Here is a 46,038-nt window from a genome sequence, read left to right as displayed (position 1 = left end):
CCTATTACTTATGACAAGAATTGTTGCACCTTCTCATAGCGGAGACTAATTACGTAGACTCCTGCGGGAATTGCGCGAGCCGAAAATCCACTTTGCAACGTGTTCTTCTTTGCAAAGTTAGTTGAGGTCGTGCCCACGGAAAGCGAAGTAATTAGTCGGAGCATTGCCAATATACATCAAACATTTCAAAATAACTACTTCGCTTAACGCAGTCATTGCGCTGATTTTATACTTTCTTAACTTATAAAAAAAGCCATCTACCAAAGAATATACTTTGGCTAGATGGCTTGCTTTTTCAATCAAGAAATACGTTTCCCTACTAGATATAGGATCCAGCTATTTTAACAAGCTATTACAAAATATAGAATACGCTCCAAATCCTTTATGAAGTATTATTCCATTTGCTTAGCTAAGAAGCTTGCAGCTGTTTCTACAGCTTTTTGCTCAACCTTACTAAATGCATCCCCTTCTTTGGAAAACACCATTACACAGCCAATTGCGTCACCGTTGGCAATAATTGGACTAACACAATAAGAATTCAACTCTTGCTCATTACCATCTGTTACTTCTAGCTGCTTCGCTTCTTTTTCAAATACTTGCGTACGATTTTCAATGATCTTCGCTAACTGAGCACCAATGCTTTTGTTTAAATAATCTTTCTTTGACTCCCCCGCAACTGCAATGACTTCATCACGATCTGAAATAATTACGGGTGACTGAAGCGAATCAAACAAAGCTTCTGCATATTCTTTCGCAAAATGCCCTAACTCATTAATTGGAGAATATTTTTTAAGAATTACTTCTCCTTCTCTATCCACAAAAATTTCTAGTGGATCTCCTTCTCTAATTCGTAGCGTCCTTCTGATTTCTTTTGGAATTACTACTCTTCCTAAATCATCAATACGACGGACAATTCCTGTTGCTTTCATACTAAGTAGCCTCACTTTCTAATGATGATTACTGCTCGTTTTTACACTAGTAAATCTTATCTCTTCGTGTAAAAATCACCAGGTGTGTTTTTAGTATGATGCAAAGCAGGATATCTATACATGAAGTACCAAAATTTTACGCATCTCGATTCGCTTTAGTTAATTTACCTATAAAATCTTCAACAATCTCATATCGTTGGTGCTTGTTATCCCTTGTATATTTAAACACGATCTTCAATTTATTGTTTTCTGTTCCCAATTGAACACCACGGCCAAATGTATTAGCAATTTCAAATAATTTAGCACCATCAATTTGTTGACTTCGATTTTCATCAACGAGCATTTCAATTTTATTCCCTTTCTCACTAAGTGAAGCCACACGTTCTTTCTTTGCAACTATCTTCAGTACAGTTACTGTGAATAAATGCTCTACTTCTTCTGGATAATCGCCAAATCGATCTATCAATTCATCTCGTAAATCTTCTACGTCATTTGTAGAAGCAATAGACTGAAATTGTTTATATATTTCGATTTTTTGCTTCTCGTCCTTAATATACGTATCAGGAATATATGCATCAATGCTCAATGCCAACTCCGTGTCAAATGGTGTGATTTCTTCAATTTCTTTTCCTTCTTTACGCGCATCAATGGCGTCTTTTAACATTTGCGAATACATATCAAAGCCTACAGAATCAATAAATCCATGCTGTTGTGCACCAAGGAGATTACCCGCTCCACGGATAGATAAGTCCCGCATAGCAATTTTAAAACCTGACCCAAGTTCAGTAAACTCCTTAATCGCCTGTAATCGTTTCTCAGCAACCTCTGTTAATACCTTATCCTTCTTATACGTAAAGTACGCATAAGCAACTCGATTTGATCGTCCTACACGACCTCTTAGTTGATACAGTTGACTTAATCCCATACGATCGGCATCATTTACGATTAATGTATTTACATTCGGAATATCTACTCCCGTTTCGATAATGGTTGTACTTACAAGCACATCGTATTCACCTTCTAAGAAAGCGAAAATAATATTTTCCAGTTCCGATTCGTTCATCTGACCATGAGCTACAGCAATTCTTGCGTCAACAAGCATACCAAGGTCTCTTGCTACTTTGTCTATGTTCTCTACCCGGTTATACAAGAAGAAGACCTGACCACCACGGGCCATCTCTCGTTCAATTGCCTCACGCATAAAAATTGGATTATACTCCATTACATATGTCTGAATTGGGAAACGATTTTCTGGCGGGGTTTCGATTACCGATAAATCCCGTACCCCTAGCATCGACATATGCAATGTCCTAGGAATAGGTGTAGCCGTTAGTGTAAGCACATCCACATTTGTTTTTAATTGTTTAATTTTTTCCTTATGTTTAACACCAAATCGTTGTTCTTCATCAACAATCAACAGGCCTAAATCACTATATTGTACATCCTTAGATAAAACACGGTGTGTACCAATAACGATGTCCACGGTTCCTTTCCTTAATCCATCAATCGTTTCTTTTTGTTGCTTTCGTGTTCGAAACCTACTTAATAACCCTATCGTTATAGCATGATCCTGAAAACGCTCGCGAATTGTTTCAAAGTGCTGCTGGGCCAAAATCGTTGTTGGAACTAGAATAGCAACTTGTTTACCATCCGCGATCGCTTTAAAAGCTGCACGAATTGCTACTTCTGTTTTTCCATACCCTACATCACCACAAAGCAGTCGGTCCATTGGACGTTCTCTTTCCATATCTTGTTTAATCTCTTCAATACAACGAAGTTGATCTTCTGTTTCTTGATACGGAAAAGACGCTTCAAATTCACGCTGCATTTCAGTATCCTCAGAAAATGCGTAACCCTTCTTCGCTTCTCTTTCTGCATAAAGCTTAATAAGATCATCCGCAATGTCTTCAACAGAGGACTGTACTTTTCGCTTTACCTTTGTCCATTCACTGCCGCCTAGTTTATACAGCTTCGGCTCTTTTCCTTCTGAACCAACAAACTTTTGAACTTGATCAATTTGATCTATTGGCACAAAAAGCTTATCATCACCAGAATACTTGATAAGCATATAATCCTTATGAAGATCATTTACTTGCAACGTTTCAATGCCTAAATATTTCCCAATTCCATGGTTCGCATGAACAACATAATCGCCAACCTTTAACTCCTGATAATTCTTGATTCGTTCGGCATTCGAAATTTTTTGCTGTTTTCGAGCTCGCTTGGTACGCTTTTTAAATAATTCCTGTTCTGTAATAAGCACCAATTTATGCATCGGTAACTCAATACCACTCGTAATATTCCCTGTAGCTATTGTAGGTTTGTCTACAGGAAGCTGTAAATCACTGGCTAACCCCACATCGATATCATAATCCATGAAAATGGAATGAATTTTTTCTGCACGCTTAGAATCGGGAGCTAATACGACAACCGAATACTCACCTTTTTCCCAGCGCTTTAACTCATTTTTAAATAAATGCATTTGCCCATGAAATTCTTGCATAGGTCTTGAAGACAAATTAATAATATTTTGCGGTTGTGTGTTTGGAATATGGCGTAAAAATACGGACATATATAAACGTGGCTGCTTCATATTTGACCAAATCGTATGCCAATCGAATGAAAATATACTGTCCTTCACCATCTGATTGGACTCCAACAAACTACTGTACCAATCAGCCTCCTCCGAATCCAGGTGCACCGCTGTCTCCTGTATACGGCTCATCTCATCAAGTATGATTTGTCCATCACTCGGCATATAATCTAGTAAACTAGCAGGGTTTTTGTAAAGATAGCCGATGTATTTATACATTTCCGGAAAGTGCTCTAAGTTCTTTAAGCGCTCAATATCCCTCTCCATGACCTCTAATAGTTTTTCTTTTGACTCTTTAGATTTCAACGATTTCAACGTTTTGGAAAGCGCTTCCTCAAGACGCTCCCCTCCAGCATGGATATCAGATTGTGATAAAAGTAGCTCTGTTGCCGGTCCAATTATTATTTCCTGTAATTTATCCAGTGAACGTTGGGTATCTGCATCAAAATATCGAATAGAATCGATTTCTTCATCAAACAACTCAATTCGAATTGGATGTTGTTCGGTTATTGGGTAAATATCAATAATTCCACCACGCCTGCTAAATTCTCCAGGAGTTGTTACCATCGATACTCGTTCATAACCCATATCTACCATCGAATTAAGATATTGTTCTACATCAATATCCTCCCCAACTGTAAATGGCAGCTGATAATTACTCCAATATTCTGGCGGAGGTAGTATACGCTTCAAAGCAGCAACAGGAGCAATTAATATACCAGATTTCTTCTTCGTCCAAGCGGTTAAGGATTCAATTCTCTGACTACGTAATTCAGGACTTGCTATTGCAATCTCTGAAGCAATTAATTCATTCACCGGATAGAGATGCACATCATCATCTCCCATAAAAGCTGTGAGGTCATCATATAACTGTTGCGCTTGAACTAATTGATGTGTAACTAATAATACCGGTTTATGAATTGAAGTATGAATGATAGAAACCAATAGACTTCTCGCCGAGCCAGACAGACCGGCAACAAGTTGCTCTTCCATTCCACTAGAAATTCCATGTATAATCGATTTTATATCATCTTTTGATTGTAAATAATTTTGAATACCTTTCATTACTAAACCTCCACGTACATAGGGTGTGCTAAAAGCGCATTGGCTTACTTACCTTTAACCTATCCTAATATTCATTCTTACATGACATTCTACATCTTTCATAGCTGATAAAGTCAAAGTGAGTTATCCACGATAATATGGACAAATACACCCTATGGACCAAATCCTTTTCTATCATTCTCTTTCAAACTAAAAGAAACGATCAAAGCCTCAATAACTATATCTGTGAAAGAAGCGCAAAAATGCCTTGGTTATTACACCAAAGCCTTTGCTGGTTATATTACTGAATAAAAAAATCTAGCTCATGGTAATGTGGATGATGTCCTAAGGCATCTTCACAATTTTCACAAATAGCTTCAATCTGCACATCACCATTTGACTTATATGTGATCATCTCTTCTTTTTCCTTTGCTGTCAATTGATCCAAACCCAGCATAGATGTATCAACTACCTGCTGTTTCAGTCTTCCTATTTCCTGACCGCAGTGTTTGCAAGTATACACAATAGACAAACTGGGAACCTCCTCGAATAACTTTCAACTCATATTAAAAGTTTATCCGAAAAACGCTTATCTTATACAATAAATAAAAGCTCCCGTTGCTATATGAATGTATGTATCCTATCCTATGAAAGCATCATTGATTATATTCATTCATTACCTGCGAAAACGAGGCGCTTAGCCATGCTTCACATGCATCCGCGGCTCTTCCAATACTGTCAGATACAGCTTCTGATTCTCCCTTTGAAAAATTACTAAGAACATAATCTACAACTGAAACAGAAGACGTTGGCCTTCCTACACCTATTCTGATCCGTTTAAAATCTTTTGTACCTAAATGATCGATAATGGAACGAATACCATTATGTCCGCCATGTCCGCCTTTTTGACGTAACCGGATTTTCCCAACAGGTAAATCTAAATCATCATAGATAATTAATATATCTTCTAGTTTTATATCATAATAATCCATTAATGGTCTAACAGCATCGCCGGATAGGTTCATAAAGGTCTGTGGTTCTAGGAGCAATACCTTTTCTCCGTCCAAGTGAACAATCGTATAATCACCCTTATACTTGGACTTATTCAACTTCCATGAATGACGATGAAGTAATTCATCAATGACCATGAACCCAACATTATGCCTAGTACCATTATATTTCTTACCAGGGTTACCTAATCCAATTATACATTTCATTTGCTTACTTCCTTTATCAGAAAATCTTTCCTAGAAAGTATCATACAATACAACAAACCCTCCTGTACAGGAGGGAGTCACTCATTGTTATATAATTTACATGTTTATCCCATATGAACGGGAAGTAAAACCATCAATGATGGAATGGTTGCTTTATTCCTTTTTTGCATCTGCATCATCTTCAGCACCTACTAATTTAGGCTCAGCATTCTCATCTGGAGCCTCTTCCACATCTTCCAATGTGTCAGGAGCCAATACCGTTGCAATCGTAGTGTCACTATCTTCAAGTACTTCGTAATTTCCTTTAATCGTTATATCCGAGACAGATATGCTATCTCCAATCTTAAGGTCTGTAATATCCACGATAATTTCCTCTGGAATATTTCCAGGTTTTGCTCGAACTTGTAACTCATACATTGGCTGTTGAAGTACGCCACCATCTTTTGTCCCTTGAGCTTCACCTTCTAAACGAAGCGCAACCTCAACATCCATCTCTTCAGCCATATTAACAATATAAAAGTCTGCATGAATTAGCTCGTCCTTCAATGGATCAATTTGGTAATCGTGTAACATAACATCTACCGATTTATTGTTTTCCACATTTAGCGTAATAATAGCATTTTTCCCTTCATCTCGAACCGTCTTTATTAATTCAATGCTATCTACAGATATGGATTCCGAATCCTTTTCTTTTCCGTAGATAACAGCTGGTACTCTACCACTATTTCGTATTTCCTTTGTTGCCGATTTAGTAAGATCCTCTCGTAATGTTGCTTCTAATTTAACTGCCACGTACATCACCCTCCAAGTTATTAGAAAAATCCTAGGCTTTTAGTTATAAGCCCTTTCTTCTTTTCTACTTTGTCTGTGTAATTCATGCAGTTGTCTATAAAAAAACATTCATATAGAGAATACCCATTAAATGCAATATCTAAACATTTAATCGAATAAGATACTTACTGATTGCAATTCGTGGACACGAATAATTGCCTCGCCAATTAACGGCGCAACCGATAACTGAGTAATTTTATTAAGCTGCTTGTCCTCTGGTAAAGGAATCGAATTCGTAATAACAAGTTCCTTGATTTTAGAGTCATTAATACGTTCAATCGCTGGACCAGATAATACTGGATGTGTACAACACGCATATACCGCTTTAGCACCATTTTCTACCAATGCATTTGCAGCAAGTGTAATAGTTCCTGCTGTATCAATAATATCGTCTATTAGAATAGCTGTCTTGCCTTCAATATTACCAACGATATTCATAACCTCGGCAACGTTAGGGCGAGGTCTACGTTTATCAATAATACCTATTGGCGCTTTTAGTCGATCAGCCATTTTACGAGCACGTGTAACTCCACCGTGATCTGGAGACATAATAATAATATCTTCTAAGCTCTTCGCTTCAAAATAATCAGACAGAATAGGAACACCTTGTAGGTGATCTATAGGGATATCAAAAAATCCTTGGATTTGTGGAGCATGTAAATCCAATGTAATGACACGATCGGCACCAGACGTTTCTAATAGATTTGCAACAAGCTTAGCAGCAATCGGTTCACGAGAACGAGCCTTACGATCTTGTCTAGCATATCCATAATATGGCATTACAATATTTATGGATTTAGCAGACGCTCGCTTCAAAGCGTCAATCATAATTAATAACTCCATAATATGCTGATTTACCGGGGAACATGTAGATTGTACAACGTATACATCACAACCACGTACACTTTCTTCGATGTTGATCTGAATTTCACCATCACTAAAGCGAGATACAGTACATTTACCAAGCATTGTACCAATATGCTCCGCAATATCTTCAGCAAGTTTAGGATTAGAATTTAATGTGAACACTTTCAAAGATGTATCTTTGTAAGTAGATGCCATGAGTTAGAACCCTCCGTTAGTCTTTTTGTCTGTTTTTGATTTTTGACGCATATCCTTCTTTATTCGTTTGTCTAGCTCTAGCTACAGACAAAGAATCTTCCGGTACATCTTTAGTAATTGTTGAACCAGCCGCCACATAGGATCCTTTTCCGACAGTAACTGGAGCAATTAGATTAGAATTACATCCAATAAATGCATCATCTTCTATCGTCGTCAAATATTTATGCTTTCCATCATAGTTTACTGTTATTGTACCACAACCAATATTGACATTGCTGCCAACTTTTGCGTCACCAATATAGCTTAAATGTGATACTTTACTCTTCTCAGCTAAATCGGTCTTCTTAATCTCTACAAAATTTCCAACTTTTGCTTGATCACCTATGGAGCTTTCTGGACGAATATGTGCAAATGGCCCAATTTTGACATGATTACCAATCTTACTATCACTAGCAACACTTTGTTTAATAACAGTCCCATTCCCCACGTAACAATTCGTAACTTCTGAATGTGGTCCAATTTCTGCATTGCCTTTTATAACCGTATCACCCTTTAATATCGTTCCAGGATGGATGATGGTATCCGGCTCTATCTCTACATCTGGTTCAATATACGTATTATCCGGATCGATTATCGCTACGCCATTTCGTAAGTGCTTTTCATTAATGCGTTGTTTCATGGTTTTTTCTGCTTCTGCTAAGGCTATACGGTCATTTACTCCTAGTGTTTCCTCAAAACTAGCTGTCATAAATGCACTGACCTTATCACCCTGTTTTTGAAGGATTTCGATAACATCCGGTAAATAGTATTCACCTTGTGCGTTATCATTGGACACATTTTGCAGCGCCTGAAATAGTGCTTGATTATCAAAACAATATGTACCTGTATTAATTTCATCAACGAGTAGTTCTTTTTCGGTGGCATCTTTTTGTTCTACGATTCTTTCTACTTCATCAACCGCATTGCGAATAACTCTACCATAGCCATATGGATTTGGAGCTTTTGCGGTTAATACAGTTGCTTTAGCACCTGTCTGCTCATGATGGTCAAATAGTGCTTGATACGTTTCGCTCGTTATTAAAGGGGTATCTCCGCAAACTACTAGTGTTGTTCCTTCATTTTCTTTTAATAAATCCTCTGCTTGGAGCACTGCATGCCCCGTTCCTAATTGCTCTTCTTGAATAACAAATTTACTTTCGTCGCCAATTTGCTCTTTAACCATATCTGCACCAAAGCCTACTACTGTAACAATTTCATCTAGCTTCACTGTGTTTATCTGATCAATGACATGCTTTACCATTGGACGACCTGCTACGGGATGGAGTACTTTGTATAGCTTAGATTTCATTCTCGTACCCTGACCCGCTGCTAAAACAACAGCATATCGCTTCGTCATAAGGAAACCTCCATCAATTCGATTTATCCATAATGAATATTATCTTAAAACCCTTTTCATTTCAATAGATAAAGCGTATAAAACAAGGTCCTCGGTAATGTAAAACTTTCCATACTTGCCGCCTTTATGCACGTCTCAAGAAAAATACAGAGCGATTCGATTCATTCTAATAAGCTTAAGTAGACAAAAGCACAAAAACATTACTAAATCGCTTGCAAAAGAACAAAGTCGCAAGCCTCCGATTAGAAACGCAGCGACTGGAGCGAGTCAACGGAGATAAAGGAATCACGGTGAGTTTTCTTATCGTAGGGCGATTCGTGAAGTTGCCTAGTTTCCGGGCGCTGGAGCTGGACGCGGCTCAACACGTCCATATTTATCCACATGGGCTACTTTTAAAATTTTCTAGACTACAAAAAAAGAAGGCTAACCTGATGTAGATTAGACCTCTAGTTGCATCCCAAATATTGTGTGCATATTAGGAAGCTCCAGCTTCTTCATACTCCACTTCAGCTTCTCCTGCACGATGGTATTCTTCTAATACAGCATCTTGAATCTTAGCACGTGTCCCAGAATTTATAGGATGTGCAATGTCTCTAAACTCCCCATCCGGTGTTCGTTTGGATGGCATAGCAACGAATAGTCCATTATTCCCATCAATAACACGGATATCATGAACTACAAATTCTTGATCCAAAGTAATCGATGCAATCGCTCGCATTCTTCCTTCCGTATTAACGCGGCGCAATCTAACGTCAGTTACTTCCATGATGTATCACCACCTTTTCCCATTTGAATCTATATTATCTAGTTCAACAAAACTATTTAAAATCCTGCTAAATTATTAAAAAAAATAAAATATTTTCAAATGGATGGAAAAAACAGGTGTTTTTGCCTTACTTACGATCGCCTATTTCTACAAAATTACCAGGATGAACCTCAATGCTTTTAGCTTTAAGATCGACATTTGATATTTTAATTAAGGAAGTATAATTTTCTACAACCCTTTCTTCTTCTTCATCGTCCGCCTCAGCCAATACACCTATTGCCTTCACTTGAGCATTGAATTCTTCTAATAAGTTAATCATTCCAGTAATTGTTCCACCAGCCTTCATGAAATCATCAATAATGCAGACATTTGCACCTTCTTCCAAGCTCCGTTTTGGAAGAACCATTGTTTGAATCTTTCTTGAGGAGCCAGATACATAATTTATACTAACGGATGACCCTTCGGTTACTTTGGGGTCTCTTCGCACAATTACTACAGGGACGTCAAGAAAAGAAGCCACCGAGTAGGCTAAAGGAATACCTTTTGTAGCAACCGTGACAACAACATCAATTTCCATCTGCGAAAATGCAGAAGCAAAAACCCGACCTATTTCTCTTACTGTTTTCGGATTACCTAAGAGGTCACTCATGTAAAGGTACCCACCAGGCAGAATTCGTACCGGATCCGCTAACTGGTGACACATTTCATGAATGAATGCTTCACTCTTTTCATGTAAATACTCTGGGATATACTTCACACCACCACCAGCTCCGGTGGTCCGTTGCAAATAACCCAATCCTTCATTACGAAATACAGCATCAATAATATCCATATCTTCGCTTACGGAAGCCTTCGTTGTTTCTAACCTATTTACGAAATAAGGTAACTGTTTATGCAATCTTGGATTCTCAAGAAAATAATTAGTCAACGCGACTAAACGATTACTTCTTTTCATAACTACACCTCAAAACCGAATATTTCCCTTTAATATACCATTATCATATGTGTTTTATCAATATTTAACCTAAAAGACGTACAAAATATACTTCATCACAAAATCCGCGCATACCGTTATAAATTCTTTTTGCCTTGCTTTCTTGCTCAACTAGACCATATACAGTAGGCCCACTTCCGCTCATTAATACACCTAAGGCTCCTGCTTGTCTCATTGCATCTTTGATCCGTTGCACTTCAGGGTATAATTGTACAGTAATTGCTTCTAAATTATTTCCTGTACTTCTGCAAAGCAGCTCAAAATCATTTGCTCTTAACGCTTGGATCACTCCTTGTGTTTGCTGATGAGCAAGTTCATCCACGATAATTCGCTGAAAAATGGTTCTAGATGACACACCTATGTCTGGCTTGGCTAAAATGACCCAGCATGGCGGAGGCGCTGGTAGGGCATTAATCACTTCTCCTCGCCCACTAGCTAGCGCGGTCTTACCATAGACACAGAATGGTACATCTGTTCCAAGTGTCGCGCCTAAATTTGCTAGTTCATCCATCGGTATATGTAGTGACCAAAGCCTGTTTAAACCTCTTAGAACAGCTGCAGCATCTGTGCTCCCTCCTCCTAATCCTGCTGAAACGGGTATGCTTTTCTCAATTTTGATATGAACCCCTCTACGAATTCCGTATTTCCGCTTAATTGCATCTGCAGCTTTATACGCTAAGTTCCGTTCATCGCTTGGCACAAATCTACTTTCCAACGAGATCTCTATTCTGTCCTGATTCAATTCAAATAATTCGATACGGTCAGACAAGTCTATTGACGTCATAATCATTTCAACGTTGTGATAACCATCATCTCTCTTACTTAACACATCAAGCGATAAGTTAATCTTCGCAGGGGCTTTCTCATAAAGCACCATCACCCGTCACCCTTCTTGTAGATAGATATTAAAATTGTAACATATTACATAATTGGAGGCGACTACAAGCAGGTACAAGTCCCGCCAAAACACAAAAAGGCAAACCCTTTAGGATCTGCCTTTTTGTTGCATGTTTGCTTCAGCAATTTCAATGGCTCGCTTAACCATATTACCAGCATCTCTAGCCTTGATACCGCCCCAACCTTCCTGCTGCACCGTGTCGTAAAATCCTAACTCTTTGGCGATTTCTTCTTTCAAATGGTCTGACATTATTCCACGTCGATTAGCCATGAAAGAACAACTCCCTTCGTATGATGAGTCTTACCTTACGACATTTATAGTTTGTAGCAGATTCGTTGTTTAATTCGCGTTATATGTATACAAAAAAGGAAAAATTTAAATGGAAAGTCAAACTACCTTCGTATTAAGTAGTTCATCAAAATTACAGATAATTCAGTTATAAATCTATAAAATAAAAGCAGTAAACCTAAGGGCTACTGCTCAAGCACGGAAGCAATGGTACGTTCGTCTGTAAAACTAAGTTCCACTGTTTCTGTTAAAACGTCTGCATAGCTGTATGAAACACGTTCGAATGCATTTTCTTCTTGGTCAAGCTCAACAATAAACACAGAAGGATACGTTTCTGCTAATATTCCCGACCGCTCAATTGTTTTCCTTCTGCCGCCGTTCGCTCTAAGCTTTAACCGTTTACCAACATGACCTTCAAGACCTTGCTTTATTTCGATTAATGTTTTCGCCACTATACTCCACCTCACTGGATTTAGCATACCATAAACTTGTACAATAGTCAAATAAAACTATTTATTATAACAAGATATCAATTTTAATGTCAACAATTTATTTTGTCTATTTCGCTTATTATTTGGCATATGTTAAGTTTTTATGTATATTTTTTTAAATTAATTGGAACTTTGCTATTTACATGTGTATATTCCATGAAAAAATTACTCGTTCATTTACCAACTTGTACCATTTTTATCCAGCAACCTTACCTGAAGGCAAGTTGCTCATTCGTTTGATTCATCTTCTAAATAGGGTAACCCTGTTCTTAATAATCCTCTCGTTTCTATCCCACCCATTCCTTTATCACCTGTAAGTGTATTTCTTAGTGCTTCCCATACACTAACCTTTTCCATGAATGGTGTATAAGCAATCTTTGCTGCAATATAAACAGGATCTAACGCATGTATATTAATTCGTAGCGGAGAACTTGCGAAATTAGCACCTGCTCGAATTAGTGATTCAAAATGTGATTGGCATGCACCTGCAAAGATAACTAGCTGATCCACATTAGGATTAATCTTTCGTGCTTCTCGTACTGTTTCCACAAAAAACTTAGAATGTCTATATGCACGTATGTCATTTTTTCTGCCCTTGTTCTTGGAAAACGCATCATGTCCTGTAATGACGATAATGTCAGGCTGTATCTTCTCCACCAATTCACCTATTTGTATCGGCATTTCCCTTTCATGTAAATGCACTCCATGTACTTGTAATCCGATTCGTTGATATAATTCAATGCATTTCTTTAAATACATTTGATCGCCGTCTAGATGCAGAACTTTGGCTGGTAATTGAAAAAAAATCGGTTCATGCTGATAGCCTTCGGTTGCGTGATATTCACGTTTCTCTTTCATCAATTGATAGTCCTGCCGAAATAAACGGAAGGAAAATTCCTCTTTTTCCTTTCCTTTTTGTCTACGCTTCTCTAATTCTCTTTCTTGTATCTTCTTTAAATCAGATATAGGCGCATCTGCTTTCAGGCGGATATCTTCACCATATAAATCAGCACTATTTTTTTTCACACTAGCAACCCGAAACAACAAATCATGATTGTAAGATTTTCTTGTAACCAGATCACCCTTCGAATAGTTCATAACTGACACCTCACAGCCTTCCAAAACATTCTGATATAGCGTATGAGTCCATCATAAAATCTGTGCGTTTATTACAGATCACCTATATAATTACTTTTAACTACCTTGGACAGCAAAATGAGAATAAAACATAAAGTAAGTTACTTATAGAAAAAAGCTGAACGATTATTCGAAGCGTTTCAGCTCGCATTCGAATCCGTTCAGCTTTTGTGGGTCAAAACGTTTGTTGCGTTTCAATTTAACCTCATATAGGCAGAATGACATGAATGCTGCCTAGAGATAATGCTTCGTAATAACCGTCGCAGAAAATGAAGTAGTCTCTCGCAGAGACACCTCTCATCCCAGCATTTTTTATATAGAACCATTCATTTACCATTTTTTCCGTCTCTTAAGGGTTAGCGTTTATGTTCTATACCTAATTCACTCTTCATAAGCACATCATGTATTATTATTAACAACTGAATAAAATGCATTTGCTAATACAGCAAATTCCTCAATAGACAATGATTCTCCACGTCTATTGCCATCAATTCCAGCTTCTTCTAATAGTTGTACAATCGTTTCTTTATCCCAATCAGGTTTAAAATGATTGACTAAATTATTGCGAAGTGTTTTTCTTCGTTGTGCAAAAGAAGCTTTAACAAGCATAAAAAAGAACGTTTCATTGTGCACTTGGACAGGCGGCTTTTCCCGTCTCACTAACTTTAATATGCTGGAATCCACATTAGGCTGTGGCATAAATGCTCGTTTAGGAACATGCATGACCACTTCTGCCTCCGTATAATACTGAACGGCAATGGTCAAGGACCCATAGCTTTTGCTATTGGGCTTAGCTGCCATTCTTTCAGCCACTTCTTTTTGAATCATTACAGTGAAGCTCTCTACAGAAAGATTGTCATGCAAAAGCTTCAGCAAAATAGGTGTAGTGATATAGTAAGGTAAATTTGCAACTAAATGTACCGGTTGTTCCTGCGAAAAGCAGGAGGAAATGACTTCTGATACATTTGCCTTCAAAATATCCTGATGGATAATTTGAATATTTGAGTAGGGTTGTAGGGTATCCTGCAAGACGGGTAATAAACGCTGATCTATTTCAAAAGCAACTACTTTATCTGCATGAATAGCTAATTGCTCTGTCAACGCACCGATACCAGGTCCTATTTCAATTGCACCTGCGTTTTTATCAATTCCTGCATGGGATATGATATTTTCCAATATGTTAGTATCAATTAAAAAATTTTGTCCCAGGCTCTTTTTAAACGAGAAGTTATACTTTGTTAGTATTTCCTTTGTACGTGATGGTGTTGCAATATATTTATTCACTGTCATGCTTTTCCTCCCGCTGTATTTGTGCTAACGCATTATCAAATTCCTCTTTGGTTATTTCGAACATCGACAACCTTTTTAAAAGCTGCTTTCCGTTTGTATGACCAATTTGTAGCAGCTCACCCAATCGTTCCCGTCGTTTCTTTGCTTGCGCCCCTCCGATTAGTCCGCTGTTGATTACATTTTCCTTTGCAATTTCACTCGCGTGCGCTTCCTTTAGCTCATATACATCAGCGAGAGCCTTGCGAATCGTTTCAGGTGAAGCGTGTTCTATCCCTAAACTTTTGTTATTAGGATGCTTAGCTCGTGCCTCATGTTGAGTTAAAAACGCATGCTTGCAGCCTGGTACAGCCTGGTCAATAATATGACGAATGCGATCACCAGGATAATCTGGGTCTGTAAAAATAATAATCCCCCGTTTATCCTTCGCATGCTTTATTTGCTTTATAATCGTATCATTAATCGCTGATCCATTTGTTTCAATTGTATCAGCATTAACCGCCTGAAGAATCTTTGTTGTATCATCTCTACCTTCAACAACAATCACTTCTTTTATTTTCACATTTGTTCCTCTTTCTATACCCATAATAAATAATGCTCTTACCACTATATCATGGTAAGAGCATAAATATTAATTAATAACCTTTACTGTTACTGTTTTCCTTCCCCAATTATACGCTGCCTGCTTCGAAGGAACATGAACATCGATGCGATTTCCAACAATATGACCGCCAGTATCAGCAGCTATTGCTTCTCCATAACCTTCTACCCAAACTTTTGAACCTAATGGGATAACACTTGGATCGACAGCTATTACTTTTTTATTCGGATTTGCATTTAAATTGATACCCGTAGATGTATAACCAGAACAGCCGTTACAACTAGCTGTATACGCACTTGCACTCATTGTAAACACTTTTCCGCCAGAAGGCTTAGAACTTGATTTTTTCTTTGAGCTCGAATGTGACTTCTTGCTCGATAAGGTCACAAGCTTATTTTCCTGTTTCGTACCTACAGCTATAACTCGATTCTCACTTTTTTCAACAACATCCTTGCTTAGAAGCTCGCGGCTAACTTCTTTTCCGTTTTCTTTGACAATCTCATAGACTTTTTTCAGCTTACCGTCTTTCCCTTCCGAAAGAACCCTTTCTTCTCCCTTTGGAAGACTGCTATCTTTTCTTTTCTCTGTCTCGAAGGCAACCGCTTCTGTAACTACATCCTTAACCTTTTTAACGCGAACAATCGTAATATTCGTATCTTTTTTCACCTTTTCATCCAATGCTGGCTTAATTCTATCCAAGCCTTCCGGATCAAATGAAATGTCTGATTGAGCTAAGATATCTTTTACTGTTCCACCTGTGGTCGGTTTTGATTTTGTTTGGTTGTTTCCATCGTTAATGGTAATCTGGTATGCCTGTTTTACTTGAATATGTAGTCCATCTTCAATGGTATCCCCTTGATTATGTGAGATATCATCATGCTGTTGAAATGAGAGATTCTTTTCTTGTAAAAATTCATCTATTGTGTCTGCAGTTGTATAGAATTCCTGCTTTTCTCCATCGATAGTTACAAAAACCTGCTTGGCTTTGTTGTACTCAATTTCCATACCGTTTTCAATAGAAGCATCTTTACTGTGTGACAAATGATCATGCTCCCCGACGGTAATTCCTACTTCTGCAAGCAGTTCTTCAACGGTATTTTTATGCGTTTTCACTGTTTGTTCTTTACCGTCTTCAGTTATGACTACTTCTGCCTTCGTAGCATCAAATAGTACTAATCCGGAAAATACAACAAGTGCCAAAACACCAATACCTGAAATAACCAGCTTCATTGTCGACGCCGGCATTAGCTTTGAAATCATTCGCATGCTTCTGCCTCCTCTTAATGCATTTTGATTATATTAACAGTTATATGCAAAGTCAAAGTATATCCGATTACGATTAAGTTACAATTAGATTACACATTAATTTGAGGAGCGGATTACTCTTTAATAAGTACAATGAAAGCATTGGTACAACTGGTTTTTCGCCATCTTTTAATTATCAATAAAAAAAAGGTTAGCTTAAATGCTAACCTTTTTTTTATACCGTTTTTTTCCTATTTTTTAACAAAATATTTTTCTTATTTTACAACCGTCATAATTTTATCCCGAAGAGAGAAATAGCGTTTTTTGTCGTGTTTTCACTAATTTCTTCCAAGGTTAAACCTCGCAGCTCAGCTATTTTTTCTGCTACTAATTTAACATAGGAAGGCTCATTTCTTTTACCTCTATTTGGATGTGGAGCTAAAAAAGGTGCATCCGTTTCAACCAACAGTCGGTCTAATGGCACCTGTACCGCTACTTCCTTTGGCTCTACTGCATTTTTGAATGTTACTGGACCTCCAAGAGAGATGTAAAAGTTCATATCCAGACAGGCTTGTACATATTTTGCTGAATCATTATAGCAATGCATAATACCGCCAATAGATGCTGCACCTTCTTCTTGAAGAATTTCAATAACATCTTCGGTCGCCTCACGATTATGAATAATGATTGGCATATTTAATTTCTTCGCCAACCGTATTTGTTTACGAAAAACGTCTTTTTGTACATCCTTCGGTGACTTGTCCCAATGATAGTCTAATCCCATCTCTCCGATAGCTACAACCTTTGGATGAGCAGAAAATTCCTCAATCCAGTTTAATTCTTCATCCGTCATATCTATAGCATCCACCGGGTGCCAGCCTACAGCCGCATAAATGGTTTCATATTGTTCTGCAATTTCGATAGCTAACGGGATCGTTTCCCGATCAAAACCGACTACCACCATATAGTTTACGCCGGTACCAAAAGCACGCTGAATTGTTTCATCGCGATCTTCAAAGAAATCCCTCGCATTTAAATGAACATGTGTATCAAATAACAAACCACTTCACTCCTTAAACACAAAGCTCAAACGCTATGTCATATATTTCACCTGTTTATCTTCAAATAAGCTTGGACAGACCGAAGCAAATAAAATTACTTTACTATATGACAAAATAAAACTTCCTTATGCTTAGAAAGGAGCTGTCCCAAAAGCCAGCTCCCTACTTATTCAAACCGAATATACTTCACTTTCCCTACAAGGTTCAACATGTCATGAACAAATTTACTCATAGCTAATGCCTTTCATACGAACCCCATTTCAACTAGAGTCATGTACTTTAAAAATTTAAAAATTGACGAACCTTACAAGCAGCCCGTTTTCCTATTTTTATTTCACGACAGATCCATTCGGCAGTGATTCTTCTACAGATGCTAAAACGAGCTTACCATGTTCATCTTCCCCACAAAGAATCATACCTTCTGATTTTTCGCCTCTTAGTTTTACAGGTTTTAAATTCGTTACACAGATTACTTTTTTACCTGTTAATTCATGTGGTTGATAGTACTGTGCAATACCTGAAACAACTTGCCGTTTCTCCGCTCCAAGATCTAATTGAAGCTTCAATAACTTATCAGCCTTCTTGACAGGCTCTGCTTTTATTACCTCTGCCACTCGCATGTCTATCTTCATAAAGTCATCAAAGGTAATTTCTTGTGTACTTTTGGTTTCTTCCTTCGTAGCTTTTTCCTTAACCTGTGCAGGATTTTGCATCATTGCTTTAATAGTTTGTACTTCTTTATCTACATCCAAGCGAGGAAAGATTGGCTTTCCTTTTTGAACTTTAGTACCTACACTAATTTGCCCTTCACGATAAATGCTATCCCATTCCTTTAATGCCGCTTCTGTGACATGGAGCTGTCGGAAGATTTCTGTAGGTGCTTCTGTTAAGAATGGCTGTAGCATAACTGCAATTTTTCTAAGATATTCAGCTAGATGGGCCATTACATTACCCAATCGTTCCTTCTGATCCTCATGTTTAGCTAATACCCACGGTTCTGTTTCATCAATATATTTATTTGTTCTACTAATTAACTGCCAAAGGGAGGATAGTGCTACAGAGAACTGCATATTCTCCATCGCTTCTTCTACTTTCTGAATCGTTTCTTTTCCAAATGCTTCAAGTGAAGCCTCAATCTCTGTTTCACTTGCTTGATATAACGGAATCTGACCATCAAAGTATTTATTAATCATAGCAACAGTACGGTTTAATAGATTGCCTAGATCATTAGCCAAATCGTAGTTAGTACGTTCTACAAATCCTTCAGGTGTAAATACACCATCTGATCCAAATGGAACTTCGCGAAGCAAATAATAGCGAAGTGCATCAAGGCCGTACTTATCTGTTAGTTGTACAGGATCAACAACGTTCCCTTTAGATTTTGACATTTTTCCATCTTTCATCAGTATCCAACCATGCGCAAAAACCTTCTTCGGCAAGGGAAGATCTAATGCCATTAACATAATTGGCCAATATATCGTGTGAAAACGAACAATTTCCTTACTCATTAAATGAACATCTGCTGGCCAGAACTTTTGATATTTACTATCATCGTCTGTACCATAACCTAAAGCTGTAATATAGTTAGTTAAAGCATCAATCCATACATATATCACATGCTTTGGATCACCGGGAACTTTAATACCCCAGTCAAAAGTGGTACGAGATACTGCTAAATCTTCAAGCCCTGGTTTTATAAAGTTATTCAGCATTTCATTTTTACGACTTTCTGGCTGAATAAACGTTGGATTATCCTCATAGAACTGCACAAGTCGATCGACATATTTGCTCATCTTGAAGAAATAGGATTCTTCTTTTACTTTTTCAACTGGACCGCCACAATCTGGACAATGCCCATTTTCCAACTGTCTCTCTGTAAAGAAGGACTCACAAGATGTACAATACCAGCCTTCGTATTGATCTAAATAAATATCCCCCTGTTTAACAAGCTGATCAAATATTTTGGACACTACTTTTTTATGACGCTCTTCCGTCGTCCGAATAAAATCATCATTTGATATTTTAAGTTTCTTCCATAAATCTTTAATACCACTTACAATGTCATCAACGTACGCTTGTGGAGTTACACCCTTTTCTGTAGCCTTTTTTTGGATTTTTTGACCGTGCTCATCCGTACCTGTTAAATACATTACATCATAGCCACGCATCCGCTTATACCTAGCAATTGCATCGCCAGCAACCGTAGAATACGCATGACCAATATGCAAATTCCCACTAGGGTAATAAATCGGTGTTGTTATATAAAACGTTTTTTTGTTATTTGGCATTCCCATTACCTCCTAAATCCACCAGCATCCTTTATTAAAACTATATACTATTGTAGCTTTTATCCGTTATTTTGCCAAATAGAGTGCAATGTCATCATGTCTTGTAAGAGAAACATAGAAAAACATCGAATTTTGTCGAAAAATATTAGATTGTTTATTTGCTTTTTTCAGATTTATACCTTATTTTAACCAATTAAGTAAAAGACAAAACCTGATATAATAGTATTTATACAGGTATTTCAAATTATTAAATTTTCAGGTAAATATTTATTGACAGAAAAAAGAAACACTGGTATTCTATTGCATAGAGTGATGTCGAAATATGACGATTTTTTTGCTTTACAAATTTTAAGGAAGAACGAAAGCCCTTGCTGACAATTGGCTCGTTTTTCTAACCTTAGGGGGAAAGAAATTGAAATCTACCGGAATTGTACGTAAAGTGGATGAGCTTGGCCGTGTTGTCATCCCAATGGAACTTCGTCGTACGCTTGAAATTCAGGAAAAAGATGCGATGGAAATCTACGTGGAAAATGACAAAATTATCCTTAAGAAGTACAAACCAAACATGACTTGTCATCTTACTGGAGAGGTTTCCGATGATAATCTCTCTTTAGCAAACGGCAAACTTGTCCTCAGCCCAGAAGGTGCACAAGAGCTGGTTAAAGAGATAGAAGCAAGATTTAATAAATAGTAAGATTATTGTCTCAAAAAGGTCTGACGCCTGTTCTACACGTTAGACCTTTTTTTATAGCAACAAATTAATCCTCGATATGATAGGCTTGATACACTTCACGTTTCGGAAGCTTTCGCTCTTTTGCAACTAGCTTTATTGCTTCTTTGCTAGGCATGTCTTTCTCATCTATATAGTAATCTACATGTTCAACAATAGTATAGCCATCCCACCATAATGAAGTTTCTTGAATTAACTGGTCTGTTCCATCAATAACCATACAAAATTCGCCTTTAAGCTCTATGTCTTTTGTATAGGTGATAACCTCATTCAGTGTACCTCGAATATATTCTTCAAACCGTTTAGATAGCTCCCGTGCTAGGACCACACGGCGATTACCAAGTACAGACTTGGCAGCCTTTAATGTCTCCTTTATACGATAAGGTGACTCATAAAATAATAAAGAGGCCTGTATCCGTTGTAATCTCTCTAGTTCTGCCTCCTTGTCTTTCTTTTTACGGGGTAAGAAACCATAAAAATAAAATTCATTTGCTGGTAAACCAGAACCGATCAGCGCACATAATGCTGCATTTGCTCCAGGCAGTACTACTACAGAAAATTCTTGCTCAATCGCCGCTTGAATTAACTCATGACCAGGATCGGATATCGCAGGCATTCCTGCATCACTTACAATAGCAATTGATTCATGGTTTTCCAATCGCCGTAACAGTTGTTCCTCTCTTGCCAGCTTATTGTGCTCATGATAACTAATTAACGGTGTTGAGATGTCAAAATGGTTCAATAGTTTTTTAGAATTTCGTGTATCCTCTGCTGCGATAATTGACACTGAGCGCAGTATATTTAATGCACGGAACGTAATATCCTCTAAGTTACCAATAGGGGTCGGAACAATGTATAATTTCCCTTTTTTTTCGTTATCAAAGCTTTGTTGAATGTTCATATTTTATCACTTCTTTCAAGGCTGCTCGAATAAGTTGTAATTTTTCCTTGCGAGTTAATTGTTTAATGGTATACTCTTTCTTCATTGCTTTTTCTTTACTGGAAAAGCGCTCGATATAAACAACTTGAAACGGACCTCTTCCACGGGTATATTTTGCACCCTTTCCTTCATTATGCATTTTCAGCCGGTTTTCCAAATTGTTTGTGTAACCTGTATATAATGAGTTATCTTTACATTTCAGAATATAGACCGTATGTTCATGTTCAGGCATATATAATCTCCTCTGCCTCTTCTGTATACGTACCATCCTCATTGTATACATATAAAGGTGGCAAGATTTTTAAATCTGGCTTCCCATCTCTAATTGCTTCAATTAATAGCATATTTGCTTCTTTCCCTTTTTTGGGGTAAACAAATTGAATACGCTTTGGCTCGAGCTTGTACTTACGAAATAGGCTAATAATATCAATAAGTCTGCCTGGTCGATGTACCATAGATACCTTCCCTCCTGGACGAACATGCAGCTTACATGCCTTCACAACGTCCTCTAGACTACAGAAAACTTCGTGTCTGGCAATTGTTAAATATTCATTTAGGTTATGTTCAGTAGCTGACGGGGTCGGAAAATAAGGTGGGTTACAGGTGACTACATCAAAACTACTTTGACCTATTATCGGTTGCATGCATTTTAAATCTCCATGCAGTATCTTTATTTGCTCACGTAAGTTATTCAAGTCGATATTCCTTTTCGCCATCTGGTAAATACGTTCTTGAATCTCCACACCTGTTATGTTACTTTTACTCCTTCTCGACAGTAATAATGGAATAACACCATTGCCTGTGCAGAGATCAAGTATGGCTCCTCTTTTTTTCGGAATATAAGCAAAGTTTGCAAGTAGTACTGCATCCAAAGAGAAAGAGAATGCAGAAGGACTTTGAATAATTTTCATGCTGTTATCAGCCAGTAAATAATCTAAACGCTCATCATCGTATAATTCAACCATATGTATGTCCTTTCTCGTAAGCAAAAAGTAGTCAACTGTAATAAAGGCTGTCCCGAAATCGAGACAGCCATACATTGCATTATTTCGTTTTATTCAGAAAGTCCAGACAAAAAATACAGTCTTCATTTCGTCTCGGACTACCGAATTCCAAGTTACAAATATGAAAGCCTTCTTCATACAATCTAGCTAGGTTATCATAACCTTCACCAGGAAAGCTCTTATTCACTTCTGCTTTGTTGTCAGATGTTTCCTCTTCATCTTCTTTTGAATGATCTAAGTGATTACGCAAATTGTGGTTCTCCATGGCAAGTCGATGATTTTCTTCCAATAAATCACTTAATTTGCCTTTAAGATCACCTAACTGCTCATATAATTCACCAATTTGCTTTTCCATATCTGATACCTGATCAAAAATTTGCCTGTTTTTCACGCTACTCACCCCGTTATTCTGTGGCTTGCGCTAAAATTCCTTCATCTATTAGTTCATCTAAAGTATATTCGATTACTCGTTCTTTTTCAGGGATTTCGATTTGGATGAGTCGTTCCAAGATGTTTAACCCTACAACCTTGCCTTTACCATAAGGTGTTTCTATCGTTTTCCCAATATCCGGCAATTCCCGTTTCGCTGTCTCATAATCATCATTTTCGTATTTTAAACAGCACATCAGTCTGCCACATAGACCTGAAATTTTTGCCGGATTTAGGGATAAATTCTGATCCTTTGCCATTTTAATTGAAACGGGTTCAAAATCTCCTAAAAAAGTAGAACAGCAAAGCATTCTACCACACGGTCCGATACCGCCAAGCATCTTCGCTTCATCCCGTACCCCAATTTGACGTAGTTCTATACGTGTTTTAAACATAGCAGCCAGATCTTTTACTAAATTTCTAAAATCAACTCTTCCGTCTGCTGTAAAATAAAATATTATTTTATTTCTGTCAAATGTATATTCCACTTCTACTAGATTCATATCCAAGTCATGCTCTTTAATCTTATCCATGCAGGCTTGAAAGGCCTTTTCTGCGCGTTCTTGATTTTCTAAAACGGTTAACTTATCCTTATCCGTTGCAATACGAATCACTTTCTTAAGTGGTAGAACAACATCTTCCTCGTCAACCTTTTTATTGGTAAGAACAACCTTGCCAAATTCGATTCCACGAATTGTCTCTACAATAACATAACTATCTAGTGAAATGGTAGCTTCCCCTGGATCAAAATAATATATTTTACCCGCCTTTTTAAAACGGACACCAATTACCTCTATCATTCCTTATCACCTCTGTATTTGAAGTGTTAGCTGTTCCATCACTAAGGTCGGATGGACATTTTGCTTCAATTTTCGCTTTGCTTGTAAAATAGCTTGTAAGACTGCTACTAATTGATTCTGAGAAAAGCGCCTTGCTGCCAATTCAAGCAATTCATCAGAAGGGGCGAAAAACACTATCCCAGCTTCATTTTCTATATGGTAATAAAGAATATCTTTCATTGCGATAAGCAAGAGATCCAATCCTTCTTCTTGCTCATTTCTATCTTTGAAATGAGTCACCCAATGCTGATGAATAAATAAGAATATATCTTCTGGATTGGTCGAAAGTACTTCTATTAATTGTACCACTATCTTTCTTGCAGAGGCAAACCACTCATCGTTAATTCTAGTAAAAGCATCATCTATACGATTCGTTAGAGTACTCATTAAAACAGCATTTCTCTCATGCATTCCTTCTTCAATGAGTTGTTTTTGCAACATCGTTGGATGAAGAGGCCTTAAGTCAATAACCTGACATCTTGAACGAATAGTCGGCAAGATAGCTTGACTGTTATCTGTTAGCATAATAGCAGTTGTTCGCTTACTAGGCTCTTCCAAAAATTTAAGAATACGATTAGCTGCATTTACTGTTAGCGTATCTGCACCTTTAATGATATATACCTTTTTATTAGATTCTAGACCCGAATAGGTAAATTCCTTTTGTAAATTCCTTATTTGATCGATCTTAATTGATTGTCCATCTGGTTCAATCCAATGAACATCTGGGTGATTCCCTGAGGTAATACGTTTACAAGCATTACACGTTTGACAAGGTTCATTTACAGCATTAGTTTCACAAAATATGCCTTTGGCAATTAATAAAGCGATTGCTTCTTTGCCGGTCCCTCTTTCTCCTTGAAGTAAATACGCATGAGAAATGCGGTCTTTTTTCATACTGTTTGTTATTATTTTACTTGCCAACGGTTGTACTTCTGCAACCTCAGACCATGTTTCCATATGTATCCCCTTCAATAATCTATCTTAAGATTCTACGTATATATGTTAACTAATAAACCTTTTATCTCTCCAATTAAACCAAGTATGTCTACCGTCTTTTTCTCTTGATTCATAATTTCCTCTGTTAATTCTACTAGTTTTTCATCTATTTGCTTTACTAGCATTAACTTACGATTTTGACGATCCATGCCAAAACTATGTGATTTTTGCAAATCTAATCCACTATACACAGCTTCCTGCAGAAATCCTTTCACCAAGCGTTTGAATTTAGCAAGGTCACGAAATGTTCGAAAACGTGCCAGCTTGTCTCCCTGCATGGTAATGCTTTTCATGAGTACTTGTAATTCCTGCTGCTTCAAATTCAAAGTCTGGGACTGTAGCGTTTTCTGAAAAGACCTGTTGTCCTCATTCGTCGTTCTGGTATATTTAGTTTCCGGTTGTGTTCTTAAATCCTGGCTAATTTTCATCTGCTCAGTCCCTTTTTCAAGTAAATGAACTTCATAAGTAAACGTGTTATTTCCATGAAATCACCGAATAATGCTATAAGGCGGTTTCGATGATTGCTTAATTGGAACAAACAGCGGCTACTCTACACGAAGCGTGTTCAAGCTAGACATAGCAAGGAGGTCACATAGCCCCCTTGGAAATCAGTATACCAATATTCACAGACAGATTGTTCGGATTTCAACTAGTTGGAGTAATTTTTCTTTACACCATATTAAAATTGAAAAAACGATTCGATTGGCAATATAAATACAGTGGCTCCGCCTACTTCAACTTTGACTGGCTTTGGTATATAGGAATCTGCATTCCCACCCATTGGCGAAATAGGGGCAACCATTTGTTCTCGATGAGAGCAATTATCTTTAATAATATCTAACGCCTCATCAACATACTCATCCTCACAACCAATCATTAAAGTTGTGTTTCCTTCTTTTAAAAATCCACCAGTAGTAGCGAGTTTGGTTGTTTTAAAATTCTCTTCACCTAAAGCATCAACTAAGCGATTAGAATCTTTATCCTGTACCACTGCGATCAATAACTTCATTCTTGCCAGCTCCTTTATTTTTCATTAGTTAAGTCAATAAAGAAATAATACGATCGTAAGCATCTTTTTCAACCATTTCTATCGTTTGGTCTGCATTAATTGTTTGAATTCGTGCAGGGAATCTTTCTGCAAGTATATGATACGCTTTATAGACTTGTTCATGGAACTCTAGATTTTCTAAATCTAATCGATTCTGTTCTCTATCTTTATTCGCCGCTATTCGCTGTAGTCCTTTTTTCGGTTTAATGTCAAAGAACAATGTCATGTCCGGCATACAATCTCCAATAGCAAACTGATTGATTGCAAATACCTCATCCATCCCTAATCCTCTTGCATACCCTTGATAAACCAGGCTACTATCAATAAAGCGATCGCATAGCACTATTTTACCCTGCTTTAATGCAGGTAACACCTTTTCAACTAGATGCTGACTTCTTGCGGCTGCATATAACAAAGCTTCTGTATGCTCTTCCATTTCTGTATGCATCGGATCAAGAATAATGGTTCGAATCTTCTCAGCAATTTCAATACCTCCAGGTTCACGTGTTGCTAGCACTTCGAACCCATGATCACTTAGCTTCTTTCTTAAAGAATGGAGAATCGAGGTTTTACCAGCACCCTCGCCACCTTCAAATGTAATAAATTGTCCACTCACGTATCTTCTTCTCCTTCTTTTATACCTGTAAAAACATGGATGCCATCTGTATGACGTTGCTGCATACGAATACCCTGTTTGCGTAATTGGTTAATGGCTTCTATATGTAATGTTGTAATTTTTTCTCCTTTAAGAATTAATGCAATACCTGGCGGATATGGAATTACCGCTTCTGCTGCGACATGTCCTACTGTCTCATTAAAAGGCATGTAAACGGTATGCAGATTTTGCATCAATGGATAGGACAAAGCTAATTCCTGTATTCGCTTCGGAAAAAAGCTTTGTACTTTTATTGTATCATGCTTGGCACTATTTTTTAATTGATCCTTCACGCTTTTTACAGCTTTTTTCAAGCGCTTTTCCCAAGGAAATGGTGCCAACCCGTGAATAAATAGTAGTTGATTATGTGTCACTAACTCTGGGTATATTTGTTCGAATTCAAAGTGTTTTGCTACTTCATTTGCTGCAATACCTTCATTCATCTGAAGTGTTATTTTCAAAGGGTCATCACTTGGCACAATTCTCCAATAGCTCGAATCATCAAAAATAGTTTTGACCTTATCAACACTAGCTAGAACCCTTTTAATAGCTACTTGTTTAAAGTCTGCCAAAAAGGCGCGAGCAATATCCAACGATGCCATAATTGGATATGATGGGCTACTGGATTGAATAATTTGTAAAAAATGTGCGACACGATGCTTCGAAACAATAGCTGAATTCAAGTGAAGATATGCACCCATTGTTAAAGCCGGAGCCATCTTGTGGGCAGACTGTACAACGATATCCGCACCAAGAGCTATTGCAGACTCTGGAAATGGAGTACCCAATGAAAAGTGAACACCGTGGGCTTCATCAATAAGGACGGGAATATGATATGAATGAATAAGATCGATCATTTTTTTTAGATTGAATGTTTTGCCAAAATAATCCGGATAAGTAAGCACTACTGCTTTCGCCTGTGGATAAAGTGCTAACGCTTCCTGTAACGTCGATATACTCGGGCTCGTATATCGATCTACTATCTCATTATATTCTGGAGCAATAAACACTGGTTTTGCACCACTTAATTCCAAAGCATTCATAATCGATTTATGACAATTGCGTTGCACAATAATTGTATCATTTGCTGTACAAGTTGCTAGGACCATCGCTAGATTACCAGTCGTACTTCCACCAACAAGGAAAAATGTATGATCAGCTTGAAAATAATCGCCTGCCAGTTGTTCAGCATTTGCAATTGCACCCTCGGGGGCGTGCAAATCATCTAGGCCAGGTAGCTCCGTTACGTCAAGCCTTAATAAGGATGAATAATAATCCTTTGCGAAGGAAGGAAATATCTCACCATTTTTATGACCAGGTACATGAAAAGAAACGGGTTGATTCAGTTGAAATTGTTGTAATGTAGAAAATAATGGAGTTAGCTTTTGATTCATTCTTTTATCTCTCCAAGCATGTTACTTCTTTACATATCTCTTATCTTATCATAGCAATACCGTCTTTTCATTTAGTCATTGCCAACCCTTCATGGCTTCTTATAAAAATAGGCTGAGAAAAAAGTAATGAAGAAACAACAAAAAACAAACGATAATTATTTTAAATTAATTATCATTCGTTTTTTGATTAAAATCATTCATTTAGCACCTGAAATATGCGAGACTCCGGCGGGAACAGCACGAGTCCGAAAATCCACTTGGTAACGTGTCTTTCTTTACCAAGTTAGCTGAGTCCGTGCCCACGGAAAGAGCGTATATTTTCATGGTGCGGCGATGATAGTCCTATTAATAAACCTGATCATTCGTATTTTAAGTAATGAAGTTGTGTTTTGTCCGAGCCTCTTGATCTAGGAATATAGTTTTGGTTTATTAATATTTTTTAATTTTTGCAGATAATAGTTGTACTTCGCTTCTCTGGGCTCTGTGTGTATCATATTATGCTCACATTCAGAACAAATAAATAACGTGTACAAATGAATACCTGTCTCCTTTTCTTCCTCACAAATGCCACAGCGCTCATATGTCATATTCTGTTTCATTTCCCCACCTCCGTTACAAATTAGTATCTCCTAATCTAACGGATTCTATACAGGCAATCTTTGAAACTTTTTGTAAGAAATAGATAAGAAAAATGTACCTCCATATCCTTTTACGTAATAATAAACAAATAAATAGCTGATAAAGAAGCTAGTCCAAATATACCGAGGAAGCCTGCGATAATTGCAGTAAATACATTAATCGGAATATGCAACCCAATAGCTCCACCGAATACATTAATAAAAAAGAGAAATAAGATGCCTATCCCTAATTTCACCGTAGTATGTCCAATAAAACGCATTGGTTTGATTGGCGCACCAACAAGTAATAAAATAATAATTAATGCTACCATTATTGAAATAACTAGTGTAGAACTCATACCGATCAACCCCTCTCCCTTGTCCTTTTATATTACATATGCAGGACAAAGGAGAATAAGAACAACCTAACATCGAAAAAGCCCAACACCATCTGTTTTCTCTGGTAGAAATATCGAAGGTTTACTAAAGAAAGCGGAAGCATGATGCGGTTAGTATGGGTGGCAAAACTATTACACGTGTGAAGCATTAATGGAGGCGATTATAGCTTACATCCAATTTTATAATATCTACGAAGCGGAGAATAAAATATTTCATTCCAAAAAACGAACAACTAGAAATGATGTCCGTGAACGAAGCTTCTCCGGAAATATACTTTGCTTTCCTCCCGCAGGATAAGGAACGCTTCGATAGCGATACATCACATATAGAAAAAGCGCTCCTTTTTCAAGGAGTTTACGTATATTTCCGGAGAGGTTAGAGTAGTGTATTTTCCTTCATTAGAATAAACCGTTTTAGTTATGTCCAATCCTAAAGCAGCCGCCTAACGTGACCATGCATCGTTCACCCTTAAATTATGTTTCAAGGCTCCTTTATCTAAAATACTTGTCTCTCCCTAAAAGTCTTTTTTACTGTTCATGCAAATCAGATGCTTGTTTATCTGGTGTTTGCACTTGGTTCTTCACCTGTTTCTCTATCTCTATATCTACAGATCTATTTACAGCAGTTTTTTTCAATAGAGATGCTTGGAGTGGAACAACAATAAATTCATCAATAAACCGATTAAATCCTATTAATTGAAAACGCAATTCGTTTGCTTCACAAGATACCTTTCGTTCAAACACTTCAGAGAATACCTCTCCAGGAGCTAGATAAATAGACCTTTCATCTATCTCTATTGGAATTGCCACATCAGAGATATTCTTTATCTTCATTTCTATCCATATTACACAGTCTGTGTCATAGGATAATACAGTAGCGTCAACATCCAAAAGATCCTCTGTAGTAGCATGGACGACCTTCCCCTGTGATTGGGATTCAGTTATAAACCATGCCTTTGTCGTAGATGTAGCTATACTAGATCCTACCAAATATACAAACAAGCAGCATAAAAGCAATTGAAAAGCTTTCTTCTTGTATATCACAAGTTGTCACCCCTACGAATTATTGCTCGTATGCTGCACCGTCATCTGTTTGTTTACCAATCACATGAAAGGTAGCATCGTATTGCGCTCCCTGATATTCATTACCTGCACTCTCATCAAGTTTGATAGCTATCATAATATCAATATATTGGCCTTCATCTAGCTGCCAAAACGAATCCTCTTCACCCTCTCCAAATACAATCTCTCCAGAATTTCCCCCGTTTAATAGTTCCCCAGAAAACTCCACACCTTCAGCTGTGTTCGCAGCAGTAAAAGTCCGCTCATTTGTTTCCCCATTAAAAAGGTTTTCTAATTGAATTTTTGATTCTTCATAGGTATCTTGGTCCGGCGTAACCGTGTATTTCATAGCCATATATCCTACCTCATATGCATCTAAGGATGCCTTGTCAATGGAATGGGAATAAGTCGCCCTCAGAAACGTGTCTAAATCACCCGTATTCTCGATCGTCACCCAATTCCCATATTCAAGCTGGGAAGGAGCAAATTTAACCCCAGAAAAAATTGGCGTTTCTATATTGCTATTATCATTTATTTGCAACACTCCGTTTTCCATGTCCCCGTGAGCCTCTGTTTCTGAAGTGAACCACGCGTATGTTCCTAAACCAGTTGATGCTACCAATACTCCGGCAAAGGTTGTACCTAATAGTGCTTTCTTCCATTTTTTCATAAATATCCTCCTTAGCTACAATTCATTTTTTTGATTCGTTGCATCTTCGTTTGTCGTTCGCGATATTCGCTCATATACCTCTAAACAAATGTATCCAGTAAATGGGAGAACAATAAGTAGAATAAACCCAACTGGGCCACTTATAAATTTAGCAATATATCCTGCATGTGGAATGGTAGCTACCTGTTTACCCATGACCTTATTTGCAGTTACCATTGACTCATCAATCACATTATTATTGTCTCCCTTAGTAACAAACTGGATATTGCCTTGATGGGAAACTACTTCATTTACTCTGTGTGTAATATACTGATTTGTCCCTTTCTTAAACGTAATCACGTCATTTTCCTGAATCTCTGCTGGAGCTAATCTTTTTACAATAACCATATCGCCAGTCTCGAAAGTCGGATTCATACTATTAGATAATACAGAGAAAGGCTGATATCCAAACAATGAAGGAGGCTGTTTAGGATATAGCAACAATTGAACCACCATATATAAAACGATAATAATTAGTAAGGTAAGTAAAGTACGTATCATTATTTTCCATGTTTTCCTGAATCCGTTGTTAATTTCCATCCCCCTCACTCCCATAATGTTTTTAAGAGAAGCTGTCTCTCGAGACAGCTCTCTTACTAAACAACTGGTATACGCTTTGCCCCGAGGTAACGGTCTCACCAAAGGTCTTATCAAGGTTGCTCTTTAATGAATATTCCTATTGCTGATACGACTGCTTATTTTACTTGTTTGGCTCTAGACCTAAGGATTTTAGAAAATCATTTAATCCTTTATTGCCTAGTTTTTCTAGTGGTCTTTTATTACCTGGTGCGTCAAATCCAATTTCTAAAAAATTCTTCTCTATAAATCGGATGTCTGCTTCATCAACTACCCCGTCCTTATTTACATCTGCTTTATCATTTTCTTTTCCATAATGAGCAACAACTCGTATCACGTCATGGATATCAACCACTTTATCTCCATTGCTATCTCCAGCAAGATTCATCTCTGGATAGACACGCTTCGATTGCCCAATTAGTTCACCATTTTCCTCTATTCCTACCTCTGTCTCCAATACGTTATTTAGATGACCTGGAACATCTACATAAACCTTATATTTTTCTTCCGTCACGGGTAAGCCCTTGATGGTAAATTTTCCTTGCTCCGTAATTGTACCTGTATATTTTTTACCGTTTTGCGCTTTTGCATATACTTTAACACCCATTCCTTCATAGTCTTTATTTAATGTGAAACCATCTTCATGAAGAAAAGCTTCTGGCTTAATAAATCCTGTTATCGTCGAATGTTTTGGAATAATGGTATACTTATCATGAGAAAAAACAGGAATGGTTGTCGGTTCTGTTTCCCCAGCTTGTTTATAGCTAAAATCAGCAAAAGATAAGCTTGCCAAACCACTATAATAATGATCATCTATCAATTTAAACGTGACATCAAGAAACTTCATATCTCCATTAATGCCGGAAAAATCATTTCCTTCCACCGAAGCACCTACCTTCACAAAGTCTGTCCAATAGTCTTCCCTAAAGGTTGGTTCATCTAATTCAACATCCAACCCATTTTCTTTTGCATATTCCGCAAATGCCTCATTAACTTGAACATTTTCAAACGTATAGAGATCCCTAAAATATTCTACTTCAAATTCGCCAGACATTAGTGCTTGAACATTTTTTAAGCTTAATGTCACTGTAAATGTGTCACCTTTACTTATTGACTCTTTATTATAATTAGCGATTCCATAAGCCGTACCTTTTTTAACGAATGTATACCTCGTTTTATTCATAAAATTAGCATTCGTAGCTAAATCAACTGGCATTAAATCTAAATTCACTGGTTCATTTTCAATTTCTTCTGGTAATAAACCAAATTTCATATCTCCATTCGCCTCTACTGAAATTAAACCAGGAAATGGCGAATTCTGATAATAAGCAACGATATTTTCCGACTGATCATACTCTAGTCCTTTGGAATTAAGTACGTCGATCGTAGAATCATAGACATTTGTATGGACCCATAGCGCATGATAACCATCTTCATCGGTATACATCGATTCATCCACTTCATGTACACCAGGCTCAAGATCGTTAAATGTTATTTCTGGCGGTGTATTATCGACAACAACAACATTTTGCACCGTGTACGTTTCTCCGTTTTCATCATGACCAATCACTTCTAGAATATAATCATCTTCTGGCAGTTTCATTATTTCTTCAGCTATTGGGTTTTCCGGATCATCGGTAAATGGAAATACATTCCCCATAAACGCATTTAATACATAATACTCTCGATCAACATCCATATTGCTGCTATCTAACGTACCAACTAACCCGATTGGTTCATTTGTATCTCCATCTTTTACAATCACATCCATTGTTTCCATCGGACTCTTAATCTTAAAAGCCATAGTAATAAATGGACGTAAAAATGGATGGAATGTCCATTCATTGGGAACGGCTTCTCGATCTAAATCAACATAATCAATCCCTTTATCGGTAACGCGAATAGCAAACGGTACTTGGAAAGCCTCTTCACTATGTTCATTTTCAATATGAATATAACCTTCAAATGTGCCGTACGATGCATTATCTGGAACTTCAATAGTTGCATCTATATTTTCTGACTGTTCAGCTCCTATAGTTAGCGATTCCGGTATATTTACTGCAATACCTTCGTTGTCTCCTTTTAGGAATTCAACGTTAATGGCATACGTTTCCTCCTCCGTTGAGCGATTCTCAATTCGAAGGGCTTTCGTTTTTTCTAGCCCCTGACCTTTTTCAAGATAGTAACTACCATAACCAATGGATCCTGTAACTTCATCGATCATGATAGACTCTTCACCATCTATCATCTCTGTTTGATCAAGGACTTTAATTGCTGTCTTAGCATGAACGGCATCATAAGCATTAATACGTCCTGCCCCTACTTCATAAACAGAATAATCCTCTTTTAAATCAACAGATGTATTCATTAAAGCTGCTTTCACTTCAAACGGACTGTAATCTGGATGGGTTTGTAAGATAAGTGCTGCTGATGCTGCAACATGTGGCGAAGCCATCGAAGTACCTTGAATCCGAGCATATGCTAAATCATAGTTATTACTTTCCGGATCATTAACATAGGAAGGGTACGTAGAGAAAATGGCTACTCCAGGCGCCACGACATCTGGCTTAATATCATAATTTTGTGCTGCAGGTCCTCTTGAACTAAAATCTGCTAAATGATCGCCTTCTGAATTCGTATTTGTTAGTTCACCAAACACCAGCAAAAGATCCTCTGAAAGCGCTTCTTTGAGAGCTTGTCCATCTCGATTAGATAAACGGAATGCTGGGAGATATGCTGTACTTTCTCCAATATAATAAGGAATTTGTCCTTCTTCATGATTAAATACAATGACAGCTTCAGCGCCTGCATCCTTTGCATTCTTAACTTTTTCGTCAAACGTAATCTCACCACGCTCAATTAGAGCAATTTTCCCTTCTACATTAATCTTTGAAAAATCCTCTGCATACCCTAGGCCTGCATCTACTACAGATAAAGATTGACCTCGGAGCGCTTCAAGGTCGTCTGTAAAATTCTTGGCAAGCAGTTGCAAATCTGTTAATACAATATCTCCTGCTGTAGCATCGAATGTTGGTATTGCCTGTGACACATCGCTAGCTCCAACAGAAATTGGAAGCGCTGCCGCTCCTGGTGATCCTACCGTTTTTTCTCCCGGTCCAGCATTACCTGCAGCCACTACCGTTACTACATCTGATAATACGGCATTATTAACAGCTACAGATGTCGGAGACAACGGATCATTTGTACCAGATCCTAATGAGAGATTAATAACATCCATTTCATCCTTGACAGCTTTATCAATCCCCGCGATGACTCCATTAGTAGATCCCGAACCATAAGGTCCTAACACACGATAATTATATAAATCTACTTGGGGAGCTACACCTTTAACTGCATAATCAACATCATTACTTTTCGTACCGGCAATTGTGCCAGAAACGTGTGTGCCATGTGAGGTGTAATAGCTTATCCCATTAATAAATTCCGCTTCTCCTGACTTCTGCCAGTCCTCATACGTAGTCTCCATCGGATCCGCATCATTATCTACATAATCCCAACCCTTAACCTGATCTGGATCAATATCAGCAGGGTCTTCCCCTACTGTAAAACGGTAACCATCATAGGCATTTGTTAAATCAGGATGATTATAATCTATTCCTGTATCAATTACCCCAACTTGTATTCCTTCCCCTTTTATTCCTTCTTCATGTAATTGATCTACCCCAATTTGCGGAACACTATCAGCCATTTTGGGTTCTATTTTGTTTTGATCTATGATTGGAAGATCTAGGTTAACGGTTTCATCCTTCCATACCCGTTTAACAACACCTGTTTGAATTAAATCTTTTACCTTGTTTCCAGGTAATGTCATCGCCACACCGTTTATCGCATGTCGATACTCATAAGTAATAGCTGGTTCATTAGCAGCTTTTGTTTTCTTCATCTTTTGTAAGGATTCTTTAAATTGTTTATGTGATGCTTCTACCTTGTCTGATGCTTGAGTTAACGTCACCTTGCTACGTGACTTCATCGCTTTCGCCTTTGCTACCTCTACTTTTGCTGGATCCTGCTTAAATTCAACAATAACCTGTACAGGCTCTGACGTTTCTACATTAATATCTGGATGAATAGTAAAACCTTGATTTGCCTCTAATTCATGGATGGCTTTGCGCTCTTCTGCTGATAAGTCACTTAATACCTCTTTTATTTCCTTCCCCTTAGCTGAGGCGGCAAATGGGTATACAGGAACTAGGGACATGAGCAGTAATATAATAGATAAATAAACAGTGAGCCATTGCAATCTACGTTTTAGCATGACCTATTTTCTCCTCTCTTTCCTTTTGAATTAGATTTGTAATACTTCCCTCCTTTTTGCATTTGTAACTGCAAGTACAAATCCGTTCTTATTCCATATGTTATATTCACATCACAATACTGTAAATTGGGGTAATTCTTTCATTTCTGAATATTTAAAATAGAACTTTTGCATTACTATTACTCCCTTGGGGTATTAACAAGGTTGCAAGGATATTAATAAAAACCTATCTTGCTAGGCATTAGCTTGGTGTAACACCTTTACGAATGAAAAAAATTCGCATCAAAAGCACTATTAATAATTACCCCAAGTTAGCTATAATTGGTATAAAGTTAGCTATTTATATCGGAAGTTCTATTAATCCTCGTACAAAATAATGATAAAAATTATGTAATGAAGATCTCTTTAAAAGGGGGCCGCATCGATGTATGAAGGAAAGATTATTAAATTTTACAGAGAAAAAGCTAAAATCACCCAGGAACAGCTTGGGCAAGGCATTTGCTCTGTAACACATATTAGTAAAATAGAAAGAGGATTAACGGAATATTCACCAGAAATCACGATGTTATTAGCTCAAAAACTAAGTATTAATTTAGAAGAAGAAGCAGCTAGTTTAAAAAATGTAAAAAAGAAGCTTGACCAATGGAAAGAAATGATAATTTCCCAAGATTATAGCAGTGCGACTACCGTTTATCATGAATTTCAAACAAACGAAATGATTGCTATTTCAGGATATCACCTCTACTATTTACTCTTAAAGGCCATCTATTATTTAAAGCAAAATAGTGTGGATAATGCTGTAGAGTTAATCGACTTTCTGGATAAAAAACGGAATAAGCTCAATAACTATGAAGAGAACCTCTTGCAACATGTAAAAGGTATCTACTATATGACGATTGATGAGCATCTTAAATCTATCGATCTACTAAAAAGTATTAATTTTGATATGTATTCCAATGCTATGGTCTATTATGATTTGGCAGCAGCTTATCATCATATCCATTCTCCCGTATTAGCATATTACTATGGGGAAAAAGCGTTGAATGCCTATAAGCAAAGAAATTATTTTCTTGGGGTTATTGATACGGAAAACCTTATGTTAATTGAAGTAGAGTCCGGCCAGCATCGAAATTTTAAGGAAACGAAGGAGCAATACGATGAATTAATTCGGCTTTGTGATCTATGTAACTCTCCAGAAAAGAAAGCTAAAATTCTACATAATTATGCCTACGAACACTTAAAGAGAAAGAAATACCGTGAAGCTGGTAAACTATATAAAGCGTCCATGGATTTAAAGCAACAGAAATCAAATATTTATTTATTATCATTAGAAGGGTATGTACGTTGTGGTAATGAAGGAGGATTTATTGCAAAAGAAGCATTACTAGCTTTAGTAGAAGAAGGCTTAGCAGTAGCTACAGAAATAGGAGATCCCTTATATCAGCATGTATTCTGGCTACATTATTATACGATTCTTGACCTAGAAGAAAAATATTATTTCTATCTTACAAAAAAAGCATTACCTTATTTTAAAGAGCATGGTTTTTTTGTAACCATGCAACGCTATGAAAGGGAATTATTTAATTATTATCTGAAAAATAATCAGCTACAAAAAGCAGTTGAAACTGCAGATTATATTATTAATAAAGACGAGAGCACTTTGTTAGTTTAGATTTAGCCAATTCTATTCATAGGTTAGGGATAACTGAATGAGTAAGTTATGCGATGGTTAGCTTCAGTTATTCCCTAACGACAGCAATCCTATCCCTTTGCTTTGTTTCTCGTCAGTTCAAGTGTAAAGAATATAGGAGCCTGCGTGTTTTATTATGCTTAATTTTTTCAAAGCTCAACATATATAATCGAGCCAAAAAGACAAGTGCATCCATGCCTTGTCTTTGAAGTATACGTATCAATTAATATAGTAGTTTATGAAAAAACCTTCAATTAATGGTAGTTTGCTCGTAAATTACGATGCCTTGCCTCTCGTAGTAAGAATAAATATTTCGCTTGTGCAAAAGCCTCCCAATGATATCCATCACTTGTCGATTCAATGCTTCTAGAAACCATTGACTCGATTTGCTTCCTCTCTTTCTCCAAACGAATCATCGTATCTAACAACTCACCGTCAACATCTTTTCTCGTTATCTTTTTCTTTGCCATGTATTCACCTAATTCCTACAGATCTCTTCTACCTTCTAATGCCTTCGATAGGGTTACTTCATCTGCATATTCCAAATCTCCCCCTACTGGTAAACCATGAGCAATTCTTGTTGTTCGAATTCCAGATGGTTTTACAAGTCGGGATATATACATTGCAGTTGCTTCACCTTCGATATTAGGATTTGTAGCCAATATTAACTCCTCAACTTCTTCATCCTTTAGTCGATTAATTAAATCGGGAACGTTAATATCCTCTGGTCCAATCCCATCCATAGGGGAAATCGCTCCATGTAATACATGGTATTTCCCATGGAATTCCTTCATTTTTTCCATGGCAATAACGTCCTTCGGATCCTGTACAACACAGATAATCGATTGGTCACGGGAAGTATCCTGACAAATAGAACATGGATCTTGATCCGTAATGTGGCCACAGGTGGAGCAATGTGTTAGCTCTCGCTTTGCATTGACCAATGAATTGGCAAATTCCAAGACATCGTCTTCTTTCATATTTAACACAAAGAATGCCAGGCGGACAGCCGTTTTTGGCCCGATTCCAGGCAATTTTGTAAAGCTATCAATCAATTTAGAAATTGGTTCTGGATAATACATCTACGCGCCTCCTAGAATTAGAACATTCCAGGCATGTTTAACCCTTTCGTGAATTGTCCCATTGTATCATTCGTTTTATCATCAATTTGTTTTAATACATCATTCGTAGCAGTCAAGATTAAGTCCTGTAGCATTTCAGCATCATCAGGATCAATAACCTCCTCTTTGATTTGAATATCTGTTATTTCTTTTTTGCCGTTGGCGTATACTGTAACCATTCCACCGCCAGCTGATGCTTCGAATGTCATTTCATGTAATTCATCCTGTGCCTTCATCATTTTCTTTTGCATTTTTTGCATTTGCTTCATCATATTACCCATATTTCCCTTCATGGAAAATTCCTCCTTTAATTCGTATAATGCTTCGATTAATCATGTATTTCCAATACGTCATCACCAAAAAGCTTTCTTGCTTCCTCAACTAGTGGATCTGCAGTTTGTTCCGCTTTTGGTTCCGATTTCTCTTGACTTGATAAATACTCTGTTCGTAAATCTGTCCAATCCTTTTCTGGAATTGGGATAATCGTTAATGATTTTCCTAGTACATTGGAGAGTATCGATTCTACTGTCTCCCGATTATCTAAGAACAGAGAACAGTGTATTTCATATTTAAATGCAACGACAAGCGCTTGATCCGATGCTGCTGCTGGCTTACTATCTTGGATAGTAGCATGAGCGGGAGCATTAGCTTTCTTTAAATTTGCTAAAAAGGTAGCCCATTGAGAATGAACTTCCTTCAATGCTGGCTTCTCCGCTTGTTTAAGTACCTCGCGAATTCGCTCATATGGGATCTTATAACTGTTCTTCGATGATCTGGATGGTGCTCTTCTAGATTCACGTTGTGGTGCAGGTTGTGCACTAACAACAGGGTTTTCCTTTAATAAGCTCAATTCCTTTTCAAGCTGACCAATTTTTGCAGTTAACCCTGCAATTGCATCAGATTCTACCACTTGTTCTGAACGTCCTTGTTCCACATTAGCGTTTGTGATGGACAGGATGGCAATCTCAATATACACTTTCGGGCTATTCGTCCACTTGATTTCCTGCTGGCATTGATTTAATTGTGTCATTGCTTCCTGAACCCAAGCATTGGATACGTGATTAGCTAAATGCTTAAAACTTTCGTCAGCGCGTGCACGCTCTAGCATTCCTTCAAGTGTTGGCGCACCCTTGTATAGTAACAAATCGCGTAGAAAGTAGATCATATCATAAACAAATCGAGCTGGATCTTTTCCTCCCTGGAGCAGTTCATCCAACTGCATTAACGCTTGTTGTACATCTTTTTCATACATGGACTGGACAATTTTCATTAAAGTTTGTTGCGATACACCACCGGTAACCGCTAAAACATCCTCCAGTTCAACCGTATCCTCACTATAGGAAATAGCCTGGTCAAGAATACTTAGTGCATCACGCATTCCACCTTCAGCAGCTAAAGCAACCGTATCTAGTGCTTCTTTTGAAACGGATATTCCTTCTGCTTCTATAATGGTTTGCATTCGCTCGACGATAGCCTGATTAGAAATTGGCTTAAAATCAAACCGTTGGCACCTTGATAGTATCGTTAATGGAATCTTATGTGGTTCTGTTGTAGCTAAGATAAAGACAACATGCTTTGGGGGTTCTTCCAGTGTCTTTAACAATGCGTTAAATGCATTTACCGATATCATGTGTACCTCATCAATGATATATACCTTATAAGGTACCACACTAGATGCATATTTTACTTTATCTCTAATTTCTCGGACATCATCAACGCTTGTATTAGATGCAGCATCAATTTCGATAACATCGGAAATGGACCCATCCTGAATGCCACGGCATGCCGCACATTCATTACAAGGTTCTTTTACCGGCGAACGCTCGCAGTTAATCGTTTTGGCAAAAATTTTCGCAGCACTTGTTTTCCCTGTCCCACGTGGTCCGGAAAACAAATAGGCATGAGAGAATTTTTCTTGTACAATCGCATTCTGCAAAGTTCGTGTAATATGGGTTTGCCCAACCACATCTGCAAAATTCGTTGGTCGCCAAACCCGATATAAAGCTTGATAGCTCATGATACAATTCTCCTTTAAAATCTCCTTCTAATTATACTCTATTTAAGGGGGGAATGTGAACCATAGCGATAAAACAAATGGAAAAAAGAGATGAATAAAAATAATATTTCTGGTTTTAAAAATATAGGCCATTTAGAGTAAAAAATACGAGGAAAGAACAAAAGATTTACTAAAAGTGCAATAGAATTCATACACAAAACAAAAAAGTTACGGACTCAAATCAAATACGCCTGAAGATTTAAATACATTTTTTGGAAAATATTGAAAAACGATAGGATCAAGGTAAAAGTTAAATTTATTTACATGTTTGTATCTAATTGTTTGACTATTTATATGAAGCTTTCTTTTTAGCATGAAGTATACCCCAAAATAAAGTAAAAGAGCAATAAGTAAAAACATCCATAATGGCAATTGAATTAGCCTCCTCTATTGACTTGCAATGACATTTTCACTTTCTCCATTCAATGAAACATCTATAAAACGATGCCTCTTTGTAAGATTATTATTTTAACATAATTAAGAAATTACATATGATAATTTTCAGTTTGTTTTTAATAATGATATATATCTAGTAATTCCACCTAAATTATGTCTTCTTGTAATTTTTCCTTTATAATGGATAGAGATTATTAAAAAGAGGAGCTTGATCATGAGTTTATTAGAAGAGATTTTAACCTATAATAAAGAATTTGTTGACAATAAGGAATATGAAAAATATCAGCGCAATAAACTCCCAAACAAACGAGCCTTAATTCTTTCTTGTATGGATACTCGACTCGTCGAGCTATTGCCAAAGTCCATGAATATAGCGAATGGCGATGCGAAAATTATTAAAACTGCCGGAGCACTTGTATCCCATCCTTTTGGTAGCATCATGCGAAGTATTCTCGTTGGAGTGTATGAACTTGAAGTAGATGAGGTTTGTGTGATTGGCCATTATGATTGTGGGATGGCCGGTGTAGAGGCTGATCGAACAGTTGAAAAAATGAAAACTCGTGGAATTAGTCAAGAAAAACTAGATACACTTCACCATTCAGGTGTTGATTTCAAACATTTTTTACGAGGTTTTGATAGTGTCGAGGATAGTGTGAAGCATAGTGTTTCTACGATTAAGAACCATCCGCTTATGCCAGAAAGCGTACCAGTCCATGGCTTAGTCATCGATCCGAATACAGGTAAACTCGATCTAGTTGTAGACGGTTATCCAAAATCATGACATGACCCATCCATAAGGGACTGTCTCATAAGGTACATGAAGACACAGCAACCGGAATATACGAGACTCCTGTGCAAGATACAATGGTGTGAAGCCCGAAATGTTGGGTTTATACGCAAGAAGAGGCTGAATCACTGCCCACGGAAAAGGAGTTTATTCCCGTTGACTAGGAACAGGGGCTGCCTTTTGGGACAGCCCTTTTTTATTTAGCATATAATCTGGTAAATAACCCCGGATACTTTGTCACAATCCCCATCTCGTCTACTTCAATCGTCGATTCAAACGTATTACTTTTGTAATTAAATACCTTCCGCTTATCTGACTGTTCTACAAGATGATACCGTTGTTTAACTTTAGTCAATGTAAAGTCTGGAACAGCTATAAATACCATGTCAAAATCACTGGATTGACCAGTCTCCCACATAAAACGATTGATTGGCAAGGAGTTGGTAAAAGGCGTACACGATAAATCAATATCCATTGCACCTCGTAAATGAGTAATCTCCTCTCCCGCTTCATTAAACCACTCTCGTTGATCGTTAGAGCGTAGTACGATTTGCTTTCCACTATCTGCTTCAGCTCTCAATTCTCGAAATTTCCAATGCCTATTCAGTTCGATTTGATAATGAACAAGATAAGGAGCCTCTTTCTGACCGTTTATAACCGTACTTGTAATCTGTATACCATCTTGCATATATTTCATTTGCAAAAATTCTGTTCCTACGTTCTCATGATGTTCCCATATTACTTTTCGATCCATTTTGTACCTCTCCCTTTCATATCTATTTAGCACTTCTATTATTAATATTGCTTGGGTTACCTATTATCTTCACTTCTATATATCTTTTGGTTCTCTTACTCTTACTACTGAGGAAAGGATACTCGTTTTCCACCGAGAAATGCACGTTACCCTAACACAAACTTTTACGGTGTCTCTGTCACTTTCTTTCCACAGGAGTGTCGTAATTTTCCTCCATTATCCATCGTTGATTAATACAGGTACCGTACCGACTCCATCACAATGAATATACGTCTAATTAATGGTGCCTAAAAAATTATATCCCATTTAAAAAGTCCCCTAGCTGCAAACAGCTAGGGGACTTACTAATCTTATGTAAACCGTGCACCCATCTTCGATACGACAACCCTATACGTTACTCAAGTTCATGGCTCAACCTAGGCTTCCCCGCGGCACACAGAAATGACCACTTACTGCTGCTTCCTTCCGGACCTGACAGGATTCATGGGTTTCTGTTGCGCAGGACCTAAGCGTCAACACCACTCCCTTAAGGCAGACTATAAAGTCATCGTACCTCAGATGGGAATTCAGCCTCGCTATAGCGGATTGCAAGTACAGGGCACCGCTACCTCCCCGCTTAGCACGGCATTAATCATTATAACGATAATATTAAAAAAATGCAATGGTAGAGCATGGAAAAATAACTAATCTGTTAAAATAGATTTTCGCTCTTAAGCTTACCTTAGCTCTTCTTTTTTTGCTTACGTAGGTCTTTGAAAAAATTTCTTAAAAGATCTCCACAGTCTGTTTCTAGCACACCCTTCGTAATGTCTACCTGATGATTAAACCGCTTATCTGCTAATAGATTCATTAGTGTACCAGCACAACCTGCCTTTGGATCTTTTGCTCCATATACAACACGCTTAATTCGAGATTGGACAATTGCCCCAGCACACATCGGACAAGGCTCTAACGTCACATACAGTGTACAATCCTCTAAGCGCCAACTGCCAATTACATCATTGGCTTGTTCGATAGCAATCAATTCAGCATGTGATAACGTACTTTGTGATGTTTCACGCTGATTATAGCCTCTAGCAATTACTTCACCTTGATATACAATAACAGCTCCAATAGGAACTTCATTTTGTCTTGCAGCTTTAGTAGCCTCGTCTATGGCTAACTCCATCATTTTTTCATCCAACAATTTTGCCCCTACCTTTCAATAATAGTTTGAAAAACAAGAATACGGAAATAACTAAAAGAAAAGCATCATTAAACATCAATTCCTTTAAATTAGAGAGGAGTAATTGGATTGCATTCATCGCTTGAAAACACCGCTGTTTTATTTGTAGATATTGTAAATGATTTTAATTTTGATGGTGGTAATAACTTATTAGCAAATACGAAAGATATACTTCCTCATTTATTACGATTACGCAACTTTGCAAAAGTAAAGCAACTTCCTATTATTTATGTTAATGACCATTATGGTCTTTGGCAGGCTGACTTTCATAAAATTATCAATTACTGCCATAATGATAGGAGTAAACAAATCATTGAACCGTTAAAACCAGACGATAATGACTATTTTCTAATTAAACCACAGCATTCCGCCTTTTTTCAAACGCCATTACAATCTCTGCTAAATGAATTAGGAAAAAACAACTTATTAATGGCAGGAATTGCGGGTGATATTTGTATTCTATTTACTGCAAAGGATGCCTATATGTATGGGTATGATATGCACATCCCAAAGAACTGCATGGCTTCTGAAGGTAAGGACAATAATGAATATGCTCTATATTTATTACATTCTGTCATGAAAGCAAATATCACAGCTATATAGTTGGAATAACAAGAAATCCCTTCTCATAGATTGTTAATAGCAGATCGATAAATAGGTGTGTTCAAAGAGAGGTTAATTCATTTTTGAACAACCTCATGAAGGAGGGATTCTATATGCAAATTCACGTAGTTAGCCCAGGTGAATCGTTATATGGTATTGCAAATACATATAATACAACAACACAGGCGCTTATCGATGCCAATGAACTAGACGCTCCAAACAATTTAGTGGTCGGTCAGGCATTAGTTATTCCTATCGTCGGACAGTTTTATTTTGTCCAACCTGGTGATAGTTTATTTTCCATCGCTCAACAATTCGGAATGTCTTATCAGGAGCTAGCACAAATAAATGGTATCTCGCCAGGTAATGTACTTCCGGTTGGATTTAGGCTTTATATACCACCAGGGCCTAAATCACCTATCACAAGCAATGCCTATATCGAACCAATGGGAGATTCTGTTTCTGATACGCTAGAAAATGCAGCCATGAAAACCACTCCATATTTAACCTACTTAGCGATATTTAGCTATCGTGTTGGCAGAGATGGTAGCTTAACACCACCACCATTAAATGGATTATCGGAAATCGCTGAACAGAATAACACGGCAAAGATGCTGGTTGTGACTAATCTGGAAGAGGGTCAATTCAGCCAAGAACTTGGACATATTATTGTAACCGTTCAAAGCGTTCAAAACACACTCCTAGATAACATCGTTAATACAGCTACTTCTGGTGGATATAGCGATGTGCATTTTGATTTTGAATTTCTTCCCCCAGAGGACAGAGAAGCATACAATGCGTTTTTAAGAAAAGCAAAGGAACGCTTATCCCAAGAAGATTTATTAATGTCCACAGCATTAGCACCAAAAACCAGTGCCACACAGACTGGACAGTGGTATGAGGCACATGATTATGCAGTACATGGTGAAATTGCTGATTTTGTTGTGCTAATGACCTATGAATGGGGCTATACCTACGGACCACCAATGGCTGTTTCACCAATTGATCAAGTAAGGGAAGTCGTTATGTATGCATTAACGGAAATGCCCGCTACGAAAATCTTATTAGGTCAAAATTTATATGGATACAACTGGACACTGCCATATCAGGCAAATGGTGGGGAGCCGGCTCAGGCTGTAAGTCCACAGCGAGCTATCGCTATTGCAAGAGAAAACAATGCAGAAATTAGATACGATGAAAAGGCTCAGGCACCTTACTTCACGTATACCGATAATACAGGAAGTCAACATGAGGTATGGTTTGAAGATGCGCGGTCCATTCAAGCCAAATTCAATCTCATAAAGGAATTAGGTTTATTAGGCATATCCTATTGGAAATTAGGGTTAGCTTTCCCACAAAATTGGCTGTTACTACAGGATCAATTCACAATTCAAAAATTGGACTAGTGACAGTTACAATCTAACAGATCCTTCCATTTGCTATAGAATGCTGAAGCTTGGGTTACACATATCTTAGCTTAAGAAAAACCGGGCAAAAACCAGCCCGGTCCTTTCCTGTTTGCCATAGCTAGAGCACATCCGATAGTTTGTATTCGTGTCCTTGTACTCCTTTATAATACTCCGGATACATTTCTCCTCCACATTG

The 46,038-nt window shown here is 37.5% G+C and carries 45 protein-coding genes and 1 other RNA gene; 5 read left to right on the top strand and 41 right to left on the bottom strand.

Annotated elements, in window-relative coordinates; translation table 11 throughout:
* Nucleotides 1-392: 392 nt before the first annotated feature.
* The 18 genes from spoVT to metG form a co-directional block, all read right to left on the bottom strand.
* On the bottom strand, nucleotides 393-929 hold the full coding sequence (gene spoVT / locus RVS70_RS12980; protein WP_205389398.1) for a stage V sporulation protein T: 537 nt from the start codon (nucleotides 927-929) through the stop codon (nucleotides 393-395).
* Nucleotides 930-1,065: 136 nt separating this feature from the next.
* Nucleotides 1,066-4,587, bottom strand: a complete 3,522-nt coding sequence (gene mfd, locus RVS70_RS12975) for a transcription-repair coupling factor (RefSeq protein WP_026680181.1) — start codon at nucleotides 4,585-4,587, stop codon at nucleotides 1,066-1,068.
* 280 nt (nucleotides 4,588-4,867) lie between these two features.
* Complete coding sequence (locus RVS70_RS12970; RefSeq protein ID WP_308036030.1) at nucleotides 4,868-5,089, bottom strand: anti-sigma-F factor Fin family protein; 222 nt, start codon at nucleotides 5,087-5,089, stop codon at nucleotides 4,868-4,870.
* 133 nt (nucleotides 5,090-5,222) lie between these two features.
* Nucleotides 5,223-5,783, bottom strand: coding sequence for an aminoacyl-tRNA hydrolase (gene pth / locus RVS70_RS12965; protein WP_026680179.1), 561 nt, complete (start codon nucleotides 5,781-5,783; stop codon nucleotides 5,223-5,225).
* 153 nt (nucleotides 5,784-5,936) lie between these two features.
* Nucleotides 5,937-6,575, bottom strand: coding sequence for a 50S ribosomal protein L25/general stress protein Ctc (locus RVS70_RS12960; protein ID WP_121604275.1), 639 nt, complete (start codon nucleotides 6,573-6,575; stop codon nucleotides 5,937-5,939).
* A 147-nt stretch (nucleotides 6,576-6,722) separates the two neighbouring features.
* Nucleotides 6,723-7,676, bottom strand: a complete 954-nt coding sequence (locus tag RVS70_RS12955; RefSeq protein WP_026680177.1) for a ribose-phosphate diphosphokinase — start codon at nucleotides 7,674-7,676, stop codon at nucleotides 6,723-6,725.
* A gap of 16 nt (nucleotides 7,677-7,692) precedes the next feature.
* Nucleotides 7,693-9,072, bottom strand: coding sequence for a bifunctional UDP-N-acetylglucosamine diphosphorylase/glucosamine-1-phosphate N-acetyltransferase GlmU (gene glmU / locus RVS70_RS12950; RefSeq protein ID WP_205389397.1), 1,380 nt, complete (start codon nucleotides 9,070-9,072; stop codon nucleotides 7,693-7,695).
* Between the two features lie 475 nt (nucleotides 9,073-9,547).
* Nucleotides 9,548-9,838, bottom strand: coding sequence for a septation regulator SpoVG (gene spoVG / locus RVS70_RS12945; protein WP_026680175.1), 291 nt, complete (start codon nucleotides 9,836-9,838; stop codon nucleotides 9,548-9,550).
* Nucleotides 9,839-9,965: 127 nt separating this feature from the next.
* On the bottom strand, nucleotides 9,966-10,793 hold the full coding sequence (gene purR / locus RVS70_RS12940; RefSeq protein WP_166530493.1) for a pur operon repressor: 828 nt from the start codon (nucleotides 10,791-10,793) through the stop codon (nucleotides 9,966-9,968).
* A gap of 64 nt (nucleotides 10,794-10,857) precedes the next feature.
* Nucleotides 10,858-11,709 (bottom strand): 4-(cytidine 5'-diphospho)-2-C-methyl-D-erythritol kinase, encoded by an 852-nt coding sequence (gene ispE, locus RVS70_RS12935; RefSeq protein WP_321133588.1) that lies wholly within the window; start codon nucleotides 11,707-11,709, stop codon nucleotides 10,858-10,860.
* A 108-nt stretch (nucleotides 11,710-11,817) separates the two neighbouring features.
* The gene (locus RVS70_RS12930; RefSeq protein ID WP_026680172.1) at nucleotides 11,818-12,000 is read right to left on the bottom strand and encodes a small, acid-soluble spore protein, alpha/beta type; all 183 of its coding nucleotides are present in this window, start codon (nucleotides 11,998-12,000) and stop codon (nucleotides 11,818-11,820) included.
* Between the two features lie 203 nt (nucleotides 12,001-12,203).
* Nucleotides 12,204-12,470, bottom strand: a complete 267-nt coding sequence (gene veg, locus RVS70_RS12925; RefSeq protein WP_026680171.1) for a biofilm formation stimulator Veg — start codon at nucleotides 12,468-12,470, stop codon at nucleotides 12,204-12,206.
* A 267-nt stretch (nucleotides 12,471-12,737) separates the two neighbouring features.
* Nucleotides 12,738-13,607 carry a sporulation peptidase YabG gene (gene yabG / locus RVS70_RS12920; protein ID WP_026680170.1) on the bottom strand — a complete coding sequence of 290 codons (870 nt, stop codon included), beginning with the start codon at nucleotides 13,605-13,607 and terminating at the stop codon, nucleotides 12,738-12,740.
* 438 nt (nucleotides 13,608-14,045) lie between these two features.
* Nucleotides 14,046-14,930: a 16S rRNA (adenine(1518)-N(6)/adenine(1519)-N(6))-dimethyltransferase RsmA gene (gene rsmA / locus RVS70_RS12915; RefSeq protein WP_305847193.1), complete on the bottom strand. Its 885-nt coding sequence runs from the start codon at nucleotides 14,928-14,930 to the stop codon at nucleotides 14,046-14,048.
* Entirely contained in the window at nucleotides 14,923-15,495 is a 573-nt protein-coding gene (gene rnmV, locus RVS70_RS12910) for a ribonuclease M5 (protein WP_121605829.1), read from the bottom strand. The genes rsmA and rnmV overlap by 8 nt, the downstream gene beginning before the upstream one ends.
* 69 nt (nucleotides 15,496-15,564) lie before the next feature.
* The gene (locus RVS70_RS12905) at nucleotides 15,565-16,800 is read right to left on the bottom strand and encodes a ubiquitin-like domain-containing protein (protein WP_321133584.1); all 1,236 of its coding nucleotides are present in this window, start codon (nucleotides 16,798-16,800) and stop codon (nucleotides 15,565-15,567) included.
* Nucleotides 16,801-17,068: 268 nt separating this feature from the next.
* On the bottom strand, nucleotides 17,069-17,839 hold the full coding sequence (locus RVS70_RS12900) for a TatD family hydrolase (protein WP_321133582.1): 771 nt from the start codon (nucleotides 17,837-17,839) through the stop codon (nucleotides 17,069-17,071).
* Between the two features lie 330 nt (nucleotides 17,840-18,169).
* Nucleotides 18,170-20,128, bottom strand: a complete 1,959-nt coding sequence (gene metG / locus RVS70_RS12895) for a methionine--tRNA ligase (RefSeq protein WP_321133580.1) — start codon at nucleotides 20,126-20,128, stop codon at nucleotides 18,170-18,172.
* Nucleotides 20,129-20,540: 412 nt separating this feature from the next.
* Here metG and RVS70_RS12890 point away from each other — a divergent pair, with 412 nt between their 5' ends.
* Nucleotides 20,541-20,819 (top strand): AbrB/MazE/SpoVT family DNA-binding domain-containing protein, encoded by a 279-nt coding sequence (locus RVS70_RS12890; protein WP_026680165.1) that lies wholly within the window; start codon nucleotides 20,541-20,543, stop codon nucleotides 20,817-20,819.
* Between the two features lie 67 nt (nucleotides 20,820-20,886).
* Here RVS70_RS12890 and rsmI read toward each other — a convergent pair whose 3' ends face one another.
* The 16 genes from rsmI to RVS70_RS12810 form a co-directional block, all read right to left on the bottom strand.
* Nucleotides 20,887-21,759, bottom strand: a complete 873-nt coding sequence (gene rsmI, locus RVS70_RS12885) for a 16S rRNA (cytidine(1402)-2'-O)-methyltransferase (RefSeq protein WP_026680164.1) — start codon at nucleotides 21,757-21,759, stop codon at nucleotides 20,887-20,889.
* The gene (locus RVS70_RS12880; protein WP_026680163.1) at nucleotides 21,737-22,030 is read right to left on the bottom strand and encodes a GIY-YIG nuclease family protein; all 294 of its coding nucleotides are present in this window, start codon (nucleotides 22,028-22,030) and stop codon (nucleotides 21,737-21,739) included. The genes rsmI and RVS70_RS12880 overlap by 23 nt, the downstream gene beginning before the upstream one ends.
* A complete protein-coding gene (locus RVS70_RS12875; protein ID WP_026680162.1) occupies nucleotides 22,023-22,763 on the bottom strand; it encodes a tRNA1(Val) (adenine(37)-N6)-methyltransferase in 741 nt (246 codons plus the stop codon). The genes RVS70_RS12880 and RVS70_RS12875 overlap by 8 nt, the downstream gene beginning before the upstream one ends.
* A 79-nt stretch (nucleotides 22,764-22,842) precedes the next feature.
* Nucleotides 22,843-23,193, bottom strand: coding sequence for a DNA replication initiation control protein YabA (gene yabA, locus RVS70_RS12870; protein WP_026680161.1), 351 nt, complete (start codon nucleotides 23,191-23,193; stop codon nucleotides 22,843-22,845).
* Nucleotides 23,194-23,206: 13 nt separating this feature from the next.
* Entirely contained in the window at nucleotides 23,207-24,031 is an 825-nt protein-coding gene (locus RVS70_RS12865) for a stage 0 sporulation family protein (protein WP_026680160.1), read from the bottom strand.
* 6 nt (nucleotides 24,032-24,037) lie between these two features.
* Nucleotides 24,038-25,027, bottom strand: coding sequence for a DNA polymerase III subunit delta' (gene holB, locus RVS70_RS12860; protein ID WP_026680159.1), 990 nt, complete (start codon nucleotides 25,025-25,027; stop codon nucleotides 24,038-24,040).
* A gap of 32 nt (nucleotides 25,028-25,059) precedes the next feature.
* Complete coding sequence (locus RVS70_RS12855; protein ID WP_321133575.1) at nucleotides 25,060-25,494, bottom strand: YaaR family protein; 435 nt, start codon at nucleotides 25,492-25,494, stop codon at nucleotides 25,060-25,062.
* Between the two features lie 251 nt (nucleotides 25,495-25,745).
* The gene (locus RVS70_RS12850) at nucleotides 25,746-26,075 is read right to left on the bottom strand and encodes a cyclic-di-AMP receptor (protein WP_026680157.1); all 330 of its coding nucleotides are present in this window, start codon (nucleotides 26,073-26,075) and stop codon (nucleotides 25,746-25,748) included.
* A gap of 28 nt (nucleotides 26,076-26,103) precedes the next feature.
* Nucleotides 26,104-26,730, bottom strand: a complete 627-nt coding sequence (tmk, locus tag RVS70_RS12845) for a dTMP kinase (protein ID WP_026680156.1) — start codon at nucleotides 26,728-26,730, stop codon at nucleotides 26,104-26,106.
* A complete protein-coding gene (locus tag RVS70_RS12840; protein ID WP_321133574.1) occupies nucleotides 26,727-28,163 on the bottom strand; it encodes an aminotransferase class I/II-fold pyridoxal phosphate-dependent enzyme in 1,437 nt (478 codons plus the stop codon). Before RVS70_RS12840 ends, tmk begins: the two co-directional genes overlap by 4 nt.
* Nucleotides 28,164-28,570: 407 nt before the next feature.
* On the bottom strand, nucleotides 28,571-28,762 hold the full coding sequence (locus tag RVS70_RS12835) for a sigma factor G inhibitor Gin (protein ID WP_026680154.1): 192 nt from the start codon (nucleotides 28,760-28,762) through the stop codon (nucleotides 28,571-28,573).
* Between the two features lie 110 nt (nucleotides 28,763-28,872).
* The gene (locus tag RVS70_RS12830) at nucleotides 28,873-29,139 is read right to left on the bottom strand and encodes a pro-sigmaK processing inhibitor BofA family protein (protein WP_321133573.1); all 267 of its coding nucleotides are present in this window, start codon (nucleotides 29,137-29,139) and stop codon (nucleotides 28,873-28,875) included.
* A 567-nt stretch (nucleotides 29,140-29,706) separates the two neighbouring features.
* Entirely contained in the window at nucleotides 29,707-30,222 is a 516-nt protein-coding gene (locus tag RVS70_RS12825) for a hypothetical protein (RefSeq protein ID WP_321133572.1), read from the bottom strand.
* A gap of 19 nt (nucleotides 30,223-30,241) precedes the next feature.
* Nucleotides 30,242-30,910 (bottom strand): hypothetical protein, encoded by a 669-nt coding sequence (locus RVS70_RS12820; protein WP_321133571.1) that lies wholly within the window; start codon nucleotides 30,908-30,910, stop codon nucleotides 30,242-30,244.
* A gap of 15 nt (nucleotides 30,911-30,925) precedes the next feature.
* Nucleotides 30,926-31,489 carry a signal peptidase I gene (locus tag RVS70_RS12815; RefSeq protein ID WP_321133570.1) on the bottom strand — a complete coding sequence of 188 codons (564 nt, stop codon included), beginning with the start codon at nucleotides 31,487-31,489 and terminating at the stop codon, nucleotides 30,926-30,928.
* Nucleotides 31,490-31,649: 160 nt separating this feature from the next.
* Nucleotides 31,650-35,801, bottom strand: a complete 4,152-nt coding sequence (locus tag RVS70_RS12810; protein WP_321133568.1) for a S8 family serine peptidase — start codon at nucleotides 35,799-35,801, stop codon at nucleotides 31,650-31,652.
* Nucleotides 35,802-36,225: 424 nt separating this feature from the next.
* Between RVS70_RS12810 and RVS70_RS12805 the strand changes: the two genes are divergently transcribed.
* Entirely contained in the window at nucleotides 36,226-37,473 is a 1,248-nt protein-coding gene (locus tag RVS70_RS12805; RefSeq protein ID WP_026680149.1) for a helix-turn-helix domain-containing protein, read from the top strand.
* A 272-nt stretch (nucleotides 37,474-37,745) separates the two neighbouring features.
* On the opposite strand, the gene RVS70_RS12800 is transcribed toward RVS70_RS12805, so the two are convergent.
* From RVS70_RS12800 to dnaX, 4 genes are read right to left on the bottom strand one after another with little or no spacing between them, the layout of a single operon-like run.
* Nucleotides 37,746-37,961, bottom strand: a complete 216-nt coding sequence (locus RVS70_RS12800) for a YaaL family protein (protein ID WP_026680148.1) — start codon at nucleotides 37,959-37,961, stop codon at nucleotides 37,746-37,748.
* A 15-nt stretch (nucleotides 37,962-37,976) separates the two neighbouring features.
* The gene (gene recR / locus RVS70_RS12795; protein WP_026680147.1) at nucleotides 37,977-38,573 is read right to left on the bottom strand and encodes a recombination mediator RecR; all 597 of its coding nucleotides are present in this window, start codon (nucleotides 38,571-38,573) and stop codon (nucleotides 37,977-37,979) included.
* A gap of 17 nt (nucleotides 38,574-38,590) precedes the next feature.
* Nucleotides 38,591-38,905: a YbaB/EbfC family nucleoid-associated protein gene (locus RVS70_RS12790; RefSeq protein WP_026680146.1), complete on the bottom strand. Its 315-nt coding sequence runs from the start codon at nucleotides 38,903-38,905 to the stop codon at nucleotides 38,591-38,593.
* 35 nt (nucleotides 38,906-38,940) lie between these two features.
* Entirely contained in the window at nucleotides 38,941-40,629 is a 1,689-nt protein-coding gene (gene dnaX / locus RVS70_RS12785) for a DNA polymerase III subunit gamma/tau (protein WP_121604264.1), read from the bottom strand.
* Nucleotides 40,630-41,278: 649 nt separating this feature from the next.
* Here dnaX and RVS70_RS12780 point away from each other — a divergent pair.
* Nucleotides 41,279-41,845 carry a beta-class carbonic anhydrase gene (locus tag RVS70_RS12780; RefSeq protein ID WP_166530502.1) on the top strand — a complete coding sequence of 189 codons (567 nt, stop codon included), beginning with the start codon at nucleotides 41,279-41,281 and terminating at the stop codon, nucleotides 41,843-41,845.
* A 202-nt stretch (nucleotides 41,846-42,047) separates the two neighbouring features.
* On the opposite strand, the gene RVS70_RS12775 is transcribed toward RVS70_RS12780, so the two are convergent.
* From RVS70_RS12775 to tadA, 3 genes are all read right to left on the bottom strand, one after another.
* Nucleotides 42,048-42,605 (bottom strand): putative glycolipid-binding domain-containing protein, encoded by a 558-nt coding sequence (locus tag RVS70_RS12775; protein WP_051388259.1) that lies wholly within the window; start codon nucleotides 42,603-42,605, stop codon nucleotides 42,048-42,050.
* A gap of 359 nt (nucleotides 42,606-42,964) precedes the next feature.
* An RNA gene (gene ffs / locus RVS70_RS12770) (signal recognition particle sRNA large type) lies at nucleotides 42,965-43,230 on the bottom strand.
* Nucleotides 43,231-43,326: 96 nt separating this feature from the next.
* Nucleotides 43,327-43,791 (bottom strand): tRNA adenosine(34) deaminase TadA, encoded by a 465-nt coding sequence (gene tadA, locus RVS70_RS12765; protein ID WP_026680142.1) that lies wholly within the window; start codon nucleotides 43,789-43,791, stop codon nucleotides 43,327-43,329.
* A 108-nt stretch (nucleotides 43,792-43,899) separates the two neighbouring features.
* Between tadA and RVS70_RS12760 the strand changes: the two genes are divergently transcribed.
* Nucleotides 43,900-44,433, top strand: a complete 534-nt coding sequence (locus RVS70_RS12760) for an isochorismatase family cysteine hydrolase (RefSeq protein WP_121604263.1) — start codon at nucleotides 43,900-43,902, stop codon at nucleotides 44,431-44,433.
* Between the two features lie 113 nt (nucleotides 44,434-44,546).
* Nucleotides 44,547-45,839 (top strand): LysM peptidoglycan-binding domain-containing protein, encoded by a 1,293-nt coding sequence (locus tag RVS70_RS12755; RefSeq protein ID WP_121604262.1) that lies wholly within the window; start codon nucleotides 44,547-44,549, stop codon nucleotides 45,837-45,839.
* Nucleotides 45,840-46,038: the final 199 nt, after the last annotated feature.

It is taken from the genome of Virgibacillus sp. M23 (assembly GCF_034190895.1).
Lineage (GTDB): Bacteria > Bacillota > Bacilli > Bacillales > Amphibacillaceae > Virgibacillus > Virgibacillus salarius.
Note: the sequence above shows the minus strand (reverse complement) of the source record. Positions and strands in the feature narration are given on the sequence as shown.

Coding starts and splice junctions, on each gene's coding strand:
- spoVT (WP_205389398.1), bottom strand. CDS start 929: ATGAAAGCAACAGGAATTGTCCGTCGTATTGATGATTTAGGAAGAGTA.
- mfd (WP_026680181.1), bottom strand. CDS start 4,587: ATGAAAGGTATTCAAAATTATTTACAATCAAAAGATGATATAAAATCG.
- pth (WP_026680179.1), bottom strand. CDS start 5,783: ATGAAATGTATAATTGGATTAGGTAACCCTGGTAAGAAATATAATGGT.
- RVS70_RS12955 (WP_026680177.1), bottom strand. CDS start 7,676: ATGGCATCTACTTACAAAGATACATCTTTGAAAGTGTTCACATTAAAT.
- glmU (WP_205389397.1), bottom strand. CDS start 9,072: ATGACGAAGCGATATGCTGTTGTTTTAGCAGCGGGTCAGGGTACGAGA.
- spoVG (WP_026680175.1), bottom strand. CDS start 9,838: ATGGAAGTAACTGACGTTAGATTGCGCCGCGTTAATACGGAAGGAAGA.
- purR (WP_166530493.1), bottom strand. CDS start 10,793: ATGAAAAGAAGTAATCGTTTAGTCGCGTTGACTAATTATTTTCTTGAG.
- ispE (WP_321133588.1), bottom strand. CDS start 11,709: ATGGTGCTTTATGAGAAAGCCCCTGCGAAGATTAACTTATCGCTTGAT.
- RVS70_RS12930 (WP_026680172.1), bottom strand. CDS start 12,000: ATGGCTAATCGACGTGGAATAATGTCAGACCATTTGAAAGAAGAAATC.
- yabG (WP_026680170.1), bottom strand. CDS start 13,607: ATGAACTATTCGAAGGGTGATCTGGTTACAAGAAAATCTTACAATCAT.
- RVS70_RS12905 (WP_321133584.1), bottom strand. CDS start 16,800: ATGCGAATGATTTCAAAGCTAATGCCGGCGTCGACAATGAAGCTGGTT.
- metG (WP_321133580.1), bottom strand. CDS start 20,128: ATGCCAAATAACAAAAAAACGTTTTATATAACAACACCGATTTATTAC.
- rsmI (WP_026680164.1), bottom strand. CDS start 21,759: ATGAACATTCAACAAAGCTTTGATAACGAAAAAAAAGGGAAATTATAC.
- RVS70_RS12880 (WP_026680163.1), bottom strand. CDS start 22,030: ATGCCTGAACATGAACATACGGTCTATATTCTGAAATGTAAAGATAAC.
- RVS70_RS12875 (WP_026680162.1), bottom strand. CDS start 22,763: ATGGTTGAATTATACGATGATGAGCGTTTAGATTATTTACTGGCTGAT.
- RVS70_RS12865 (WP_026680160.1), bottom strand. CDS start 24,031: ATGATAGAGGTAATTGGTGTCCGTTTTAAAAAGGCGGGTAAAATATAT.
- holB (WP_026680159.1), bottom strand. CDS start 25,027: ATGGAAACATGGTCTGAGGTTGCAGAAGTACAACCGTTGGCAAGTAAA.
- RVS70_RS12855 (WP_321133575.1), bottom strand. CDS start 25,494: ATGAAAATTAGCCAGGATTTAAGAACACAACCGGAAACTAAATATACC.
- RVS70_RS12850 (WP_026680157.1), bottom strand. CDS start 26,075: ATGAAGTTATTGATCGCAGTGGTACAGGATAAAGATTCTAATCGCTTA.
- RVS70_RS12840 (WP_321133574.1), bottom strand. CDS start 28,163: ATGAATCAAAAGCTAACTCCATTATTTTCTACATTACAACAATTTCAA.
- RVS70_RS12835 (WP_026680154.1), bottom strand. CDS start 28,762: ATGAAACAGAATATGACATATGAGCGCTGTGGCATTTGTGAGGAAGAA.
- RVS70_RS12830 (WP_321133573.1), bottom strand. CDS start 29,139: ATGAGTTCTACACTAGTTATTTCAATAATGGTAGCATTAATTATTATT.
- RVS70_RS12820 (WP_321133571.1), bottom strand. CDS start 30,910: ATGAAAAAATGGAAGAAAGCACTATTAGGTACAACCTTTGCCGGAGTA.
- RVS70_RS12815 (WP_321133570.1), bottom strand. CDS start 31,489: ATGGAAATTAACAACGGATTCAGGAAAACATGGAAAATAATGATACGT.
- RVS70_RS12810 (WP_321133568.1), bottom strand. CDS start 35,801: ATGCTAAAACGTAGATTGCAATGGCTCACTGTTTATTTATCTATTATA.
- RVS70_RS12805 (WP_026680149.1), top strand. CDS start 36,226: ATGTATGAAGGAAAGATTATTAAATTTTACAGAGAAAAAGCTAAAATC.
- RVS70_RS12800 (WP_026680148.1), bottom strand. CDS start 37,961: ATGGCAAAGAAAAAGATAACGAGAAAAGATGTTGACGGTGAGTTGTTA.
- recR (WP_026680147.1), bottom strand. CDS start 38,573: ATGTATTATCCAGAACCAATTTCTAAATTGATTGATAGCTTTACAAAA.
- RVS70_RS12790 (WP_026680146.1), bottom strand. CDS start 38,905: ATGAAGGGAAATATGGGTAATATGATGAAGCAAATGCAAAAAATGCAA.
- dnaX (WP_121604264.1), bottom strand. CDS start 40,629: ATGAGCTATCAAGCTTTATATCGGGTTTGGCGACCAACGAATTTTGCA.
- RVS70_RS12780 (WP_166530502.1), top strand. CDS start 41,279: ATGAGTTTATTAGAAGAGATTTTAACCTATAATAAAGAATTTGTTGAC.
- RVS70_RS12775 (WP_051388259.1), bottom strand. CDS start 42,605: ATGGATCGAAAAGTAATATGGGAACATCATGAGAACGTAGGAACAGAA.
- RVS70_RS12755 (WP_121604262.1), top strand. CDS start 44,547: ATGCAAATTCACGTAGTTAGCCCAGGTGAATCGTTATATGGTATTGCA.